This window comes from Mucilaginibacter rubeus (assembly GCF_014643835.1).
In the GTDB taxonomy this organism is placed as follows: Bacteria; Bacteroidota; Bacteroidia; order Sphingobacteriales; family Sphingobacteriaceae; genus Mucilaginibacter; species Mucilaginibacter rubeus.
Genome location: NZ_BMKD01000009.1, coordinates 115,343 through 173,013 on the forward strand (window position 1 = coordinate 115,343; position 57,671 = coordinate 173,013).

The 57,671-nt window shown below is 42.4% G+C and carries 59 protein-coding genes and 1 tRNA gene (2 of these 60 running past the window's edge); 47 read left to right on the plus strand and 13 right to left on the minus strand.

Translation table 11 applies throughout. The features are described from left to right. From IEX80_RS24300 to IEX80_RS24435, 28 genes are all read left to right on the plus strand, one after another. Nucleotides 1–57, plus strand: the 3' end of a protein-coding gene (locus IEX80_RS24300) for a glycosyltransferase family A protein (protein WP_188834430.1). 966 nt of this gene lie to the left of the window's left edge; the window shows 57 of its 1,023 coding nt (coding positions 967–1,023); its start codon lies off the left edge, out of view; the stop codon is at nt 55–57. Nucleotides 58–61: 4 nt separating this feature from the next. Next, nucleotides 62–970, plus strand: a complete 909-nt coding sequence (locus tag IEX80_RS24305; protein WP_188834431.1) for a glycosyltransferase family 2 protein — start codon at nt 62–64, stop codon at nt 968–970. 395 nt (nt 971–1,365) lie between these two features. Next, entirely contained in the window at nt 1,366–1,596 is a 231-nt protein-coding gene (locus tag IEX80_RS28040) for an acyltransferase (protein WP_371328325.1), read from the plus strand. After that, entirely contained in the window at nt 1,593–2,492 is a 900-nt protein-coding gene (locus IEX80_RS24315) for an NAD-dependent epimerase/dehydratase family protein (protein ID WP_090529981.1), read from the plus strand. Before IEX80_RS28040 ends, IEX80_RS24315 begins: the two co-directional genes overlap by 4 nt. Continuing rightward, entirely contained in the window at nt 2,471–3,616 is a 1,146-nt protein-coding gene (locus IEX80_RS24320) for a glycosyltransferase (RefSeq protein ID WP_090529985.1), read from the plus strand. The genes IEX80_RS24315 and IEX80_RS24320 overlap by 22 nt, the downstream gene beginning before the upstream one ends. Nucleotides 3,617–3,625: 9 nt before the next feature. Continuing rightward, nucleotides 3,626–4,558 (plus strand): glycosyltransferase family 2 protein, encoded by a 933-nt coding sequence (locus IEX80_RS24325; RefSeq protein ID WP_188834432.1) that lies wholly within the window; start codon nt 3,626–3,628, stop codon nt 4,556–4,558. Next, on the plus strand, nt 4,555–5,706 hold the full coding sequence (locus IEX80_RS24330; RefSeq protein WP_188834433.1) for a glycosyltransferase family 9 protein: 1,152 nt from the start codon (nt 4,555–4,557) through the stop codon (nt 5,704–5,706). The genes IEX80_RS24325 and IEX80_RS24330 overlap by 4 nt, the downstream gene beginning before the upstream one ends. Before the next feature lie 56 nt (nt 5,707–5,762). Then, nucleotides 5,763–7,151: an MBOAT family O-acyltransferase gene (locus IEX80_RS24335; protein WP_188834434.1), complete on the plus strand. Its 1,389-nt coding sequence runs from the start codon at nt 5,763–5,765 to the stop codon at nt 7,149–7,151. After that, nucleotides 7,151–8,260 carry an alginate O-acetyltransferase AlgX-related protein gene (locus IEX80_RS24340; protein WP_188834435.1) on the plus strand — a complete coding sequence of 370 codons (1,110 nt, stop codon included), beginning with the start codon at nt 7,151–7,153 and terminating at the stop codon, nt 8,258–8,260. The genes IEX80_RS24335 and IEX80_RS24340 overlap by 1 nt, the downstream gene beginning before the upstream one ends. Further along, nucleotides 8,257–9,117 (plus strand): glycosyltransferase family 2 protein, encoded by an 861-nt coding sequence (locus IEX80_RS24345; RefSeq protein ID WP_188834436.1) that lies wholly within the window; start codon nt 8,257–8,259, stop codon nt 9,115–9,117. Before IEX80_RS24340 ends, IEX80_RS24345 begins: the two co-directional genes overlap by 4 nt. 42 nt (nt 9,118–9,159) lie before the next feature. Then, on the plus strand, nt 9,160–10,101 hold the full coding sequence (locus IEX80_RS24350; protein ID WP_188834437.1) for a glycosyltransferase family 9 protein: 942 nt from the start codon (nt 9,160–9,162) through the stop codon (nt 10,099–10,101). Next, the gene (locus IEX80_RS24355; RefSeq protein WP_229701747.1) at nt 10,094–11,020 is read left to right on the plus strand and encodes a glycosyltransferase; all 927 of its coding nucleotides are present in this window, start codon (nt 10,094–10,096) and stop codon (nt 11,018–11,020) included. Before IEX80_RS24350 ends, IEX80_RS24355 begins: the two co-directional genes overlap by 8 nt. Further along, a complete protein-coding gene (locus IEX80_RS24360; RefSeq protein WP_090530008.1) occupies nt 11,010–11,864 on the plus strand; it encodes a hypothetical protein in 855 nt (284 codons plus the stop codon). The genes IEX80_RS24355 and IEX80_RS24360 overlap by 11 nt, the downstream gene beginning before the upstream one ends. Before the next feature lie 102 nt (nt 11,865–11,966). Beyond that, complete coding sequence (locus IEX80_RS24365) at nt 11,967–12,791, plus strand: glycosyl transferase (RefSeq protein ID WP_188834438.1); 825 nt, start codon at nt 11,967–11,969, stop codon at nt 12,789–12,791. Nucleotides 12,792–12,911: 120 nt separating this feature from the next. Then, entirely contained in the window at nt 12,912–13,727 is an 816-nt protein-coding gene (locus tag IEX80_RS24370; RefSeq protein WP_188834439.1) for a hypothetical protein, read from the plus strand. After that, entirely contained in the window at nt 13,706–14,668 is a 963-nt protein-coding gene (locus IEX80_RS24375; protein ID WP_229701748.1) for a glycosyltransferase family 2 protein, read from the plus strand. Before IEX80_RS24370 ends, IEX80_RS24375 begins: the two co-directional genes overlap by 22 nt. Beyond that, complete coding sequence (locus IEX80_RS24380) at nt 14,668–15,666, plus strand: glycosyltransferase (RefSeq protein ID WP_090530021.1); 999 nt, start codon at nt 14,668–14,670, stop codon at nt 15,664–15,666. The genes IEX80_RS24375 and IEX80_RS24380 overlap by 1 nt, the downstream gene beginning before the upstream one ends. Next, complete coding sequence (locus tag IEX80_RS24385) at nt 15,663–16,691, plus strand: glycosyltransferase family 4 protein (RefSeq protein WP_188834441.1); 1,029 nt, start codon at nt 15,663–15,665, stop codon at nt 16,689–16,691. Before IEX80_RS24380 ends, IEX80_RS24385 begins: the two co-directional genes overlap by 4 nt. Continuing rightward, on the plus strand, nt 16,688–17,905 hold the full coding sequence (locus IEX80_RS24390; RefSeq protein WP_176625159.1) for a glycosyltransferase family protein: 1,218 nt from the start codon (nt 16,688–16,690) through the stop codon (nt 17,903–17,905). Before IEX80_RS24385 ends, IEX80_RS24390 begins: the two co-directional genes overlap by 4 nt. 3 nt (nt 17,906–17,908) lie before the next feature. After that, nucleotides 17,909–19,192 (plus strand): glycosyltransferase family protein, encoded by a 1,284-nt coding sequence (locus IEX80_RS24395; RefSeq protein ID WP_229701749.1) that lies wholly within the window; start codon nt 17,909–17,911, stop codon nt 19,190–19,192. Next, nucleotides 19,179–20,069 carry an FkbM family methyltransferase gene (locus tag IEX80_RS24400; RefSeq protein WP_188834442.1) on the plus strand — a complete coding sequence of 297 codons (891 nt, stop codon included), beginning with the start codon at nt 19,179–19,181 and terminating at the stop codon, nt 20,067–20,069. The genes IEX80_RS24395 and IEX80_RS24400 overlap by 14 nt, the downstream gene beginning before the upstream one ends. Continuing rightward, nucleotides 20,070–21,227, plus strand: a complete 1,158-nt coding sequence (locus IEX80_RS24405; RefSeq protein ID WP_188834443.1) for a glycosyltransferase family 4 protein — start codon at nt 20,070–20,072, stop codon at nt 21,225–21,227. It begins immediately after the preceding gene. 104 nt (nt 21,228–21,331) lie between these two features. Continuing rightward, nucleotides 21,332–22,741, plus strand: a complete 1,410-nt coding sequence (locus tag IEX80_RS24410) for an exosortase Y-associated Wzy-like protein (protein ID WP_090530036.1) — start codon at nt 21,332–21,334, stop codon at nt 22,739–22,741. Between the two features lie 81 nt (nt 22,742–22,822). Beyond that, on the plus strand, nt 22,823–23,446 hold the full coding sequence (locus tag IEX80_RS24415; RefSeq protein ID WP_188834444.1) for a class I SAM-dependent methyltransferase: 624 nt from the start codon (nt 22,823–22,825) through the stop codon (nt 23,444–23,446). Further along, nucleotides 23,443–24,306, plus strand: coding sequence for a glycosyltransferase family 2 protein (locus IEX80_RS24420; RefSeq protein ID WP_176625169.1), 864 nt, complete (start codon nt 23,443–23,445; stop codon nt 24,304–24,306). The genes IEX80_RS24415 and IEX80_RS24420 overlap by 4 nt, the downstream gene beginning before the upstream one ends. Then, complete coding sequence (gene xrtY / locus IEX80_RS24425) at nt 24,303–24,869, plus strand: exosortase Y (protein WP_188834445.1); 567 nt, start codon at nt 24,303–24,305, stop codon at nt 24,867–24,869. Before IEX80_RS24420 ends, xrtY begins: the two co-directional genes overlap by 4 nt. Next, on the plus strand, nt 24,835–25,407 hold the full coding sequence (locus tag IEX80_RS24430; RefSeq protein ID WP_229701750.1) for a putative colanic acid biosynthesis acetyltransferase: 573 nt from the start codon (nt 24,835–24,837) through the stop codon (nt 25,405–25,407). The genes xrtY and IEX80_RS24430 overlap by 35 nt, the downstream gene beginning before the upstream one ends. 31 nt (nt 25,408–25,438) lie before the next feature. After that, the gene (locus tag IEX80_RS24435; protein ID WP_188834446.1) at nt 25,439–27,010 is read left to right on the plus strand and encodes a hypothetical protein; all 1,572 of its coding nucleotides are present in this window, start codon (nt 25,439–25,441) and stop codon (nt 27,008–27,010) included. On the opposite strand, the gene obgE is transcribed toward IEX80_RS24435, so the two are convergent. The 4 genes from obgE to IEX80_RS24455 form a co-directional block, all read right to left on the minus strand. Further along, on the minus strand, nt 27,003–28,010 hold the full coding sequence (gene obgE, locus IEX80_RS24440) for a GTPase ObgE (RefSeq protein ID WP_188834447.1): 1,008 nt from the start codon (nt 28,008–28,010) through the stop codon (nt 27,003–27,005). The two genes, IEX80_RS24435 and obgE, sit on opposite strands and share 8 nt — an antisense overlap. A gap of 112 nt (nt 28,011–28,122) precedes the next feature. Beyond that, complete coding sequence (locus IEX80_RS24445) at nt 28,123–28,701, minus strand: adenylate kinase (protein WP_188834448.1); 579 nt, start codon at nt 28,699–28,701, stop codon at nt 28,123–28,125. A gap of 98 nt (nt 28,702–28,799) precedes the next feature. Continuing rightward, nucleotides 28,800–28,873, minus strand: a tRNA-Arg gene (locus IEX80_RS24450). Nucleotides 28,874–28,932: 59 nt separating this feature from the next. After that, nucleotides 28,933–29,394, minus strand: coding sequence for a redoxin domain-containing protein (locus IEX80_RS24455; protein WP_188834449.1), 462 nt, complete (start codon nt 29,392–29,394; stop codon nt 28,933–28,935). A gap of 178 nt (nt 29,395–29,572) precedes the next feature. Here IEX80_RS24455 and IEX80_RS24460 point away from each other — a divergent pair, with 178 nt between their 5' ends. Beyond that, nucleotides 29,573–31,141: a hypothetical protein gene (locus IEX80_RS24460; RefSeq protein ID WP_188834450.1), complete on the plus strand. Its 1,569-nt coding sequence runs from the start codon at nt 29,573–29,575 to the stop codon at nt 31,139–31,141. Between the two features lie 16 nt (nt 31,142–31,157). Next, nucleotides 31,158–31,700 (plus strand): hypothetical protein, encoded by a 543-nt coding sequence (locus tag IEX80_RS24465; RefSeq protein ID WP_176625181.1) that lies wholly within the window; start codon nt 31,158–31,160, stop codon nt 31,698–31,700. 104 nt (nt 31,701–31,804) lie between these two features. On the opposite strand, the gene IEX80_RS24470 is transcribed toward IEX80_RS24465, so the two are convergent. Continuing rightward, complete coding sequence (locus tag IEX80_RS24470; protein WP_176625183.1) at nt 31,805–31,978, minus strand: hypothetical protein; 174 nt, start codon at nt 31,976–31,978, stop codon at nt 31,805–31,807. On the opposite strand from IEX80_RS24470, the gene IEX80_RS24475 reads away from it, so the two are divergent. The 5 genes from IEX80_RS24475 (at nt 31,971) to atpC (ending at nt 36,445) form a co-directional block, all read left to right on the plus strand. After that, on the plus strand, nt 31,971–32,534 hold the full coding sequence (locus tag IEX80_RS24475; RefSeq protein WP_176625185.1) for a hypothetical protein: 564 nt from the start codon (nt 31,971–31,973) through the stop codon (nt 32,532–32,534). The genes IEX80_RS24470 and IEX80_RS24475 overlap by 8 nt on opposite strands. Before the next feature lie 110 nt (nt 32,535–32,644). Next, nucleotides 32,645–33,097 carry a hypothetical protein gene (locus IEX80_RS24480; protein WP_176625187.1) on the plus strand — a complete coding sequence of 151 codons (453 nt, stop codon included), beginning with the start codon at nt 32,645–32,647 and terminating at the stop codon, nt 33,095–33,097. A 347-nt stretch (nt 33,098–33,444) separates the two neighbouring features. Beyond that, entirely contained in the window at nt 33,445–34,431 is a 987-nt protein-coding gene (locus tag IEX80_RS24485; RefSeq protein ID WP_188834451.1) for an NAD(P)H-quinone oxidoreductase, read from the plus strand. Between the two features lie 174 nt (nt 34,432–34,605). Next, complete coding sequence (gene atpD, locus IEX80_RS24490; protein WP_090530069.1) at nt 34,606–36,111, plus strand: F0F1 ATP synthase subunit beta; 1,506 nt, start codon at nt 34,606–34,608, stop codon at nt 36,109–36,111. A gap of 82 nt (nt 36,112–36,193) precedes the next feature. After that, nucleotides 36,194–36,445, plus strand: a complete 252-nt coding sequence (atpC, locus tag IEX80_RS24495; protein WP_091174059.1) for an ATP synthase F1 subunit epsilon — start codon at nt 36,194–36,196, stop codon at nt 36,443–36,445. Nucleotides 36,446–36,667: 222 nt separating this feature from the next. Here the strand turns inward: atpC and IEX80_RS24500 are convergent, their stop codons facing one another. The 5 genes from IEX80_RS24500 to IEX80_RS24520 all read right to left on the minus strand — a co-directional run bounded on the left by IEX80_RS24500 (nt 36,668) and on the right by IEX80_RS24520 (nt 39,367). Continuing rightward, nucleotides 36,668–37,744: a TlpA family protein disulfide reductase gene (locus IEX80_RS24500; protein WP_188834452.1), complete on the minus strand. Its 1,077-nt coding sequence runs from the start codon at nt 37,742–37,744 to the stop codon at nt 36,668–36,670. A 5-nt stretch (nt 37,745–37,749) separates the two neighbouring features. Then, nucleotides 37,750–38,172 (minus strand): hypothetical protein, encoded by a 423-nt coding sequence (locus IEX80_RS24505; protein WP_188834453.1) that lies wholly within the window; start codon nt 38,170–38,172, stop codon nt 37,750–37,752. 144 nt (nt 38,173–38,316) lie between these two features. Beyond that, nucleotides 38,317–38,706, minus strand: coding sequence for a Fic family protein (locus IEX80_RS24510; RefSeq protein WP_229701751.1), 390 nt, complete (start codon nt 38,704–38,706; stop codon nt 38,317–38,319). After that, nucleotides 38,660–38,809, minus strand: a complete 150-nt coding sequence (locus tag IEX80_RS28045) for an ankyrin repeat domain-containing protein (protein WP_188834454.1) — start codon at nt 38,807–38,809, stop codon at nt 38,660–38,662. The genes IEX80_RS24510 and IEX80_RS28045 overlap by 47 nt, the downstream gene beginning before the upstream one ends. A 6-nt stretch (nt 38,810–38,815) precedes the next feature. Beyond that, nucleotides 38,816–39,367, minus strand: a complete 552-nt coding sequence (locus IEX80_RS24520; protein WP_188834455.1) for an ankyrin repeat domain-containing protein — start codon at nt 39,365–39,367, stop codon at nt 38,816–38,818. 389 nt (nt 39,368–39,756) lie between these two features. Between IEX80_RS24520 and ilvD the strand changes: the two genes are divergently transcribed. The 12 genes from ilvD to ilvA all read left to right on the plus strand — a co-directional run bounded on the left by ilvD (nt 39,757) and on the right by ilvA (nt 53,601). Beyond that, nucleotides 39,757–41,463 carry a dihydroxy-acid dehydratase gene (gene ilvD / locus IEX80_RS24525; RefSeq protein ID WP_175490025.1) on the plus strand — a complete coding sequence of 569 codons (1,707 nt, stop codon included), beginning with the start codon at nt 39,757–39,759 and terminating at the stop codon, nt 41,461–41,463. 137 nt (nt 41,464–41,600) lie between these two features. Further along, a complete protein-coding gene (gene ilvB, locus IEX80_RS24530; protein ID WP_188834456.1) occupies nt 41,601–43,337 on the plus strand; it encodes a biosynthetic-type acetolactate synthase large subunit in 1,737 nt (578 codons plus the stop codon). 20 nt (nt 43,338–43,357) lie between these two features. Continuing rightward, entirely contained in the window at nt 43,358–43,960 is a 603-nt protein-coding gene (ilvN, locus tag IEX80_RS24535) for an acetolactate synthase small subunit (RefSeq protein WP_090530083.1), read from the plus strand. 249 nt (nt 43,961–44,209) lie between these two features. Continuing rightward, nucleotides 44,210–45,268 carry a ketol-acid reductoisomerase gene (ilvC, locus tag IEX80_RS24540; RefSeq protein WP_090531289.1) on the plus strand — a complete coding sequence of 353 codons (1,059 nt, stop codon included), beginning with the start codon at nt 44,210–44,212 and terminating at the stop codon, nt 45,266–45,268. Nucleotides 45,269–45,429: 161 nt separating this feature from the next. Next, entirely contained in the window at nt 45,430–46,842 is a 1,413-nt protein-coding gene (leuC, locus tag IEX80_RS24545) for a 3-isopropylmalate dehydratase large subunit (RefSeq protein ID WP_188834457.1), read from the plus strand. 99 nt (nt 46,843–46,941) lie between these two features. Continuing rightward, a complete protein-coding gene (locus IEX80_RS24550; protein ID WP_188834458.1) occupies nt 46,942–47,352 on the plus strand; it encodes a GxxExxY protein in 411 nt (136 codons plus the stop codon). Between the two features lie 112 nt (nt 47,353–47,464). After that, complete coding sequence (gene leuD, locus IEX80_RS24555; protein WP_188834459.1) at nt 47,465–48,055, plus strand: 3-isopropylmalate dehydratase small subunit; 591 nt, start codon at nt 47,465–47,467, stop codon at nt 48,053–48,055. A 79-nt stretch (nt 48,056–48,134) separates the two neighbouring features. Further along, entirely contained in the window at nt 48,135–48,935 is an 801-nt protein-coding gene (locus IEX80_RS24560) for a methyltransferase domain-containing protein (protein WP_188834460.1), read from the plus strand. A gap of 56 nt (nt 48,936–48,991) precedes the next feature. Continuing rightward, the gene (leuB, locus tag IEX80_RS24565) at nt 48,992–50,062 is read left to right on the plus strand and encodes a 3-isopropylmalate dehydrogenase (RefSeq protein WP_188834545.1); all 1,071 of its coding nucleotides are present in this window, start codon (nt 48,992–48,994) and stop codon (nt 50,060–50,062) included. 109 nt (nt 50,063–50,171) lie between these two features. Then, nucleotides 50,172–50,927, plus strand: coding sequence for a class I SAM-dependent methyltransferase (locus tag IEX80_RS24570; protein ID WP_188834461.1), 756 nt, complete (start codon nt 50,172–50,174; stop codon nt 50,925–50,927). A 254-nt stretch (nt 50,928–51,181) separates the two neighbouring features. Continuing rightward, nucleotides 51,182–52,348, plus strand: a complete 1,167-nt coding sequence (locus IEX80_RS24575) for a 2-isopropylmalate synthase (protein ID WP_090530095.1) — start codon at nt 51,182–51,184, stop codon at nt 52,346–52,348. A gap of 2 nt (nt 52,349–52,350) precedes the next feature. Beyond that, nucleotides 52,351–53,601 carry a threonine ammonia-lyase IlvA gene (gene ilvA / locus IEX80_RS24580; RefSeq protein WP_188834462.1) on the plus strand — a complete coding sequence of 417 codons (1,251 nt, stop codon included), beginning with the start codon at nt 52,351–52,353 and terminating at the stop codon, nt 53,599–53,601. Between the two features lie 102 nt (nt 53,602–53,703). Here the strand turns inward: ilvA and ftcD are convergent, their stop codons facing one another. The 3 genes from ftcD to hutU all read right to left on the minus strand — a co-directional run. Continuing rightward, nucleotides 53,704–55,395, minus strand: a complete 1,692-nt coding sequence (gene ftcD / locus IEX80_RS24585; RefSeq protein ID WP_188834463.1) for a glutamate formimidoyltransferase — start codon at nt 55,393–55,395, stop codon at nt 53,704–53,706. A gap of 52 nt (nt 55,396–55,447) precedes the next feature. After that, nucleotides 55,448–56,674: an imidazolonepropionase gene (gene hutI, locus IEX80_RS24590; protein ID WP_188834464.1), complete on the minus strand. Its 1,227-nt coding sequence runs from the start codon at nt 56,672–56,674 to the stop codon at nt 55,448–55,450. 235 nt (nt 56,675–56,909) lie between these two features. Then, on the minus strand, nt 56,910–57,671 hold the end of the coding sequence (gene hutU / locus IEX80_RS24595; RefSeq protein WP_188834465.1) for a urocanate hydratase. The gene runs 912 nt beyond the window's last position; 762 of the gene's 1,674 nt are visible here — the last part of the coding sequence; the start codon falls outside the window, past its right edge; it ends in the stop codon at nt 56,910–56,912.

A 57,671-nucleotide genomic window follows, 5' to 3' on the forward strand; every position in this document is an offset into this window, starting at 1 on the left:
CATATAAAACAATTATTAAAAATTGTAAAAACAGCCCAGGCTTTCACAAGCTATTAAGCTTATGGGATATTCCGTACCGATACTTTTTTTAATATTTAACCGCCCGGCTTTTACAGAAATGGTTTTTGAAGCTATAGCTGAAATTAAACCTAAATACCTGTATATAGCTGCCGACGGACCAAGACCTGATAAACCCGATGACATCGACCTATGCGCTAAAACACGTTCGGTAATTGAGCGCATAAACTGGGATTGTGAAGTTAAAACACTATTAAGGGATAAAAACCTCGGCTGCAAATCGGCAGTTAGCGAAGCCATCAACTGGTTTTTTGAAAATGTTAACGAAGGCATCATTTTAGAAGACGACTGCCTGCCCGATAGAACATTTTTCCCCTTTTGCGAGGAGCTGTTGACAAAATACCGTTTTGACGACAGGGTAATGTCAATATCAGGTTCAAATTTACTAACCGATGGCTGGAAAAAAGATGCCCAATCATATCATTGGGGGTATGGCGGTATCTGGGGTTGGGCCACCTGGAAACGTGCATGGAAACTTTATGACATAGAAATGAAAGACTGGCCCAAGCAGCAAATAAAGGATAAGGTTGAAGCTCAACTTGGTACTACCGACTGGTTCCGTAGTTATTACGGCATGTTTGAATCATCCTTTAACAAATCATTAAATACCTGGGATATTCAATGGTTCTATAGCATTCTGATCAACGGTGGCATGGCCATTAATCCTTGCGTAAATCTTGTAAAAAATATCGGCTATGGGAATGGGACACATACGCATTCGGCAGATGATGCTATTGCCGATCTGCCATTGGGCACAATGACATTCCCGCTAAAACATCCTAAAAAAATGCTTTTGGATATCGCTTATTTAAAACAGGTTTATGCCCGGCTTAACAAAAAATACAAAAGTTCTGTTATACGCAGGGCGCTTCAATTTTTTAAGATAGCATAATGAAACAATTCATAAAACGGTTATTGCTTGGCCTTTTTGAAAAAATAAACCTTGTCCATTTAATTTACCTGCTTAATGAAAAACAGGCAAAACGCAACATTCAGTTAAGCATTACCGATCTCGGGGCCACTTTTTATCCGGAGGCGGTGGTTTCGAACTCGCTCGACAAATCAAGAATAGTGGTTGGCAAAGGAACCCATATCCGGGGGATGCTCAATATATTTAAATACGGCGGTAGAATTGTGATTGGCGAAAACTGCTACATTGGCGATCACACCAGGATCTGGTCGGGCGAAAGCATAACCATTGGCAATTTTGTGCAAATCTCACATAATGTAAATATTATGGACACAAATGCGCATGAGCTTGAAGCCATTGAAAGGGCCGAACGGTGGATGGACCTGGTACACAACGGGCACTGGGCCGATAAAGGCAATGTACACACCGCACCGATAATAATTGATGACTATGCCTGGATCAGCCTGAACGCTGTAATTTTAAAAGGCGTTACCATTGGCAAAGGCGCTATCGTAGCAGCAGGAGCAGTGGTTACTAAAAATGTTGAACCGTTTACCATGGTTGCCGGGAACCCGGCAAGTTTTATAAAAACATTACCACAGCAATGAAAATACTTGTCATAGGCTCCAAAGGATTTATCGGTTCGGCCTGTTACAGCTATTTTAAAAATCAGCCAGGCTATGAAGTTTATGGCGCTGATGTGGTGGTAGAATATGACGATCCCAACTACTTTTTAATTGATGCTATCAACGCCGATTTTAAGAAGGTATTTCATAAACAACAGTTCAATTGGTGTATTAACTGTGCAGGGGCTGCGTCAGTGCCCGAATCATTCAATAACCCTGAGCGCGATTACCTGCTAAACGTTTATCACCTTGTGAGCATCCTCAATGCCATAAAAGAAGGTAATGCCAATTGCAGGCTCATCCAATTGTCAAGCGCGGCAGTTTACGGTAATCCGCAAATGCTACCTATTACAGAGTCCCATACGCTTAATCCGCTCTCACCCTATGGTGTGCATAAAAAACAAGCCGAAGAGCTCTGCCAGCTATATCATACTCATTTTAGCTTAAATGTTCATATCTTCCGTGTATTTTCGGCATATGGAGCCGGTTTGAAAAAGCAGCTGTTTTGGGACCTTTACAAAAAATCGCAGACTCAAACAAATATCACATTGTTCGGTACCGGTAACGAAACACGCGAATTTATTCATGTTACCGATATTGTAAATGCCATGAACCTATTTGTCAATGCCGATAGGCCCGGGTTCAGCATTACAAATATTGCTAATAATAATACCATCACTATAACAACAGCAGCCAAAACTTTTTTGAAATATATAGGCTTTAGCGGCGGTTTATCATTTACAGGCACCAACCGCGTTGGCGATCCGTTATACTGGCAAGCCGATAACAGCCGGCTAATTAGCCTGGGCTACCAACAAAAAGTAAATTTTGAGGATGGTATTAATATCTATTGTAAATGGCTAAAAGGAAAAGAATAGGACTAAGCTACACCTACAACGAAAACTGGATCGGCGGCACTTACTACATCGAAAACCTGGTAAATGCGTTAAACGCCCTTAATGATGAGGAAAAGCCGCATATTGTTTTGCTTACCGATAGTTACGAAAGCTTCAGGACGGCGCAGCAAAAATTCAACTATCCTTATATCAGCTTTCAGCTTGGTTCGGGCGAAGCAAATAAGGGTTTCCAATTGCTGAACAGGATAACAAACCGGCTGTTTAACATTCGTTTGTTTAGCCAGAAAATTAAAGCCCTTGATGCTGTTTTTCCTTATTATAAAAGTGAGCAACAATCGGCTGCTAAAAAGAAAATATATTGGGTAGCTGATTTCCAGGAACATTTTGCCCCTGAATTTTTCAGTAAAGACGATATTGCCTCGCGCCTGAAAAACCAGCAGGAAATTCAAGCCTCTACCGGGCATTTAATTGTGAGCAGCAATACTGCGCTCGGACATTTCAAATCCATTTTCCCTCAGCATACGGTTAAGATAAACGTTCTGCCTTTCGCAGTAGCGCATCCTCCGTATCAGGATATCAACATCAAATTACTGCTTGAAAAATATCAGTTGCTCGCCCGTTATTTTATCTGCCCCAACCAATTCTGGAAACACAAAAATCAGCTGGCAGTTTTGAAAGCAGTTAAAGAACTAAAAACGAAAGGCATTGAAATTACCGTAGCTTTTACCGGTAATACCAACGACTACCGGAACCCTCATTATTTTACGGAGATGAAAGCGTTTGTCGAAGACAATAACATCGGCAACAACATTAAGTTCCTGGGTTTTATTGACAGACGTGATCAGCTTCAGTTAATGAATAATGCCATTGCCATTATACAGCCTTCGTTGTTTGAAGGCTGGAGCACTGTTGTGGAGGATGCTAAGCTAATGAATAAATTTTTACTGGTTTCAGATATTGAGATCCATAGGGAGCAACTGGTTAACAGCTCGGCATGCTTTTTTAATCCGCATAATGTTAACCAGTTAGCGCAACTGCTTCAGCAGTTCAGTGAACATCAAACCCCTCCCCCGCTCTTTGAAAGTAACACTTATCATGAAAGCGTTAAAAAATTTGGCCGAACATTTCTGCAGATCATTGACTGAACAAAAAACATGACCCTTCCCGATCTTCAGTTATACCGTTCAAACTTTATTAATAAAGGCGTTCAATTGCCCCTGCCCATAGTAGCCGGTACCGAAAACGGATTATTGCACCAGTTACCCCTACCTCCGTCCGGTAAAACCGGATGGCCTTGGGATGAGGAAGTTGCACCAGTTATTTATGATAACAGAATAAACTGGCCTAAGCTTACCATCGTAACCCCATCATATAACCAGGCCGATTTTCTGGAGCAAACCATCAGGGCCGTGCTTCTGCAAAATTATCCCAACCTGGAGTATATCATCATTGACGGCGGCAGTACCGATCAATCCAAACAGATTATTGAAAAGTATGCCCCATGGACCAGTTACTATCAAAGTGAAAAAGATAGCGGGCAAAGCCACGCCATCAACATGGGCTTCAGCCTTTCTTCGGGCAGGTACCATGCATGGATCAACAGTGATGATTATTACCTTAATGGTATTTTCCACAAAGTGGTGAGCAAGTTTATAAGTGCTAAAGTCGATTTTATATACGGTTACGGAAACGACTATAATGTGGTATCCGGCAAAACAACCACAACGCGGGTATTGCCTTTTATTGATTATTTTATCAAGATTCCGAGTCTCGTACAGCCCTCCACTTTTTGGAGTGCCTCCATTCATGAGCCCGTCTGGGAGGAGCTTCATTGCTCCCTTGATTTTGAATTATGGCTCAGGCTGGTAAAAGGACACAGCAGGGCATTGATCAAAGAGCCGCTTTCCGTTGCCAACGTGCATGACCAGGCCAAAACTCATTCGCCAAAAATGAAGGCCCAATGGGAGGCCGATCATCAGAAAATATGGGCGGCAGATGCTCACGGCACTGTTTATGAATGGAAGAAAATTATTTTTTTAAACAGGATCAGGATCAAATTATATAAGGTATTTGGATATTATTCATGATGTTGCTAAAAAGAAGTACAAACAAGATCCGGAGGATCTTATTCCATTTCTTTAACCAAACGTCCCTTCCTTTTAAAAGTAACCGGATTTTAATTGTAAGACTTGATGCTATTGGTGATTACATTCTTTTCAGAAACTATGTAAGATGTATCAAACACGCACCAAAATTTAAAGGCTATAAACTGACGCTCCTTGGAAATATAGGATTTAAAGATATAGCCGAAGCATATGATAAAGACGTTATTGATGAATTTATCTGGATAACGCCCTCATTAATTTATGATATAAATGAAAAAATAAGGTTATCATTTGCCATTAAAAAAAAAGCATTTGATATCTTAATCAATCCGGTTCATTCAAGAGTTTTTCACACTGACGAGTTTATATCCCAACTTGGAGCCAAACAAAAGATTTGCAGCAGCGGCGATTATACTAATATGGAATCATTAGAAGAATTAAAACGCTCTTATAAATTTTATGATAGTATTATAGATGTGCCCGGAATTGACTATTTTGAATACTTGAGAAATCGCAAATTTATTGAAACCCTTACAGGTCAAAAAATTGACACCTCCTTAAATTTGCCAACCAAAAGTAAGTCAACCAAAAAAAGGGTTTTGCAATTGGTAATATTTCCCGGTGCGGGCCAGGAGTATAGAAGATGGGGAACAAATTTATTTGCAACAGCAATTGATTCCATAATGGCAAATTCAACATTTAAAGTTACCGTTACAATTGCGGGCTCATCTGCAGATTCATGCCTGGCTACGGAAATAATATCACAATCAATAAACAAAGAAAAAATTGAAGATAAAACCGGTAAAACTAACCTTGTTGAATTAATTGAACTTATTAACAATGCAGATTTACTAATTTCAAATGATACCAGTGCTATACATATTGCTGCAGGTACACAAACTACCGCAATTTGTATCTCCAATGGCAACCATTTCGGTCGTTTTGTTCCCTATCCCTTAAACATAACAAACAATATATACACGTTTTATCCTTCTGAAGAGTTTAGCAATAAACATAACTATGCATTACTGAACGATTTATACAAGCGCGGCTCCAACCTGAATATCAACAATGTCGATCCTATTGTAATCAGTAATAAGGCAATATCAATTCTTAATAATGCAAGCTAAACCAGGTGCCGACGTCAAAATTATTGTGAACTAAATTATATATCTGCTTTTTTTAAATGCTTTTTAACTCCCTGTTGTTCCTTATATTTTTTGTAATTGTAACTATTACATATTACCTGCTGCCGCATAAATTAAGATGGATGTGGCTTTTAGCCGCAAGCAGCTATTTTTACATGTACTTTAAGCCGGTATACATCCTCATCATTCTTTTCACCATTATTGTTGATTATTGTGCCGGCATCCTGATAGAAAAAGCCACAGGCAAAACCCGCAGGTTTTATCTCATTTTAAGCCTGATCACCAATATTGGTGTACTGGCCTTTTATAAATATTTCAACTTTTTGGCCGCGAACCTGAATTTGCTATCTGACACATTCCATGGCCCGCAATTACCATTGCTTGATTTTATATTGCCTATTGGCTTATCGTTCCATACATTCCAGGCTATGAGCTACACCATTGAGGTTTACCGGGGTAATCAACCCGCCGAGCGTCACTTTGGCCTTTATGCCTTGTATGTAATGTTTTACCCGCAAATGGTAGCAGGCCCAATTGAACGGCCCCAGCATATTTTGCCCCAGTTACACCGGGTGAACAATTTCCGAAGCAGTAACTTGATAACTGGTTTATTTTTTATGGCGATGGGCCTGTTTAAAAAAGTGGTGATTGCCGATAGACTGGGCCTTTACGTCGACCCTGTTTTCAATAATCCGCATGGTCATTCGGCACTTGAACTGCTCGTAGCTACCTATTTTTTTGCATTCCAGATCTATTGCGACTTTAGCGGGTATTCGGATATCGCGGTTGGCACGGCCCTCGTTTTGGGTATCGAGCTAATGCAGAATTTTAACTTGCCCTATCTCGCCTCCAATGTTTCTGATTTTTGGAAACGCTGGCATATCTCACTTTCCACCTGGTTTCGTGATTATTTGTATATCCCGTTGGGGGGCAGCAAGATTAATTTCCGGGTAACCTGCATTAACCTGCTTATCGTATTTATGATAAGCGGCCTGTGGCATGGCGCCAACTGGAAATATCTTGTTTGGGGCCTGATTCATGGTTTGCTGCTCGTTGCTTACCAGTTATTCAACAAGTACGATATCGGGATCAAAGGCTTTACCTTCCTGAAATGGCTTTTCACTTTTAACCTGGTTTCTCTTGCCTGGGTGTTTTTCAGGGCAGCTACAGTATCCGATGCTTTTTATATTTTAAGTAAAATATTGGCCGGTAAAGGATTTACCTATTCGGCCGGTAATTTGATGTCTGTCCCTGAACTTTGGTATTGTGCCTTTATTATCATTATCCTGCTTTTAGGCGAACGTTATTTGCGAAAAGCGAAAGATTATTCAAACACAACAAAGGCGGTCATTATAGGCGGGCTTATCCTTGCCTGTTACTTTTTAGGGATCTTTAACGAAGCTCAGTTTATTTATTTCCAGTTTTAATGCGTAAGGTTACCAGTTTATTCATATTGCTCATTAGTGTTGCGTTGCTGCTTAGTTCCATGAACCGGTCATTCATCAATAAATTATATTTTGACAAATATTTCAGCCACATTTATTCCAAAACAACAAAGGAAACCAACTGGTATAAAGCCTTTTTTTCCTATTCGGACAAGTGGCGCTATGGCGATCTTTACGGCATGTCAAATCTGCCTCAATACAAATTTGAACTCGAACTTTTTAAACACTACAACCCCAAACCCGGCAGGCAAAACACCAATAGGGTATTATATATTATAGGCGACAGCTTTTTGGCAGATAAAATACTTTATGGCGCTTTTGATGCATTTGATAATGTAATTTTCCTTGATCGTCGTTTTGCCTTCGGTCCAATTAAACTGGATAGTACCAAACAAAACTATCTCATAATGGAATTTGCCGAGCGTAACCTGGTCAGCTATGATATCAGCAAAACAGATGAAACAAGGTGGACAAATAATGAAATTAAAAATGGCCTAAATTTTAGTAATGCCCCCCGGTTGGGTAACCAACCGCCGGCAGCATCTATTTTTGAACGGGTAGGCAATGTCATCTTTAACAAGGATCTAAGCCGCAATCTCGAACTAATTCTTTTTGATAATAAACTGGCGACCTCTTTCAAAGAGATCAAAGCATCACTCAACTATAAACTTTTTAATCGCGTAGCCAAAGAGGTAACGGAGAGTACTGATAAAAAAAGGCTTTTTTATAATACTACCGTCGATACCGCCAGTTTACAGTCAGCATTTAGGCCTAAAACCAGGGCCGCTTTAGATTCTATAGTCCGCAAACTGGATATTGCACGCGATTATTATCGGGCTATTGGCTTTAAAAAGGTTTTCCTTTCAGTGATCCCAAATGCGGTTTCAATCTATGACGATAAACGGATGCCTTATAATCATCTGTTAGAAAGAGTTGAACAAAAAACTGATCTTCCTGTAATACCACTATACAAAACTTTCAAAGCCGAGAAGCGCAATCTATTCTACCGCAGTGACACACACTGGAACCCGCAGGGCTTGGATACCTGGGTAAATGAAGCGGACAAGGTATTAACATCAAACCTCAATTGAAGCCATTTTTTTCCATCGTCATGCCGTTGTATAACTGTGAGGGCACCTTACAGCAGACATTAGATAGCATCAATTGCCAGGCTTTTAAAAACTACGAACTGGTTTTGGTTGATGGTGGTTCAAATGATGATACACAGTATATCATCAGTAATTTAAAAAAAACAGGTAAGGTTGGTATCCAGTTCATTTCTGAACCCGACAAGGGCATTTATGATGCTATGAACAAAGGAATTGATATGGCGAGCGGTCAATGGCTTTATTTTATGGGTGGCGATGATATTTTCAACAGCTCCGCAGTGTTGGATCAGGTTTATCAGGCCATCCAAAATGAACCTGCTGATCTTATATATGGTAATGTAACAGGCGCTACATCAAAGACGAAATATACGGATGATACTATTGATAAAGTATTATCACGCGGCATCCATCACCAGGGCATTTTTTATAAACGCGGGATATTTAATTACACCGGTAAATACAACATAAAGTTTAAGGTAGCTGCTGACTACCATTTAACATTGAAAGTATTTTGTAACCCCGTATTTAAAACCAAATACATCAATCTGGATATCGCGCGTTTTGGCGAGGCTGGTTTAAGCTCATCAACTTATGACTATCGTTTTTTCAGTTATCATTATAAGTTTCTGTCAACACGTAAAGCCCTCGGCAATATCAATGATAAAGCCACATGTTTGCAGCAATCAATTTACTGCTGCCTGTGGCTGGCGAAGGAAAAACAAAGCATAACTTTTGCCTGGTTCAATATTTTATACTACATAACTGGGTTAAACGGGCTGAGCATTCCATTCAGGTTTAAAACATTTTTAAGAATGATGTACTGGAGTATGAAAAGGTAAGATGATAATACGCTTAGCTGTTGGAAGCCTCAAAGCAATATTTTGAAAAACCGAATTAAAACTATAAAATCAACGCTGTTTTACTTTTATAAATACGGTATACCATCCTATATCATTGCTTTTGGCGAATCGCTGGGCGATAATCTGCTGCTCACTGTATTAAGCCGGGAGCTCTACGGGCGCAGAAATAAAAATATCTGGGTAAAAAGTAACCAACAACAACTCTTTGAGCATAATCCGAATATCAAACTTATTTTACCTTTTGGGGCATTATTATCGGGTATGCTTCTTAAAGCCTTCAACGTAAAAACTGTTTTTCCAAAATACACAGTTTATCACCCCGAAACCGACGGCGACGAAATACCCGAAAAGCATATCATTTTAAAAATGGCCGATGATTTACAGCTTAAAGGTAAAATAGATCTTAAGCCCGTTTTAATTTTAACTGCTAATGAGCTGGAAGCAGCGCAGTGGGCAAAAAACCATATCGTAATAACAACATCCGGCTCAGCAGCATTGTTCCCGATGGGTAATAAAGAATGGGACATTAAAAAATATCAACAGGTTGTTGATCTGCTTTGCCAAACCCACAAATTCATCCAGTTAGGTTCTCAAACAGATGCGCCGCTGAAAAACGTTATCGATCTGCGCGGGAAAACTACTATCCGGCAAACAGCAGCCATATTAAGTAATGCCGCCCTTTTGGTATCACACGTAGGGTTTATGATGCATCTGGCACGCGCAGTCGACTGCCGGTCGGTAATCATATATGGTGGGCGCGAAAGGCCAGACCAATCGGGGTATATCAGTTTTAAAAATGTATACTCTGCGGTTGAATGCTCACCATGCTGGTTACATAATACCTGCCGTTACGATAAAAAATGCATGCAAATGATTTTACCTGGCACAGTTGAGGCGGCTGTAATAGAACAGTTGGCTTTAATTAACGAACCTTTACCTGCCGATATCTTATATAATGGCTAAATTAAGCGTAATCATCCCTACTTATAACCCGGATACAGCAAGATTACAGCAAACGCTTTCGGCCTTAAAAAGCCAATCACTGCCTGCCAACCAATGGGAGTTAATCATTATCGACAATAATTCATCTAACAATTTCCGGCAGCAGCTTAATTTAAGCTGGCACCCTGCCGTTCAAATTATAGATGAAACAAAGCAAGGTTTAACCTATGCCCGGCTTAAGGGTTTCAATGAATCAACGGGCGATATTATAGTAATGGTTGATGATGATAATATGATTGAAGGCGGCTATCTTGAAAAAGTCCTTAATATATTTGGCCAAAATCCCAAAATGGGCGCTATAGGTGGTAAATCAATCCCATTGTTTGAAACTAACCCTCCCGAATGGCTGTGGGAGTTTTACGGAAGCCTGGCCCTGCGCGACCTTGGCGATACCCCCTTAACAGCGGCATGGAATAATCAATATCCAACAGCTGCACCCATAGGCGCAGGGATGGCTATAAAACGCGAAGCGCTATCATCCTATTTGGAAAAAATAACACAGGGCAAAAACAACATCAGCGATAGGTTGGGTAACTCCTTAAGCTCCGGCGGCGATAACGATATTGTGCTCGAGATCCTTAAAGGCGGCTGGCAGGTTGGTTATTTCCCTCAGCTCATACTACAACATATTATTCCTGCTCAACGTATGCACGCAGGTTACCTTGCACGTTTGCTTAACAATACCAATAAATCATGGGTGCAGCTACTGCAAAGCCACGGTATAAACCCATGGCAACAAATTACAAAATCGGGGGCTACATTACGGAAAGCTAAAGCCTGGTTTACCTACAAAGCATGGAAAAATGCTGCGGCATATATAAAATGGCAGGGCGCATGTGGTATGTATGACGGCCTTATAAAGAACAACCATGCTCAATAAAATAAGCAATTCACTGGCTTATCGCTTACCAGTACTTTACAGGAGCTTACTTAAATATAAGCCCCTTGTTGTAGGGCAGCCCAAAGCATCATCGGCTTATACTGTACTTATGATGACAGGCAAAAGCATCATAGATATGACGCGCCTGGCCGTATATTCTATTGCAAAATATTGGGAAGAGATTCCTAAACTGATCATCGCATCCGACGGATCGTTATCTCCGGAAGAAATCAAAAGTAAATTTAAGTTTTGGCCGGGTGAGCTTATTGTTAAGCACTGGCAACAAAGCGCGGTATATCATCAGGGCAAAAACAGGATCAATCTTTTAAACTATGCCGAGAGCCATGTGCTTGGCAAAAAATTGGCTGTGATACTTCACCAGGCCGAGATCCAACCTGTAATATGGATAGACAGTGACATACTTTTTTACAAGGATTTTAAAAAATATATTCCCCAACATAACGGGTTTGTTTGCGGCGGAAGCCAGGAGGGACACTCAACTTATGATGACCGCGTTTTGAATTTCTACGGTAATAACCTCTATGATACTTATACCTTCAGTTCGGGCTTATTAATTATTTATGGGCCCAGAATTTGCGAAGACTTTCGGCTGGAGGAATTATTGTTTCATGTAAGTAACTATGTGCATTATTTTACCGAACAAACTATTTTTGCTCATATAGCAAGTTCATCAATTGGAATACCCTGGACAACAAAGATTATAAAAAACGATCACCAGGACAGCCAACAGATTAAGCCTATGAAAAAAAAAGGCATCGTGGGCAGGCATTATACTGCAAACGTCCGACATTTATTCTGGCGCGACTCGTTGTTTAATTTATAGCTTTCCTTGTTACAACAAGTCATTAATTTTTTATACCGCAATCCGCGTTCACAATTACAAAAATTCAGGCGTTTTGGTGGCTATTTCAATTACCGAAACATAATGAACGGGCGTAGGGAGATGGAACAGCGTTCGCTTGAGTTGCCCCCGGTAGTTTCACATACTAATGGGTTGCCGATTTACTTTTTAACAGGTAAAAACTACCTGTACCAAACGCTTTATTGCATCCAATCGTTAATTAAGTCAACTGCTGCGCAATTTAAATTCATATTGGTTGATGACGGCAGCTTTAATGCTGCACTGGTGGAGAGGGTAGCAAAACAGCTGCCCGGCACACAGGTAATTACAGTGAAGCAAATCAGTGAAAACCTGCAAAACACATTGCCCGAAACATGTTATCCGTACCTGCATAAAAAAAGAGCAGTATATCCTCACATTAAAAAACTAACAGATGTGCACACCATCCCAGGCGATGACTGGAAACTGGTACTGGATTCGGACATGCTTTTTTGGCACGAACCCAAGGAGATAATTACCTGGCTTTACGCCCCGCAACAACCTTTGCACATGATTGATTGTACAGAAGCTTATGGATATTCTCAGCAATTAATGGAACAACTGACCGGAGCACCTGTAAAACCGTTGCTTAATGTGGGGGCTATCGGATTAAAAAGCGAAGCTATTGATTGGGACAAGCTGGAAAACTGGGTTAAAACACTGGAGGAGCAGGAAGGAGCTTCTTATTATTTAGAGCAGGCGTTATCGGCCATGATGATAGCCGACACTGATGCTGCTGTTTTAAAAGCCGGAGATTATATTGTTAACCCCGGCCCGGATCAGATAAAAAACAAAACAGGCATTCTTCATCACTATGTCGACCTTTCAAAAGAAGGTTATTTTAAACAAGCCTGGAAACATTTTTTATAACCCGTGTCATTAGGTAAAATAGCATACAAGTATTTTTTTAAACCAACCTTTTCTATAAGGTATCATATCAGTCATTTCGGGCTGAAAGGTTGGCTGAGCATGCGGCGGGGCGAGCGGCAAATGAAAAAAGCAGCGCTGAAGTTATCCCCGGTAACATTATCTTCGGATTATAAATTGGAGGTAAGTTATCTTACAGGTGCTAAATACTGGCACCAAACTATTTTTTGCGCCTATTCCCTTGCCAGGTTATTGAAAGGCCATGTACGCATCAATGTTTATTCAGACGGCACTTTAAGCCCGGAACTAAGCGGATTTATCATCAAGGCGCTCCCTAATGTCAATATCATTAGCACTAAAGACCTGAGCACACAAATTGACGAAGTATTGCCTGAAAAGGATTTTCCGCTGCTAAGGGCCTTACGCGAAGAGAATGCATTTTTCAGGAAACTGGTAGATATGCGCATCAACAATCGTTATATCATACAGTTGGATAGCGATATGCTGTTTTTTAATGAGCCGAAAGAACTGATCGACGCTTACAGAAATAATGAAAACTACTTTATGCAGGATACCATACCTGCTTCTTATTACGTTTTACCAGAGGATGTTATCAGCAAGGACCTGAACATTTCCATGTGCAAAAAGATCAACAGTGGCATTCTTGCCTACAATTCATCAAAAATAGATTGGCATTTTGTTGAACGTACCTGTGCATACCTTATGAAAAATGTACAGAATGTTCACCCCCCCATGTTTGAGCAAACATTAAACGCAATAATTATATCCTGGCTGGAGGGGAAGCCTTTAAACCAGCCGTACCGGATACTTTACGCCGATAAAAACGAAAAAACAAATTCGTCTGATATTGTTCGTCATTATATCTTCAAGGCTAAACTGCCTTATTTTACTACCGAGTGGAGACAAGTAATCCGATAGTTTCCGTTTGCATGCCCGTCTATAATGCAGGCAAATATATTGCAGAAGCCGTTGGTTCGGTGCTCAACCAATCGTATACCAGCTGGGAGCTGATCATTGTTAACGATGGCTCTACTGATGATACAGCCGCTGTACTTGATCAGTTTACCGATCCACGCATCAGCGTTCATCAGCAGGAAAACAGCGGGCAGTGCGTTGCAGCAAACAAGGCCTTTGGTCTTTCAAGCGGCCGGCTTATTAAATTTATGGATGCCGATGATGTTATCTCGCCCGGTTATATTGCCGAACAGGTTAAACGGATTGGAGATAACGATGATGTAGTAGCCTCAGCCGCCTGGGGCCGTTTTTATCACGATGATATTAGTTCCTTTAAAGTAAATGAAGACCTCATCAGGGAGGATTGTAACCCCATTGACTGGCTGGTATCGTCCATGGATGGCAAACAGGCCATGATGCAATGCGCTCTGTGGTTAATTCCGAGAGCTGTGCTTGAAAAATCAGGATTGTGGGATGAGCGCCTGAGCCTGATCAATGATTTTGAATTTATCATCAGGGTATTGCTCAATGCCAGCGAAATTCGTTTCGCCGAAAATTCGCTGCTCTATTATAGAAGCGGGCTGCAAAGCTCCTTGTCGTCATTAAAATCGACAAAAGGCGCCCAATCCGCCTATGATTCCATCAATATGGGTACTTCACACATGCTGGCTTTTGAACCCAGCACCCGCGTTAAAAAGGCATGCGCTTCCTGTTTTCAAAACTTTATATACTCTTTTTACCCCTTCCATAAAACACTTATTAAAGGGGCGGAACATAAGATAAAAGACCTTGGCGGCACAACTTCAACATTTCCGGCAGGCGGTTACACCCGCTTACTTCAAAAAATTATCGGCTGGAAAATCGTGAAAAAATTAAAATTGCTGCTATCAGACGCACCCCAATAATGACGCGTTGCCGCATTTACTTATTTACTTATAAAAGGAACCACCTGTTGACGCGCGCTGTAAAAAGCCTGCTTAACCAAACTGTTACCGGTTGGGTCTGCGAAGTGCACAATGATTGCCCCGAGGATCCTTTCCCTGCGGCGTTTATTTCGTCATTAAATGACCATCGGTTTATCATGAAAAACCACGCTAAGAACCTTGGAGCTGTCGCTAGCTTTAACCTCGCTTTTGCCGGTTGCGATGAGCCATACGTCAGTATCCTGGAAGACGACAACTGGTGGGAGCCCGACTTTTTGAAAGAGATGACGGCGGTTATGGATAACGATGCTAACATAAAAGTTTCATGGTGCAACATGGTACTTTGGCATGAAGAACCGGGTAACCTTTGGACAAATACACATAAAACTATCTGGCCTGACGGGCAATCTCAATACTTTTGGTGGCCACAACACAGGCAGGCCATAAGTGCTTTACACTCGAACGGAGCTATGTTGTACCGCGGGGAGCATGCATCAGCATACTTAGTGCCGCAGTCTATACTATTTAATGCAGTCGAACTGATCAGGGAGCGTTCTTTTGAGCATCCGATTTACCTTCATGGTAAACCATTAGCCAATTTTGCTGTTACCCTGGCTACGGCGCGCGATAACGATCGGTATAGCTGGATAGCTACACAGGTCATGCTGTTGGCAAGCTTCATTACGGCATCTCCAGACAAAACGAAAACCATGAAGGAAAGTCTTGCATACCACCGGCTGCAAAGACCAGTCCCTACGGCTACATTTTTCCTTGCCAATATCTTTATCCTGAAGGACAATCGAATATACAAATACTTTACCATTGCCGACTGGCTGCTGTTTGGAAAATGGCTACTTGGCAACGGCCGTCAATTAAATTACATCAAACAATACATTGCATTGCACTCGGACACTTACCAGTTCCTCCTCAGACAAACCGGGTTAAGATACCGGGAAGCTGAGCAACACGCACAAAATTGAAAATAGCCATTATAGTAAACCCGCTGATCCCGGTGCCTCCCGAGCAATACGGCGGCATCGAACGCATTGCTTTTATGCTGATCCAGGAACTTAAAAAAAAAGGCCACGATATTACCCTGTATGCCAATGAACATTCGCAGCCGGGCTGTAAACTCATTAGCTACCATGAATCGGCAAATTATGGCGTTAAAGATCTGGTGAAAATTAACCGGCTTACATCAAAAATTGCTTTTCAGCATTTTGATATTGTACATACCTTCGGTCGCATGAGCAATATTGCGTTGCTAATGTTAAGCCGAATCCCAAAAATCGTATCCTATCAGTTGCCCCCTACCGTATCGCAGGTAAAAAAGGCAGTAAGTATCGCTCATAAAAACACATTGAAATTTACCGCTTGCAGCAATTACATAGCCAATCAAATCAATGCGTTTGCTGATGTAACTACTATTTATAACGGGGTGGATTTAAACGACTACGATTTTAATGCAGGTGTTCCCAATGATGCCCCCCTCGCTTTTTTAGGCCGGATCCAGCATGAAAAAGGGACAGCTATTGCTATACACACGGCAAAAAAAACAAATCAAAAACTGGTAATAGCAGGCAATGTACCCAATGAGCCAATACACCAGCAATATTTTAATGAACAGGTAAAACCCTATATTGATGGCGAGCAGATCAAGTACATAGGCCCGGTCAATAACCTTCAGAAAAATGACTTGCTTCGTAACTCAAAAGCTTTCCTGATGCCGGTAACCTGGGATGAGCCCTTTGGTATTGTAATGGCCGAAGCACTGGCCTGTGGTACACCCGTTATCGGTTTTAATCGCGGCGCAATACCGGAGATAGTCATTAACGGGTCAAATGGCTTTGTATGCGCCACAGAAGCCGACATGATAACGGCGATTAACAGCATTGACTCAATCAGCAGGGCCAACTGCCGGAAGATAGCGGAACAAAAATTTAGCGCCGGTGTACTGGCCAAACAATACGAGGAATTATACCAGCTGGCAACGCGTAAAGATTGAAAAACGTTACTTTTATAACTACCGGCCAGCCAACTACTAACCCTCGCCTCGTGAAGGAAGCCGAAACTTTGCACAAGCTTGGTTATAATGTTAAAGTGATCTGCTGTTTTTACCAGCAATGGGCCCAAAAAACCGATGAAGCTTTAACAGGCAAATATCCCGGTATGTACATTTATTGCGGAGGCGATCCGGTGATACAAAAAGCAACTTACCTTAAAACCCGTATTCGCCAAAAGTTAAGTACGCTGCTGTTTAAATATACCCGGCATTTCGATATACCTGAAAACGCTATCAGCCGCACACATACCGAAGCGTTGTCTATAGCTAAAAAAATAAAAACAGATCTTTATATCGCCCATAACCTCGGCGCCTTGCCCGCAGCCATACAGGCAGCAAAACATTACAACGTAAAAGTTGGTTACGATGCGGAAGATTTGCATTCGGGACAGTTTGCATCAACTCACAATGAAAGTTACAAGCTCAATAAATACATTGAGGAAAAATACTTTCCTCATGTTGATTATTTTACTGCCGCCAGCCCGCTCATTGCAGAATTTTATCAACGCGAATACCGCTATTTAAAACCTGTTGTAATAAACAACGTGTTTCCTAAAACAGCGCTGCAAATCAGCCCTAATTATAAAGCTCACGAACCATTAAAACTGTTTTGGTTTTCGCAAACGGTAGGCCCCGAACGAGGACTGGAAGATGTAATTAAAGCGATAGCTGCTACAAATGGCCATGTTCGGTTACACTTGTTAGGCAGTAGCAATGAAACTTACAGATCTGCATTGTTGAACCTCGCCAAAGAATTTAAAATAAGTGATGATCAACTTTGGTTTCATGAGCCCATTGGAGCGGGCGAGATTTTCGATTTCGCGAGCCAGTTTGATATTGGCATAGCCACCGAAACAGGCATTCCTTTAAACAGGGACATCTGCCTTACCAATAAGATCTTTACCTACATACAATGTGGACTGGCAATGATAGTGAGCGATACGCAGGCGCAAGCCTTATTTATGGAGCAATATCCGGATACAGGAAAACTATACCAAAAAAGCAACCTGCAATCACTAACGGATTGCATTAGCTTTTACCTCCAAAACCCGGATATTTTATACCAAACCCGTTTACAAAACTACCAGCTTGGCCAAACAGCATTAAACTGGGAAACCGAAAGCCGTACCTTTTTAAGTCTTGTTCAAAAAGTATAAAAAGTGAATAAAAAGCTGCTCATTATTTCGCCATACTTCCCGCCGGTAAATGCCGCGGATATGCAGCGTGTGAGGATGAGCCTTCCTTATTTTGCAACCTGCGGCTGGGATGCCGAAGTGGTGACCATTGATGCCCAGTATGCCGACCTGGCAAAAGACGAATTGTTGTTGCAAAGTCTCCCTCCGGAGATTAAAGTTCACAAAGTGAAAGCATTCCGCAAGGCACTCACTTCAAAAGTTGGTTTGGGCAGTATTGCCATCCGCTCGTTATGGCATTACTGCAAAACGGTTAACCGCCTGCTGAAGGACAACAAATTTGATCTTATTTATTTCTCAACCACACAGTTCCCGGTTTGTACGTTGGGTGCATACTGGAAAAAGCGATTTGGGGTTCCCTACGTCATTGATATGCAGGATCCCTGGCATTCCGATTATTATATCAACAAACCTAAAAGCGAGCGGCCGCCAAAATATTGGTTCGTTTACCATTTAAATAAATACCTGGAGCCCATCGCCATAAAAAATGCGTACGGGCTTATCAGTGTATCTGCCGGTTACATTGATGAGCTCAAATTACGTTATCCGGTAATTCAAAAGCTTCCTGCCGCTATTATAACCTTCGGAGCATTTGAACCCGACCTGCAAATAGCTAAAACTAACCAAAAGCTTTTTGCAGGGTTGCTTGACGATGGCTTTATCAATGTGGTATATATCGGCCGCGGCGGGAAGGATCTTCACAAGGCCATTAGCCCGGTGTTCGATGCATTAAGGACCGGTTTGAATACCAATAAAGAGCAGTTTGAAAAAATCAAACTCTACTTCATAGGTACCAGTTATGCCCCTGCCGGACAGGGGATAACCACTATACTTCCCCTGGCAAAACAATATAATGTGGAAGAACGTATTGTTGAAATTACCGACCGTATCAGCTACTATCAAGCTTTGCTCACACTGCAGCAGGCCGACGCGCTTTTTATCCCTGGGTCAGATGATCCTAAATACACAGCTTCAAAAATATTTCCATACCTGCTCACAAAAAGGCCTGTTTTGGCCGTATTTAATGCCGCAAGCTCTGCTATACCTATTATGCAGCAGTATGGTGTAGAACATGTTTACAACTATGATGACGTTACCTCCGAAAACCTATTTATATTTTTTGAGCAATTAATTAAGGGTAATTTCCAGACTGTTGAATATAATGCTGAAGCCATCGAAAAATATTCGGCACATGAAATGACACTGGCGCAGTGCCGGTTATTTGATAGAATTATTTATGAACGCCATTAAACGAACTGTCGGCTTTATTTTAAAACATCCTTTGGGAAAAAAACATCCGGCAAAAGCCTTATGGCGGTTTGCCTGGTGGCAGGTACAGTCAAGGCTTTCAAGGGCGAAGTTCATTATAAAACCTTTTGTTGGTGATGTTAAGTTTTATGCAACCAGGGGATTGAGCGGTATTACCGGTAATATATACACGGGGTTACATGAATTTAATGATATGGCCTTTCTGCTTCATTTTTTAAAGCGGGACGATATCTTTTTTGACATTGGCGCGAATGTAGGTTCATATACACTGTTGGCTTCCGGCATAGCCAAAGCTAATAGTGTTACACTTGAACCTGTTAAAGCAACTTTTGATATTTTAAACAGCAATATCGAGCTTAATTATTTGCAGGACGAAGTAAAGCTCATTAATGCCGGCGCCGGCGCAACAGCGGGCGAGATCAGATTTTCGGCTGATGAAGATACCGGAAACCATGTTATTACTAAAGATGAGAAAGGCAAAAACACTGTTATCGTACCTATAATCACTATTGATTCATTATTGGAAACATACAAACCCGCTCTTATCAAGATAGACGTGGAAGGATTTGAGACCGAAGTGCTTAAAGGAATGAGATCTACCCTTGATTCGCCCCTGCTGAAGGCCATTATCATTGAGCTTAACGGCAGCGGCGGCAGGTACGGTTTTAGCGATCAGGATATTCACAAGTTGTTACTGTCAAAAGGTTTTAGGGCTGTTGCCTATGATCCTTTTAAACGCGTTTTAACCGGGTTAGATACCTTTGGTGCATACAATACTATTTACTGCAGAGACATTGAATTGATAAACCATCGCCTTCAAAATGCAAAAAGTTTTAATATAATGGGCGAGACTATCTGAATGAAAAATTTGGCCATAGTTATCACTCACCCCATACAGTATTATACACCGGTATTTAAGCTCCTGTATGAAAGGCAAAAAATAAACGTCATGGTATTTTATACCTGGGGCGAAGGCGGTTTGCAAAAATTTGATCCAGGCTTTGGTAAAACTATCACTTGGAACCTTCCGCTCCTTGAGGGTTATCCTTATGAGTGGGTAAAAAACATTTCGGCCGATCCCGGCTCGCACCATTCAAAAGGGATTGATAATCCTGACCTTATCAGTCAAATAAATAACTGGCAGCCCGATGTTATTATGGTGTACGGCTGGTTTTACAAAAGCCATCTCAAAATCCTCAAATATTTTAAAGGCAGGGTACCTGTTATTTTCCGGGGCGATTCAACTTTACTTGATGATAAAGGCGGTATCAAATCCGTATTGCGAAGCCAGTTTTTAAAGCGGATTTACCGCCATATTGATTATGCACTATATGCCGGGTCAAACAATAAGGCTTATTTTAAAAAATGCGGTTTAAAAGAGACGCAGTTATTTTTTGCACCGCATACTGTAGATAATGATCGCTTTGCCGAAGACAGGACCAATGAAGCCCTTACCCTTCGCAAACAGTTAGGAATAGCTGATGATGAAAAACTCCTGCTTTTTGCAGGCAAGTTTGAGCATAAGAAAAACCCGCTGTCGCTGCTTGAAGCATTTATCGACATAACACAGCCGGGCACCCATCTGCTGTTTGCAGGAAATGGTATTTTGGAGGTAGAATTGAAAAATAAAGCAAGCTGGCATAAAAACATCCACTTTATTGATTTCCAAAACCAGCTTTATATGCCAGTGGTTTATCAGGCATGTGACATTTTTTGCCTCCCTTCAAAAGGGCCCGGTGAAACCTGGGGGCTGGCCATAAACGAGGCTATGGCCTGTGGCAAGGCCATATTGATATCAAACAAAGTAGGCGCGGGCACCGATTTGGTCAAGGATTATGAAAACGGACTGATCTTTAACGCGACCGACGGGATTGATCTAAAAAGCAAGCTAAAAACATTGCTACTCTATGATAAAACCGCTTTATTTACGATGGGGCAACAGTCCAGGGAAATTATTGAAGGTTGGAGCTTTGTCAAACAGGTTGAAGCGATAGAACAATTAGTGTTAAGTCAATAGTAATAAATCTTAACTCACAAGTTTGGTTTCTGACCTTTTTTACTTATAACTTATTACTTCGGACTAATGGCTAAAAGGCATTTTATCAATAAAATAATTAATAAATGCAGCAAAGCAAATCGATAGAACGATATATTGTGTTGTTTATACCATGGCTGCTGGCACTGGCATGTAAAAGTGATAGTGTGTTATCCTATTTTATTGCATGGGGTGGCTCATTTTTTATATTCATCATAACACTTACCGGCTGGGTACGTCCAATCCCCAACGACCGCCCTATGGCCGAACAGTTGATGAGGCCCTTATTTATCATCCAGATAATTTTTGCGGGGTACATGTGCAGTACATCCATCTTTTATTTTATGAATACCCTCGGCTATGAAAATTTCAAGCACGTATTTATTCATACGTTAAATGATAAAGATGCCCTGGGCTTAATTGCCCAATGCCAGCGTTATTACTGCCTTGGGCATGCTTCATTTGTGATGGGTATACTTATTTTCATGAACTATCCTGTAACTAAAAAATACTATATCGAAACCGAAAGGCTGGCAAATCTGCTCATGATGTCGGCAATTATCAGTTTTCCGCTTTCGCTGTTATTTCTTAAGATACCAGGCCTTTCCCAATTTTATTACCAGTTTAGCTCATTGAGCTTTATTGCCGGTACATTGGCGCTGGCCTTTGCCATACCACTAAAAAAAGGGGCCAATACGCTCATCTGCCTTTTACTATATGCCTTTAATTTTTACCAGGCGCTTACATCGGGATTTAAAGAGCCTATTATTATTAGCGTGCTGGTTTTAGGGATCTTCCTGTATCCTACCTATAAAAAATTAGTAACCATCGCCTTTGTCCCTATCATTGTTTTATTATTTACGGTTTTACCAACATATAACCATATTTTCCGGGCCAATGCATGGAATGGAGATGCCGATAGCGGAGAAGCCTCACAACTGGCTCTTGACGCAGCGCTAAATAGCGATAACAGCGATGTTGACGAAACTAACTGGGATTTTTTAGTATATCGCTTAAGTGAAATCGATATGTTTACCCGTTTTGTGCAGTCGACACCTAAAAATGTGGATTTTTATGGATTGGATATTGTTAAACAATCGGCTATTGCGTTGGTGCCGCGGATTTTCTGGCCCTCTAAACCAATTACCGAAGCCATGATCATGCAGCGCGTTTATGATGCCGGAGTGGTTAACCGTAACTCTTCCGTATCAGCCAAACCTGCCTACATCGTTGATGCGTATCTTTCAGGAGGTGATTGGGGGATCTTTATTTTCCTTTTCGCTTACGGCGCCCTTGCACAACTAATAGCCGTTAAAGCCGAAAAACTTTTTGGGGGATATATATTAGGCACAGCACTTATATTTTCGGGCCTGTTTCAGATCATGTGGCGCGGCATCAGTTTTGAATTCTTGTTCAATACCATCTTCTGGAGCTATATCAGCATGCTGCTAATTCATAAGGCATTGTTAAATTCTAAAATTTTAAAAGAGATTTGAATTACGCAAACGATCGATATGATTTTGAAAGAGCTGCCTTAATTAAAAAATATAAAAATATGGATCCACAATAACCACCGCATGAGCGCTTATAAAGATTACGATTATCCCGATGCAAGCCCCTGCCATGTATTTAAGGAGCTCGAGAAACCACTTATGTCGTTATTAAATGAGGATAACAACACCAGCATTCTCGACCTTGGCTGCGGCAACGGTCACCTGGTAAATTATTTATTGGCAAGGGGATTTAACGCTTATGGTATCGATGCATCCAAACCAGGCATTGCTATTGCCGATAAAATAAATCCCGGCAGGTTTTTCGTTCATGATCTTTCGGTTGAAGGGTTACCGGAGCCCTTAAGAGCTATACAGTTTAACACCATTATATCAACTGAGGTTATTGAGCACTTGTACGACCCCTACGCATTTATACGCCTTTGCCGGGATGTTTTAAGCGAATCAAAAGGTGAGCTCATCATTTCAACGCCTTATCATGGTTATTTAAAAAACCTGTTTTTGAGTATTTTAAATAAATGGGATAATCATATCAGCCCTTTGTGGCAGGGCGGGCATATCAAATTTTGGTCGGTTAAAACGCTGACACAAATCCTCAACGAACATGGGTTTGAGGTAACAGCATTCAGGGGCTGCGGCAGGTTTCCCTATTTTTGGATGAGCATGATCATTAAAGCCAAACTTAAGTGAGCGAGAGCCTGGATATTATTATCTTAACTTTTAACGAGGAAAAGAACATTGGCGACTGCCTGCGAAGCGCGGCGGTGCTAAAAGCCAATATCTATATTGTTGATTCAGGTTCAAAGGATACCACACTGGCTATTTGCCAAAGGTACACGCAAAACGTCTTCAGCCATCCGTTTGAAAATTATGCAACCCAGCGTAACTGGGCTTTGAATAACCTGCCTTTAACAGGTACCTGGATACTTAACCTGGATGCTGATCACCGGGTAACACCAGAGCTTGCCGCCCAGCTTAACGATATTTTCTCCAAGTCCATAGATGCTGAAACAAATGGCTTCCTGATCAGCAGGCGTACCCTATTTATGGGCAAATGGATCAAACATGGCGGCCACTATCCAACATACCACGCCAACCTGTTCAGGCGCGGCTTCGGGCATTGCGAAGAAAAATTGTATGATCAGCATTTTAAAGTTACCGGTAAAACGCAGGTACTTAAAACTGATATCATCGATGTAATAACCGATTCGCTTACAAGTTTCATTGCCCGGCATAATCATTGGGCAACGCTGGAGGCGCAATACCTTGTTGAGCAGCAAAACGTCCCGGTTATTGACGATAATGGTAAGCTGGTACATCCACGGTTATTTGGTAACCCGATGGAGCGCCGCCGGTATATGAAAAAACGATATGAGTCGTTTCCTTTATTCGTAAGGCCTGTAATTTACTTTACTATAAGATACTTTATAAAATTGGGTTTTTTAGATGGAAAAACCGGGCTGGTATTTCATTTTTTACAAGGTTTTTGGTTCAGGTTTTTGATTGATGCTAAAATTTATGAGTTACGAAAGGAGAGCAAAAAACAATGAAACAACCTGCTTTTTTAAATAACCCGGCGATACGGTTCATGCTGCTGTTTGTATTGCTGTTTGCCATATTTTATAGCTTTAACATTTTCTTTTTCGGTATTACTAATTCCGGCGGGAATTATAACGCTTTCTTAGCCGAACACCTGAATTATATTGCGGCTTTGAGACAGGTTTTATTGGATTGTAGTGTCATGATCCTGAAGTGGCTTGGTTATGCTGCCATTGATAATAATTCCGAGTTACTGGTTGCAGGTAAAGGGACACTGGCCATAGTTTACAGCTGCCTGGGTTTAGGATTGATCAGCTTTTTTTCCGCCTTTGTACTGGCCTATCCATCTCCGTTGCGCTCAAAATTGGTGTTCCTGTTTTCTGGGATCTTTGTTATCGAATTTTTAAACGTGATTCGTTTTGTTTTACTGGCCATCTTCTGGTCGAAAAAGGCAAACCGGATAGTTGATCACCATACCATTTTTAATATACTTCTTTACATTATTATAGCGTTTAGCCTGTATATTTGGATTAAACGTAATGATAAGCTTACCGGCGCTGATGTTCAGAACTGACCTTTCAACTTATAATAATTATCCTTATCATCCGGGCGGCAATGTTTTAAAACGCATTTTGTGGTACTACTGTAATGCCATATTCTTTAAAACAAGCATTATACCCTCAAGCGCGTTCAAAGTATTTTTACTGAAGCTATTTAGTGCCAGGATCGGTAAAAATGTAACTGTTAAGCCCTGTGTAAACATCAAATATCCATGGAATCTGCATATCGGCGATGAAAGCTGGATAGGTGAAAATGTATGGATAGATAGTTTAGTGCCCATCCATATCGGCGCGCATGTTTGCCTGTCGCAGGGGGCTGTGCTGTTAACGGGCAGCCACAATTACCAAAAAACATCCTTTGATTTGATAACCAAAGGCATAATTTTGGAAGACGGCGTGTGGATCTGCGCCGGGGCTATGGTAAATCCGGGCGTGACGGTAGCATCGCACGCGGTATTGACCAGTGGTTCTATCGCTACAAAAAACATGGACGCGTACGGCATCTATCAGGGCAACCCGGCGGTAAAGATCAGGGAACGGGAAATCAGTTAAAACTTAAACATCATCTGCTTAAAATAATTATATGCTGAAACAGAAACTACAAACCCACCAAATCATTTTATTGGTTATTAGCGGGATTGTTTTCATTATGGGTATTATGCTGATCATAGCCCCAGCCGCCATTTACCCCGACCCCAGCAAGGGTTTCCAGGTAATGCGTTCAATGGAACAGGGTTCAGCATTTAATGTCATGGTTAAACCAGATCAAAATGATATCAGCAAAAACACGTCAGAATTCCTCGCCTGGTGGTCGCCGGGGCAATACCTAGTGCCCTATTTCTTTAAACTTATTTTCAGCGTCAACACCGGTCGCGCTTCTTCAATAGTAACCCTGCTATTTTCGTTATCGGGCATTTTCGGCTTTTATTACTTCTTTAAAAAAGCGGGCTTTACGCCAATGATCTCGGCTTTAAGCGTACTGTTCATCGTAATTCAGTTATCCTTTTTTACGCCCTATGTATTTTATAACGGAGGCGAAGTACTACTTTTTGGTTACACCGGCTGGTTTTTATACGGGTGCATAGCCATTGAAAAAACTAACTGGAAACTGGCCGTATTCCTCTTTATAGGTGGAATATTAGGCTTCATTTGCAAATCGTCATTTTTATGGATGTATGCTGCCACTTGCCTTTTTTTATGGCTTAGGTTTTCAATGGGAACAAAAGACATCATTCGCTGGATAAAAAATGGCATATGGATAGGAGTCCCTGCGGTATTATCCTTATTTATGATCTATCATTTTTATCTTTCAAAAGGTGCTAACCCCTCATCGATAACCGGGGGCATAAAGCTGGTTTGGGAAACTTTTGGCTTTCCTTTGGCCTCGCCAATATTAACCGCTTTTTCGGTAGATGACCTTACAAACGGCCTTTTGTTTCATGATGACCCTCCCATGTTTACTTACTTTTGGGGGGTGATCATCGTGCTGATCTGTGCAGTATTAAGCATTTTATTAATTTGGTTTATTGCAAAAAAGGCGCCTCACAAAAATTATGCGCTGCTACTGGTGGTTTTTTATGTGGTATCGGTGTTGTTTTTCGGACAATCATTTTTGAGACAAGCCAATATTTCATATGAAGCAAGGCATTTGAGACTCATCGGGCTCATTGCTGCACCCGGCATCATTTACCTGGTAAGCAGATTGCAAACTGGTTATAAATACCTGTTTTATTTTATATGTTTTGTAATAGCTTACTCCAGCTACAAATACTTTGTGCCAAGCTACTTTCAAAATAAAAATATCGGCGCAAGGGGATATTCGGGGATAGCACAGTTATTTATCGATCAGCCATCGCTAAACTATATCCACAACCTGGATAAGCAAAACAACAACGCCATTTTTGTATTTAACAGCCCTGATCTGAGCCTGGAAATTGAACGCAACCGCACTATAACCGTTGAAACCATTGGCGCTGAAGTGGCTATCGATTACGATGACTACGTATATAATGGGCACGCCGGACCACTGTACATAGTTTTGCCCGCCGATTACATCGGTCCAAAGTCAACTATCATGCGCAAATGTTTTCCTGGCTATACCGGCTTTAAAATGACGATGCTTAGTAATGACTACATTTTGTGGGAGGCTAAATAACGCTGGAGTTGATCTCTTTCCAAAGCAGGTCTTTTAGCTGATCGATATTTTTCTGGGCTACAGATGATATAAATATAGAGGGGATCCCATCAGGGATCTCCTTTTTCATTTCAGCCTGCAGTTCATCGTCGAGCATGTCGGTTTTGGTTATGGCCAATACACGAGGCTTGTGCATCAGTTCTGGATTATATTCTTCCAGCTCATGCAGCAGGATGCTGTATTCTTCTTTTATACTGCGCGATGTATCGGCAGGCACCATAAACAGCAATACTGAATTGCGCTCAATATGCCTCAAAAACCTAAATCCTAAACCTTTGCCCTGTGATGCGCCTTCAATAATGCCAGGAATATCGGCCATTACAAATGAACGGCCGCCACGGTATGATACGATACCTAAATTAGGCACCAGTGTGGTAAAAGCGTAATCGGCAATTTCGGGCTTGGCAGCCGATACCACCGAAAGCAGGGTGGATTTACCTGCGTTAGGGAAACCTACCAAACCAACATCAGCCAGCACTTTTAGTTCGAGGATATTCCAGTCCTCACGGCCATCTTCGCCGGGTTGGGCAAAGCGGGGGGTTTGTTGGGTTGATGTTTTAAAATGCCAGTTACCCAAACCACCGCGACCACCGGGAGTAAGGATCTTGGTTTCACCATCTTTGGTTATTTCAAAAAGTACTTCGCCGGTTTCAGCATTTTTCACGGTTGTACCAAGGGGCACTTCCAATATTTCGTCGCGACCGGTTTTACCGGTACGCAATGAGCTGCCGCCCGAATCGCCATCACCAGCAATTACATGTTTACGGTATTTAAGGTGCAGCATTGTCCACAGTTGAGCGTTACCTTTTACAATAACATGGCCTCCCCTGCCACCGTCGCCACCATCAGGACCACCTTTTGATGTTAATATATCACGATGCAAATGGGCAGAACCAGCACCTCCGTGGCCTGAGCGGCAACAGATCTTCACATAATCAACAAAATTTGAACCCTGCGACATAATTTTTGATTTAGACGGAAAGTCCGAAAGTCAATAAAGTCCGAAAGTTAAGAATTTTAATCTTCCTAACCTGCGGACTTTACTGACTTCCGGACTAAAGACTTCCGAACGACTATTTTTTATACTCTTCAATTACATTAACAATAGCATCGAAGATTTCATCCACCGAACCTACGCCGTTAATGCTTTTAAATTTATTTTGATTTTGATAAAAACCAGCTACAGGAGCGGTTTTATCATTATACTCTTTAATACGCTTGCGGATCACCTCGGGATTGGCATCATCTGGTCTTCCAGATTCCTTACCACGCTCTAACAAGCGACGCTCCAGCTCATCATCGCCAACTTCAAGGGCAATCATACCCGAAATTGCCGATTGCTTTGATTCCAGTAACTGATCCAAAGCTTCTGCCTGAGCAACTGTACGCGGGAAACCATCAAAAATAAAACCTTTGGCGTCTTTATTAGCATCAAGCTTATTGCTGATCATGCCAATAACCACGGCATCCGGAACAAGCTTTCCTTCATCCATCAGTTTTTTAGCTTCTAAGCCCAACGCTGTACCTTGTGTAATCTCGCCACGTAACAAATCTCCGGTTGAAAGGTGGATCAAATCGTATTTCTCAATAAGTTTTTTCGACTGAGTACCTTTCCCGGCTCCGGGAGGGCCAAACAAAACCAGATTTAGCATGCTCTTGATAAATTAAAAGCCTTTCGGTAATACAACAGAAAGGCTTACAGTTAATTTGCAACTGCGAAGGAAAAATCCCGGGCTGCAGTGCTTTGTTGTGCACTCGAAGGGAGTCGAACCCCTAACCTTCTGATCCGTAGTCAGATGCTCTATCCAATTGAGCTACGAGTGCTTTCCGAAATGGAATGCAAAGATAGATTTTTAAACTTTCGCTGCAAACTTTTATTCAAATTATTTTACAATTTCGGCAATAGCCTCAAAATTTGGCAGTTGGCCGGCATCTTCAAGCACCTCCGCATAAATGATATTCTGCTCTTCGTCAATTACAAAGGCGGCACGCTTTGAAACACCCTTAAGCCCCATCACAAACTGATCATAAATAGCACCATAAGCCGTAGATACTTCTTTGTTAAAATCAGAAAGAAGATCGAACTGGTAATTGTTCTCTTCTTTAAACTTAGCTAAAGTAAAAGGCGAATCAACAGAAATGCCCAATATAGTAGCGTTTAAACCATCATAGTATCCAAAGCTATCGCGCATGGTGCAAAGCTGCGTGGTACAAACGCCTGTAAAAGCTAAAGGAAAAAAGTGAATAACCACTTTACGGCCTTTAAAATCGGCTAACGAAACGCTTTTTAAGGCCGATGAAATTAAGATGAATTGGGGAGCCGGCTGGCCTGGTTGTAATGACATACGTATTTGTTTTTGTAATGCAAATAAATGATAATTATACAGCATTTACTAATCAGGATTACCGCGCTGCTATATACAGTAAAAAAATATGCGGGTATCTGTATTAAATTTTTACAACTTATATTTTAATTATTTGAAATATTATTTTGATATTTAATTAACCAAACCCAATACACAAATGAAACGGTTAATTACCAGGTATAATTTAAAAACAAAAAGCCTTTTATTTTCATTTCTCGCCATCTGTTCGATAATTGTTGTTTATAGCTGTAAGAAGGAAAACCACACCAACAAAAACGCCGATCTTGCCAGCCCAGTTATATTAAGGGCAAAAAACTGGTACGAAAGTGTTTATCCACTGGTTTCCAAAACAAGTGTACTTTCAACAACGAACAATCCTGATTTAAGCCGGTTGGTAAGCCCGGACTGGGGCCGATCAAAAAACTACACCAGATACGACGATGATGTAATAGAAGCACCTATCAACGAAGATGCTCAGCTTAATTTTGATTTATCAAACAACACAGGCCTTATTTACAATAATAAATACAGCCGAAGTTGGTTTTTATTGCTGAATAAGTTTGATAAATACAGTGCTTATGTCATGACCATTATAGCCGACTCGGCCTATGTAAAAAACAATCCCGATAAGCTTAAGCTGAACAGTTATAATAAACACGATGCCAACTTTACAGGTATTGTGATATATAGTACGCCGCAGGGTAAATATGTAAACGGCTGGTTTTATAAAAACGGCGCAATATCCGGCTATCTGCCCCCCGGCCAAACCACCGAAGCCGGTAACGGGGCAACCGTGCAAAACATAAAAACAAACGCGCTGATCACCGTAAAAACCTGCCAGGATTTTATACAAAAAACTTATTACAACGGCCAATTGGTAGCCACTACGGTGCTGGCCACCTATTGCACTACTACAACTGTTGATGATGGAACCGGCAACGGCGGAGGAGGCGGCAGCATAGGCGGAGGTGGTGGCGGGAGCAGCGGCGGCTCGCCAAATACACCGCAATGTAATATACCTTATATTAATGATGCCGTAAAAACGGTTAAAGTTAACAGCCTGCAAACCCAACAGGCCGCCCCGCCCGATGATGGCGGCTTTCCGCCTCCGGCAGATCCTATTCCTTGCCCGCCGCCGCCAGTGGTTAATTTGCCCCCGGTAACAACGATTATTACCAATAACGTTACGAATCCTTGTTTGAAGAAGATGGTAGATGCTACAATAATTTCGGGAATGAGCACTCAAATTAACAGTCTAATTAGGAATGTATTTGGAGGATCTACAAGCATAAATCTTGATTTTGAAGATGTTAATACTCTACCAAATTACGCTGATGGCAAGACACTACCAAATAACGGAGTGGCTAACGGATCTCTTGATGCCCACATACAGCTTAACGTGAATTTGTTACCAAATTATTCCCAAGAATATGTAGCTCGGGTAATCATGCATGAGGCATTACATGCTTATATGGATTCGAAAGGAATTGTTGCCGATGAGGAACATGAAACTATGGTTATAAATTATGTGTCACAAATGGCCTCTTCTCTTAGAACTATGTTCCCGAATTTAAGTGAATCCGATGCCAAAAACCTCTCGTTAGGTGGATTGCAATTAACAAATACATTTCAAACTAAAATTGAAAATGATATTCAATTGTCCGGAAATTTTACAGCTATCAATTTAGCGTATTCGGTAGGTTCACTCGGTACAAGATGTCATTAATAAAAACAACACCATTATGAAAACAGCTATTTATAATTTAATGCTCATTTTAGCCCTTTCCTTATTTATGAGGAGCAATGCTTTGGCCCATTTAAAGGCAAATAAGCCAAACAGCAGAGAATCCGATCTTCAATCGGATACTGACAATATTACAAGAAAAATCTCAAACGCAATTTACAATACGTATTATAATCCGGTTTATTGGAAGAAGAGTGAAAGGGCAACTTTTACCATTCTTAAAGTAGAAATCAATAAAATTGGTCAAATAGTGGATATTCGATTTTCAGATAGCGCAGACAGTGTTTTTACAGATACATTTGTTAAAAATATTAACAATCAAGACTTCAAATCAGCTCTAACTGATTTGGTGAAAATTAAAGATTATAAAAATATTGCCATACTGATCCCTATTTATTACGAGCCTAAATTTGAATTACACCCTTCCGTTGATTATAATCATATTGAACTTATGTTGAAATTTAATAAAAAAGGAGTATCAGGGAACACCGTTTTCTTAAAACCTGTAACGATCCGAGTACTTAGCAAAGGAAATAGTTAAAAAGCCATTTTATAACCTGTGCATCGATAGCAATAGTGGCGGCTCGCCAAATACCCCTCAATGCAATATTCCTTATATTAACGATGCCGTAAAAACAGTTAAGGTTAATAGCTTGCAAACCCAACAGGCCCCCCACCCGATGATGGCGGTTTTCCGCCGCCGGCAGATCCTATTCCTTGCCCGCAGCCGGTCGTTAATTTGCCCCCGGTAACTACAACATTAACGATTAAAACAGATAGCTTATCTAAAAATTTCCCGTGTGCAACTAAGTTGATCATCGATAATTTGGCTGGTTGTGGCGTTTATTCTGACTTGATAGCTGCATTTACTACCGAAAAAAAGCCAGACCTTAATTGGAATAATGCCTCCTTGCCATGGGCTCCTAAAGGAAACTCAGGCACGATCGAATTGGGCCTCACAACGACGGACAAAGCACAAGGTACAGTTAACCGAAGTGCGACTGTTTCTTTAAACACAAATATATTGCGTAATAGTTCTCAATTAATGATCGCGGCTATTGCTATACATGAAACTTTACATGCTTACATTAACTATAAAATAATTACTGGCGGCCCAACGTTTACCGCTCCTCCATACTACGATTCGAATAAACCCTGGTTATATTCAGTTGATGCGTATGCCTGGATGTTGGGGTTACCAAGTAATTTCAGAGATCATTGGAGCATGCTTGACGAATATTTCGACAAGGCTGTCAAGTCTTTAAAGACATTTGATAATGGCGCTCACACAGATCAAGAATATGCGATGACAATATTATATGGATTAAATAATGGAAGCGACTATTTGCCAATGCAGGGGCTCATTAACAGATGAATATAATAAGTTAATGACAAGATATGGTATTACTCAGGCAAAGTTAGATGCTTTTTGGCCAACACAACTTTATGCAACAGCAAATAAATTGCCAAATAATTGTCAATAATATGAAGATAGTTTTTTTGATTTCGATGTTTTTTACCACGTACACAGTAAACGCCCAAATCACCCCCAAAGCTGATTCTGCCTTTTATCTTTTGGACACAACTAAAACTTTAGCTTCGGATAAATTATGGCACACATACCGGGAAGGGCTTGTTAAATTTTATGAGTTGAAAATATATGCTTCATGCTCTGAATTGATGGATAAACCAACTTTTGCTTATAGTAGCCATTTTCAACAACCTGCTAAACTAAGCCCTGATAAACTTAAATTAATTAAGATATTTTCATTGGCTGAATTAATCTATAAATTGAAACAATTTGCGGAAGAGGATAAAGCAACTAAATACGATGTTAAAAAGCCATTTTATTTATATTTTATCGAGCCAAACTCTGGTGGTTATACTTTAGTGAAAACTCAACTTGAAGGAAGTGGACCTAAATCCATTACTAAATGAAATATAAAGTAGTGTTTTATACAATGAAACAGATCGTGATTATTTTAGCTTTTGGGAGATTACGTTGTTATCGGCAGTAGCTCAGCTAAGTTAAACATTTATGGTGGAAAAATCATGATCAACTCTTGGGTTGTTGTATAGATTGTGATTCAGGGGATCCCCGCCTGATGACGGCGGTTTTCCGCCGCCGGCAGATCCTATTCCGTGTCCGCCGCCTATCGACTGGCGCAAGTATGAGGGGCTGGAAGAGGGCAATGGATACTCGTGTCATTTCTGCTTGTATCGTCGAAGAACGAAAACTTTCCGGACAAACATTTTAGCGCTAACTTAGCTTTCAACTACAATCTATGAAAGCAATAGTGATCACCCAACCCGGCGGGCCCGAAGTTTTGCAGCTAACCGATAGGCCAAAACCCGTTATCGCCAACGATGAAGTGCTGATAAAAGTAATGGCCGCGGGTATTAACCGACCTGATGTTTTTCAACGCAAAGGAAACTATCCGCCGCCGGCAGGTGCACCGGCGGATATCCCTGGCCTGGATGTGGCCGGTACTGTTATTGAAGTTGGCAAAGCCGTTACCCGCTGGAAACCCGGCGACAGGGTTTGCGCTTTGGTTGCCAGCGGTGGTTATGCCGAATATTGTAAAGCGCCCGATGGCCAGTGCCTGCCTGTTCCTGCCAGTTTAAGTTTCCCCGAAGCTGCTTCCCTCCCCGAAACATTTTTTACCGTTTGGAGCAATGTTTTTGATCGCGGTAGCCTTCAACCCGGCGAATCATTATTGGTACACGGTGGCTCAAGCGGCATTGGCGTTGCAGCTATTCAAATGGCCAAAGCTTTAGGCAGTACCGTTTACACAACGGCTGGTTCCGACGATAAATGCAGCTTTTGTGAGCAGCTTGGAGCTAATAAAGCCATTAACTATAAAACCGCTGATTTTAAAGAAGGGATCAAAGCACTCACCAATGGCGCTGGTGTTAACGTGATATTGGATATGATAGGCGGCGATTACATGCCTGGCAATATTGATTCGCTGGCTGTTGAGGGGCGGCTGGTCATGATCAACGCAATGAATGGCCGCGAAGTACAGCTTGATTTGGGCAAAGTAATGGCAAAAAGACTGATCATTACCGGCTCGATGCTACGCAGTAGGAACACAGCTTTCAAAGCAGCCATCGCCCAAAACCTTGAACAAAAAATATGGCCATTGTTATCGTCAGGAAAAATCAGGCCTATAGTGTACAAAACTTTTGATGCCGGCGAGGCCGCCGAAGCTCATAAGCTTATGGAAAGCAGTACTCATACAGGCAAAATTGTATTGACTTTCGTGCAATAAAAGCAAACAATTAGCAATGTTGAAATTATCCTCCAAAAATCTTAAAACACTATGTAAATAATTGGATAGAAATCTTAACTTTGCGCCTCTGAAATAGCATCTTATACATTCCTGTTACAAATGATGTATGTTGCTGTTCAGTAAAAGCATTTTTTAAAAAACACCAGGTTATATATGCCAAACATTGGAAAAATTTCAAGGATCATTGGTCCGGTAGTCGACGTAAGTTTCGCTGATGACGCTCATCTTCCTAAAATTTATGACGCATTAGAGATCACGAAAGACAATGGCCAAAAAGTTATTTTAGAGGTTCAGCAGCACTTAGGCGAAGACCGTGTACGTGCTATCGCGATGGACTCGACCGACGGCTTGTTACGCGGTATGAAGGTATTGGATACCGAAGCTGCTATCAAAATGCCGGTAGGTGATAATATCAAAGGTCGTGTATTTAACGTGGTAGGTGATGCTATCGACGGTATCCCGAATCTTGACAAAGTAAATGGTCGCCCTATTCACGCAACCCCTCCAAGGTTTGAAGACCTATCTACCGAAACTGAAGTACTTTTTACAGGTATTAAAGTTATCGACCTTTTAGAGCCTTATGCAAAAGGTGGTAAAATTGGTTTGTTTGGTGGTGCCGGTGTAGGTAAAACTGTATTAATCCAGGAACTGATCAACAACATCGCAAAAGCTTATGCAGGTTTATCTGTATTTGCCGGTGTTGGTGAGCGTACACGTGAAGGTAATGACCTTTTACGTGAGATGCTTGAATCAGGCATTATAAAATATGGCGACGCTTTCATGCATTCAATGGAAGAAGGCGGTTGGGACTTAACTAAAGTTGATACCGAAGCCATGAAAGATTCAAAAGCAACATTCGTGTTCGGCCAGATGAACGAGCCGCCGGGTGCACGTGCACGTGTGGCCCTTTCAGGCTTAACTATTGCCGAGTACTTCCGTGACGGTGATGAAGATGGTAAAGGTCGTGATATCCTTTTCTTTATCGACAACATCTTCCGCTTTACACAGGCAGGTTCAGAAGTATCAGCACTATTAGGTCGTATGCCATCAGCAGTAGGTTACCAGCCAACACTTGCAACCGAGATGGGTACCATGCAGGAGCGTATCACTTCAACCAAACGCGGTTCAATCACTTCGGTACAGGCCGTTTACGTACCTGCGGATGACTTGACCGACCCGGCGCCGGCTACAACCTTCGCCCACTTAGATGCTACTACTGTACTTTCACGTAAAATTGCCGAGCTTGGTATTTATCCTGCGGTGGATCCATTGGATTCAACCTCGCGTATCCTTAGCCCAGCTGTTTTAGGTGATGAGCACTACAATACAGCTCAACGTGTTAAAGAAACTTTACAACGTTACAAAGAGCTTCAGGATATCATCGCCATCCTTGGTATGGACGAGCTTTCTGAAGAAGATAAGTTAGTTGTATCACGCGCTCGTCGTGTTCAACGTTTCTTGTCACAACCATTCCACGTTGCTGAGCAGTTCACCGGCTTAAAAGGTGTACTGGTTGACATTAAAGATACCATCAAAGGTTTCAACATGATCATGGACGGTGAAGTTGACGAGTATCCTGAAGCAGCTTTCAACTTAGTTGGCAGCATTGAAGATGCTATTGAAAAAGGCAAAAAGCTGTTGGCTGAAGCTAACTCTTAATAAGAAGCAAGAAAATAAGACTCAAGAATCAAGAACAGGAAAAGCCTGGCTCTTGATTCTTAAATCTTGAATCTCAAAAAGCATGACATTAGAAATTCTTACTCCCGATAAAAAAGTTTACGAAGGCGAGGCCACCTCAGTAACCTTACCTGGTGCTTTGGGATTATTTGAAATACTGAACAACCACGCCCCAATCATTTCCACCCTTCAGGATGGCAAACTTACCGTACGCGGTGGTGCAGCTAAAGAAGAAGTGTTTTTTATTAAAGGCGGTGTTGTTGAAGCATTAAACAATAAAGTAACTGTTTTGGCCGAAGGCATTCAGCACAAATAGGCGCTACTTTATAAATTTATAAAGCCCGGATAAGCTTTTATCCGGGCTTTTTTGTACCCTTTTTTGGGGAGGATACGTAAACGCCATTTTTGTAAAGTACGAAGCAATCTCCTATTAGCAGAGCGGCCCATGCAAACAAACTACCCTGTAATTGCCCTGGGGATTGCTTCATACCTTACAATCAATAATGACCTATATTTTTATCAATCATAACCTTTCTCGTTAATGCGCTTGTTTCAAAGCCTTGTCAAGCTCTGCTGTAAGTGTATACCCGGATGATGGCCTTTCGCTGTTATTATTTACAATCTTGCCATCGGTTCCGATTGTAATATAATGAGGGATACCTGTTACGTTATATTTTTGACATACCGGGTTTCTTGTCCAGCCCTCAGCAATGAGGTTGACACCACTTATATTTAATGAGGCCAAACTACTTTTCCACGCTTTCTCGTCCGAATCAACACAGATGTTGAGGAACACTACATTCTTATCTTTATACCGCTCATGCAAAGCTGCAGTCGTGTTCTTTATTTCGTAAACGCAAGGGCCGCATCCTACGCCCCAAAAATCGATATACACTACTTTTCCCCGGAAGCTTTTCAAGGACACCACCTCACCCTTATCATTCTTCAAACTAAATTCAGGCGCCAGATTACCGGGTTTTAATTGCCGTACAGTTGCATAAAATTGCGCAAGAGTATCTGCATATCTTGGCGTTTTAACCTTAGTTTTAAAATCCTTGTAGATGTTCTCAGCATCGTCAAACGAATAGTAACCAAAATCCATCTCTATGGCTTTCGTTACAAACCAATCACGAAGCTCAATTAAATGAAGATTGGCCAGGCCCAGATAATATTCATCCCACGCAGGAGCAAAAGGCGTCATTTTCTTATCCCAATCCGATCCTATTATCGTTGTATTATTCAATCCCTTATAAAATCGGACGTAGTTAAAAATAAATTCTTTGTAGCTATTGCTGTTTTTAAAAGAAAACTCTGATTGGGCGTGATATGCTCCGGCAGGAAATTGCTGATTGAGCGCTTTTCCTGTAGCAGAGGTGTCGTTTATATGCAACTCATATTTAGATAACAAGTGATGACTATTCAAAAAACCAACATACTGATAATAAACATCGGTAATTAACTTCTGACTTTCGGGATGATCAAGATGCACCGCAGCTGTCATCATCACTTTATTATATAACTTATTGATCTTCTCAAACTTTGCGGAATCGGTGAGTTTATTATCATATAAGGATTGTCCCAAATCCATCGACTCTTTACGGTAGAGATTATACATCAGCATCATGGTTTGCAACCGCTCGTTTGTATGCTGGAAAGGAGAGGTGATGCGGAATGTGCTTTTAAAGTCCTTATTATCCAACTAAGTACCAGGGTATCGTTCCTTTGGGCGCAAACGGTGATAGCATCATCATTGAGGTACAGATAGATATCTTCGGTATCTCCGTCAATATTTATAGCTGTATTGAAATTGCCGTCCTTATCAACCGGTATTGTTAATGAGTAGTTAGTTAAATCGCCGGTTACAGCCATCTCCCAATATTTATCAGTAAAGTTTTTGACGTTCCCTTTAATTACAGCCGTGGCTTTTGGAGTTGAGACAATTAGCGGCTTATTTTCAGCAACAGCTTTAACAGGTTTCTTTTTTATCTGGGCATTTGCCGTTGCTACTAAGAGCAGTAGAATTATACAGGTTAGGTTTTTCATTCAGGGTGACAGGGTTAGATTATGTCAAATATAAAGAAATAAACTATTCGAATAAATCAACTCTTATTTTTAATTCTACAACTTAGGATTCATACTTACCATTTTACGGGGTGCAAATGTGCAGAATAATGGGGACTGAACTATTTAAAGAGATTGAGGCAACATCAGCAAAAAAGGCAGAGCCGCAGAATAATCCAGCAACTCATATTCCAGTCCCAGCAGCCTGATGTTATTGATGGTCATAGTGATATTTTTCCGCTTGCAGGAACCAGGCTTTAGGACCGAGCTTTCGGATATGAACCATTTTTCAAACAGGCGTGCAGTACGTCCATTGCCATCTTCAAAAGGATGGATCTTCACAAACATCAAGTGGATCATTGAGGCAGAAAAGAATGCTTCCGGAACGGCCAACTTAGCTTGCAATAACAGCTCGATATCATTAAAAAGCGACTCCAGTTTTTGTTCGACCAAATCAGACGAAGCCTCGCTAAAGCAAATCACAGATTTCTTTGTAACCGTTGCTTTTAGCAGCATCGCAAATACTCACCCCATCCTTATTAATAAAGGTTTTATCGGCATGATGCTGTAGCAATAATTTAACTATTTCGGCCCGGCCCTGTTTAGCAGCTAAAAACAAAGCCGTTTAGCTATCCCGATTTACCGGGTTTGGATCGGCACCTTTTTCAAGCAGTAACTTTATCACATCATAGTGCCCCTTATAAGAGGCTATTAATAACGGGGTAGATTTATCTGCCGCTTTACAATTTACATCAACTCCTTTGGTTAACAGCAAGGCAACCGTTGTTGCCTGTCCGTTTCTTGATGCTATAATGATGGGGTTCCAATTGTGCTCGTCTTTAGCATTAATATCTGCACCTTTTTCAATCAGGTAGGCGGCCATTTCGGTACTGCCGCTTTGGCAAGCCACCATCAGGGGTGTCCAATTTGATTTTGGAACAAAGCTTAAATCAGCTCCCGCTTCCACCAACATCTTTACAGCTTTAAGATCGTTTTGCCCTACTGCTTTAAGCAAGGGTGTCATATCATTTTTACCTCTTATGTTTATATTCTTTGGTGATTTCAATAATTCGGAAAGCTGATCGTAATTTTTGTTTTCGATGGCGGTAAATGCATCTTGCGAGAAACTTTTTGTTACGCTAAATAGCAGTAATGTCAGGATTAGGATTTTGTTCATTGTAAGTATATGATATTAATGCCTGAAACTAATCATTTATCAACTTCCATTAGCACAGCCGGATACTTTTTTTCTAAAGTTAAATTACCATTCCTCCCATTTCAGGCAGAAAATCGACAACTTACTATGCATGCATAAAAAACATACCGAATACCGTTTTGAACTTTGGTATATTTCATTAAAAATTTTATATCCTTATTTTAAAATAAAACAGAATTAAATTTTATAAAATAAAAAAAATTAAAATAAACTACTTATTTCAAAAAATCAGTGCCTACTATTGCTATTGCCTGATGCTATGGCTACCTTACATATATTGATTTTCGATACCAAGTAAACCAGTATCATCAACAAAATTAAATACTAAAACTGTCTACATATCTAACAAAATGAGTTCATCATCAGATACCACCAACGCTATAGAATTGAACAAGTATAGCAAAACCTTTACCCAGGACCCAACCCAGCCTGCTGCACAGGCCATGCTTTACGGGATTGGCTTAACCGACGATGATATGCGCAAAGCACAGGTCGGCGTGGCCAGCATGGGTTACGATGGTAACACTTGCAACATGCACCTCAATGACCTGGCTAAGCTGGTTAAACAAGGTATCTGGGATGAAGACATGGTAGGCCTCATTTTCCACACTATAGGTGTAAGTGATGGCATGAGCAATGGTACCGAAGGTATGCGTTACTCATTGGTGAGCCGCGATATCATTGCCGACTCAATTGAGGCTGTAACCGGCGCTCAGTATTATGATGGCTTAATTACACTACCGGGTTGTGATAAAAACATGCCAGGTTCCATCATGGCTATGGGCCGTTTAAATCGTCCTTCAATCATGGTTTACGGTGGTACTATCAAACCAGGCCACTGGAAAGGTGAAGACTTGAACATTGTATCTGCATTTGAGGCTTTGGGCAAAAAGATTGCCGGCCAGATAGATGATGTTGATTTTATGGGCGTTATTAAAAATGCCTGCCCAAGCGCCGGCGCCTGTGGCGGTATCTATACAGCGAATACCATGGCTGCCGCTATCGAAGCATTGGGTATGAGTTTACCGTATTCATCATCAAACCCTGCCCTAAGCGCTGAGAAAAAAGCAGAATGCCTTGCCGCCGGTAAAGCTATCAAGGTATTGTTAGAAAAGGATATTAAACCATCAGATATCATGACCCGTGAGGCATTTGAAAATGCAATTGTTGTGATCATGGTATTGGGCGGCTCAACCAACGCTGTATTGCACCTGATTGCGATGGCAAAAAGCGTTGACGTTAAATTAACCCAGGATGATTTCCAGGCTGTAAGTAACCGGATCCCGGTATTGGCCGATATGAAACCAAGCGGTAAATACATGATGGAAGATCTGCACAACATTGGCGGTGTTCCGGCTGTAATGAAATATTGTTTAGAGCAGGGCTGGTTACATGGTGATTGCCTTACTGTTACCGGTAAAACCATTGCCGAAAACCTTGCCGAGATCCCGGCCCTGGAGTTTGAGACTCAAAAGATCATCAAACCGAAAGAAAACCCTATTAAAGCTACCGGTCACCTGCAAATTTTGTACGGAAACCTTGCCGAAGGTGGTAGCGTTGCCAAAATCACCGGTAAAGAAGGTGAACGTTTCACCGGCCCTGCCCGTGTATTTGACGGCGAGTTTGAACTGATTGCCGGTATCCAGAGTGGCCGTGTTAAAAAGGGCGATGTTGTGGTGATCCGCAACGTAGGCCCTAAAGGCGCGCCAGGCATGCCGGAAATGCTAAAACCAACCTCAGCCATATTCGGTGCTGGTTTGGGTAGTTCAGTTGCATTAATTACAGATGGACGCTTTAGCGGCGGTACGCATGGCTTCGTCGTCGGTCACATCACACCCGAGGCTTACGATGGCGGGTTTATAGCGATGGTAAAAGACGATGATATCATTAATATTGATGCTGTTGCCAATACTATAAACGTTTCGCTACCGCAAGAAGAAATAGCCGCACGCCGTGCCGCATGGCAAAAACCGGCGCTGAAGGTTACCAAGGGTGTGTTATACCGTTACGCTAAAAACGTAACTACCGCTGCCGAAGGCTGCGTTACCGACGAATAATTAATGAACAAAATGGCTCATAAAAAAGCCATGAATAAAATGAACACAAACTAAGCCCGTTCATTTTAGCAAATTAGAGACAGATAGAATAAATCAGTTTAGCACCAAAAAGTGCTGTGAATATAAAAAATACAGGTATGGAAACTGCACAAGAAACCTTAACCGCGCCAGCCGCCACCGAAACCGTAAACGTTTCAGGATCGGTAGCATTATTAGAAGCATTGATAGCCGAAGGTACCGATACCATTTTTGGTTACCCGGGCGGCGCCATCATGCCCATTTATGATGCTTTGTTTGATTACAATGATAAACTGAACCACATATTGGTGCGCCATGAACAGGGCGGCATTCACGCCGGCCAGGGTTACGCGCGTACATCGGGCAAAGTGGGTGTGGTATTCGCTACCAGCGGTCCGGGTGCTACTAACCTGGTAACAGGGTTGGCCGACGCCCAGATTGACAGTACCCCATTAGTTTGTATCACCGGCCAGGTTTTCGCACACCTTTTAGGTACCGATGCCTTCCAGGAAACTGACGTAATCAACATCACCACCCCGGTTACCAAATGGAACTACCAGGTAACTGATGCCACCGAAATCCCGGAAGTTATTGCCAAGGCATTTTACATTGCCCGTAGCGGCAGGCCAGGTCCGGTATTGATAGACATTACCAAAAACGCGCAGATCCAGTTGTTTGATTTCGCAGGTTACAAACCATGCGATCATATCCGTAGCTACAGGCCGAAACCAATCGTTCGTCCGCAATATATTGAGCAGGCTGCTGCCCTAATCAACAGCGCTCAGAAACCTTTCATCCTGTTTGGTCAGGGTGTTATTTTGGGCGGTGCCGAGCAGGAGTTTAAAGCCTTTGTTGAAAAAAGCGGTATCCCTGCAGCATGGACAGTGCTTGGTGCCGGTGCTATCCCTTCCGATCACCCGTTAAATGTTGGTATGTTAGGTATGCACGGCAACTACGGCCCTAACGTGTTAACCAATGAGTGCGATGTATTGATCGCGATAGGTATGCGTTTTGACGACCGTGTAACCGGTCGCCTGGATAAATATGCTAAACAAGCAAAAGTTGTTCACTTAGATATTGACCCTGCCGAGATCGACAAAAACGTAAAATCAACCGTACCGGTTTGGGGCGATTGCAAGGAAACACTTCCATTGCTGACCAAGGCCATCGAAAAGAAAGAACATACAGAATGGTTAGCTAAATTCAATGATTACACCCGCCAGGAAGTTGAGGCCGTTATCCATAACGAACTTAATCCAACTACGCCTGAAATGACTATGGGCGAGGTAATCAAACAGCTTAACGAGATTACCAAAGGCGAGGCAGTTATCGTTACCGACGTAGGTCAGCACCAAATGGTAGCATGTCGCTACGCTAAGTTTAACAATACCCGCAGCAACGTAACCAGCGGTGGTTTAGGAACCATGGGTTTTGCATTGCCTGCTGCTATAGGTGCTAAATTTGGCGCTCAGGATCGTACTGTAGTAGCTATTATTGGCGATGGAGGTTTCCAGATGACCTGCCAGGAATTGGGTACTATTATGCAAAGCGGTATCGATGTAAAAATTATCATCCTTAATAACCGCTTCCTGGGCATGGTAAGACAATGGCAGGAATTATTTAATCAGCGCCGTTACTCATTTGTTGATATTCAAAGTCCGGATTTTGTGGCATTAGCCGCAGCATACCGCATCCCGGGCAAATTAGTTGATGACCGTGCAGATTTGACTGCAGCATTAAATGAAATGCTAAGCGCACCGGGATCATTCCTTTTAGAAATAATGGTTACCAAAGAGAACAACGTATTCCCGATGGTACCACAAGGATGCAGCGTAAGCGAGATCAGGTTAAAGTAAGCCCTCTAAAAAACAGAATCATGAGCGAAGCAGAAAAAAAACAGGAATTTAACATCACCATATATACCGAAAACCAAATTGGTTTATTAAGCAGGATAGCTATTATATTTACACGCCGTAAAATCAATATCGACAGCCTGAATACTTCTCCGTCGGAGATTGAAAGTATTCACCGTTTCAATATTGTAATTAACGAATATGAAGAGGTAGTACGTAAACTTACCCGCCAGATAGAAAAACAGGTTGAGGTGTTAAAAGCATATTATCACACCAACGAAGATGTGATTTGGCAGGAATTAGCGTTATATAAGGTATCAACCGATGTAATTGCCGAAAAGGTTAGCGTTGAGCGTTTACTACGCGAAAACGGTGCTCGCGCGGTAGTGATCCGTAAGGACTACACCGTGTTTGAAACCACCGGTCACCGCGAGGAAACCGATAACCTGATCAACATATTACAACCTTACGGCCTGATTGAGTTTGTACGCAGCGCCCGTGTTGCTATCATTAAAGACAGTGAAGGCTTTAACAGCAAACTGCGCGAATTTGAAAGGCTTGAACCAGGTGAAGAGGTAATCGAAAATGAATACCTTAACCAGGGTGAGAAGGTGTTTACGATGTAAACCCGCCGAAGGCGGAGAGATTAGTGATTGGAGAATAGAGATTAGTTGAGTTGGTTCATGGTTGATAGATCATGGTTCATAGCCGGAAGTCTTAATCAGTGAAATCAACGTAATCAAAACCCATCAACGGTCAAAATCGGTGTAATCATCCAATAATCGGTGAAATCCCAAAAGAAAATAAATTACTCAATACAAATAAAATCGGTGAAATCACCACTAATCGGTGAAATCACAAAAATCAAAAAAACAATGGCAAAACTAAATTTCGGCGGCACTGAAGAAAACGTAGTAACCCGCGAAGAGTTCCCTTTATCAAAAGCTCAGGAAGTATTAAAAGATGAAGTAGTAGCGGTAATTGGCTACGGTGTACAAGGTCCGGGCCAGGCCCTGAACCAAAAAGACAATGGTATCAACGTAATTGTTGGTCAGCGTAAAGGCACTAAAACTTGGGATAAAGCTATCAGCGATGGTTTTGTACCCGGCGAAACACTTTTTGAAATTGAAGAAGCCTTGCAAAGGGGAACTGTGATTTGCTACTTATTGAGCGATGCAGCCCAGATTGCGTTATGGCCAACTGTTAAAAAACACTTAACTCCAGGCAAAGCTTTATATTTCTCTCATGGCTTTGGTATCACTTTCAACGAGCAAACTGGTATCGTTCCTCCTGCTGATGTTGACGTATTCCTGGTTGCTCCTAAAGGTTCAGGCACTTCATTGCGCCGTATGTTCCTGCAAGGCCGTGGCTTAAACTCAAGCTACGCTATCTTCCAGGATGCTACCGGTAAAGCATTTGATCGTGTTATCGCTTTAGGTATCGCTGTAGGTAGCGGTTACTTATTCGAAACTAACTTCAAAAAAGAAGTATACAGCGATTTAACCGGCGAGCGTGGCACTTTGATGGGTTGTGTTCAAGGTATCTTCGCTGCTCAGTACGATGTATTGCGTAGCCATGGTCACTCTCCATCTGAAGCATTTAACGAAACTGTTGAAGAGCTTACCCAATCATTAATGCCGCTTGTTGCTGAAAACGGTATGGACTGGATGTATGCTAACTGCTCAACTACTGCTCAACGTGGTGCCCTTGACTGGTGGAAAAAATTCCGTGACGCTACTAAACCAGTATTTGAAGAGCTTTACGAAAGCGTTGCTACAGGTAAAGAATCTCAACGTTCTATTGACTCAAACAGCCAGCCAGATTACCGTGAAAAACTGGATGCCGAACTGAAAGAATTACGCGAAAGCGAATTATGGCAAGCAGGCAAAACCGTACGCAGCTTACGTCCTGAAAACCAGGTTGTAGAAGCTTAATAAATTAGGTGAAAGCCGAAAGGTAAAAGGCGAAAGCCTTAAAATAAACTCACCAACACGTCATTGCGAGGCACGAAGCAATCCCAAACTTTACAGATCGGATCTGCTAATCGGGGATTGCTCCGTACCTCGCAATGACGTTACTAAAGAAAAATAATAAAATGGGACAAACATTATTTGATAAGATCTGGGATGCGCACGTCGTCAGCAGCAGCGAGGGGTTCCCGGATATTTTGTATATCGATACACATTTCATTCACGAGGTAACCAGTCCGCAGGCATTTGATGGCTTGCGTCAAAGAGGCTTGCCCGTTTTCAGGCCAAAACAAACTGTGGCCACTGCAGATCACAACGTTCCAACCATTGATCAGCACTTACCCATTAAAGAAGAACTTTCACGCTACCAGGTAGATATGCTCACCAAAAACTGTAAAGAGTTTGGTGTTGAGCTATATGGCTTAGGCCACCCGTACCAGGGTATCGTTCACGTTATAGGCCCCGAGCTGGGCATCACCCGTCCGGGTGGTACTTATGTTTGTGGCGACAGCCATACTTCAACCCACGGCGCTTTTGGTGCTATTGCCTTTGGTATAGGTACATCTCAGGTTGAGCAGGTGTTGGCTACCCAATGTTTACTTCAATCGCGCCCAAAACGCATGAAAATTGAAGTGAACGGAAAATTGCAAAAAGGCGTTGGTGCCAAAGATATTATCCTTTACATCATATCGCAGATCTCGGCTGCCGGAGGTACCGGTTATGCTGTTGAGTATGCAGGCGATACCATCCGCTCACTGAGCATGGAAGGCCGCATGACCATCTGCAACATGAGTATTGAGATGGGTGCACGTTGCGGACTGATTGCTCCCGACGAAACCACCATCAACTACGTAAAAGGCCGTGAATTTGCTCCTAAAGGCGAAGAGTGGGACAAAGCAGTTGCTTACTGGAAAACTTTATACTCGGATGCTGATGCATCTTTTGACGAAGTATTATCCTTTAAAGCCGAAGATATTGAGCCGATGATCACCTACGGAACCAATCCGGGTATGGGCATCGGTGTTACACAACACGTTCCTGAAACAGCTTCATTTGAAGCCAAAGAGCAGGGATCATATAAAAAAGCCCTTGATTACATGGGCCTGCACGATGATGAAACACTATTGGGTAAACCAATTGATTACGTCTTCATCGGCAGCTGCACCAACTCGCGCATTGAAGACCTTCGTCAGGTTGCCGAGTTTGTAAAAGGCAAACACAAAGCTGATAATGTTACCGTATGGGTAGTTCCCGGCTCAAAACAAGTACAGCAGCAAGCCATAGCCGAAGGCCTCGATAAAATATTTAACGAAGCCGGTTTCCCACTTCGCGAACCAGGCTGCAGCGCATGCCTTGGTATGAACGAGGATAAAATCCCGGCAGGTAAATATTGCGTATCAACCTCAAACCGCAACTTTGAAGGAAGACAAGGGCCAAACAGCCGTACTTTCCTTGCCAGTCCGTTAACAGCGGCTGCGAGTGCAATTACGGGTGTGGTTACGGATATACGCGAGTTTTTGAAGGAAGAAGTTGTCTGAACCGGAATTAAATGAATTTGTTGAATTACACGAATTTTAGAATTTATAAATTGGCTTTTGAAATTCGTGTAATTTGACAGATTCAGAGAAAAACGATAAATGGAAACTTTTAAGAAAACGCCTGAAGAATTTAAAGACTGCTCAAGCAAGATTATTGGTTGCGCGATGAGGGTTCATTCAGTTTTAGGGAATGGTTTTCAGGAAGCTATTTATCAACGGGCATTAGAACTTGAAATGGCCCATGAAGGATTAGGATTTGTAAGGGAAATGGAGATGCCGATCTTTTACAGAAACGAGCAGATCGGGACGCGCCGGGTTGATTTCTTTGTTGAGGGCGAAATAATGGTTGAACTGAAAGCGATCATATTTTTGGAAGATGTTCACCTCGCCCAAGGCATTAATTACCTCGAAGCATACAATATAAAAACTGGGCTGCTTATTAATTTTGGAAGTAAGAGCCTACAGTTTAAGCGATTATTGAATAAGAAGTATAATCCGGATAATGTCTGAACCGAAATTAAGCGAATTAAGAAACCATCAGAATTAAAACTTGATTCAAAAAATTCTAAAATTCGTGTAATTCAAAAAATTCGACAAATTCCGGTTCAGAAAAAAGAAAAAGATGGCAACTAAAATATTTAAACACATTCAAACCACTATAGTTCCTTTGCCTATCGAGAACATCGATACTGATCAAATTATACCTGCAAGGTTTTTGAAAGCCACTACCCGCGATGGCTTTGGCAATAATTTATTCCGCGACTGGCGTTATGAAGGCGACGGCGCTCCTAAAGCCGATTTCGTGCTTAATGATCCAAACTTTAGCGGTAAAGTGCTGGTAGCAGGCAAAAACTTTGGTTGCGGCAGTAGCCGTGAGCACGCTGCATGGGCCATATCTGATTATGGTTTCGATGCAGTAGTGAGCAGCTTTTTTGCTGATATCTTTAAAGGCAATGCCCTTAACAATGGCTTATTACCGGTACAGGTAAGTGACGATTTTCTGAAAAAGATCTTCGATGCCGTTTATGCCGATCACAAAGCTGAAGTAGAGATCGACCTTAAAAGTCAGACTATCAAAATCTCATCAACCGGCGAACAGGAAAGCTTCGAGATCAACCCTTACAAAAAAGCTTGTTTAATAAACGGTTACGATGATATCGACTACATCCTAAGCCAAAAAGGCAAGATTGAGGAATTTGAAGTAGCCCGTTAAGGTTAAAGGCGAAAGCTAAAAGGTCAGAAAAAATGGCTCAATGACCTAATGAAGCGCAGCAAAATGACAGAGTAACGCAATGACAACAACCAATAAAGTAATTCAGCGAGAAGGTAAAGGTACCGCCAAATTATTCGACGAACGGAGTTTAGCGAATGATTATGCAACCCTTGCCCCCCTGCTTAGGCCTGGCCTGAAGGTACTGGACGTTGGTTGTGGTACCGGCGCTATTTCTAAGGATATTGCCGCGTTGGTTGGTGAAAGCGGTCATGTTACGGGCATTGATAATACCGAATATTTTATCCAGAGCGGTAAGGAAACTTATGCTTCGGTTCAAAATATGGAGCTCATTTATACCGATCTGTTCAGTTTTGAACCCGGAGAAAAGTATGACCTGATTGTATCGGCTCGTGTTTTGCAATGGTTGAACAACCCAGTTGAGGCTTTGAGGAAAATGTATTCGTTGTTAAAACCTGGTGGCACAGTATCCATTTTGGATTATAACCACGAGGCTTTGCAATGGCAGCCGCAGCCACCGGCAAGTATGCAGCGTTTTTATGCTACTTTTTTAAGGTGGCGGGGCGATGCAGGTATGAACAATCATATTGCCGAAGACCTGCCCGAATATTTGCAGGAAGCTGGGTTTACCAATATCGAAGTATTTAATGCCGATGAGGTTTACCAAAAAGGCGAATATAACTTTGAAGGCAAAGCAGGCATTTGGGCAAAAGTAGCTCAATCAAAGCAAATGGTTGAGGAAGGCTACATCGACGATGAATCGCGCTTGCAGGCCATTGACGAGTATACCCACTGGGTAGAAAACGAGGCCGAGCAAATGGTGATGAAACTAAAAGAAGTACGCGGTGTAAAACCCGAATGAAATAAAATCTATAAAAACAAAAACCGCTGCCACAGGCAGAGATTAGGGTTATGGGAATTAAAAAACATATATTAGTAATACCCGGCGACGGGATAGGCCCGGAGGTTACCACCTGGGGTAAAGCAGTTTTAGAAAAAATCGGTCAGGATTTTGGCCACGAATTTACGTTCGACGAAGCCCTGATGGGTCATGCGGGTATCGAGGCAACCGGTAATCCACTGCCTGATGAAACACTGGCTAAAGCTAAAGCAAGCGATGCTATCCTGTTTGGTGCTATCGGTCACATCAAATATGATAATGATCCGTCGGCCAAAGTGCGTCCGGAGCAGGGATTATTAAAAATCCGTAAGGAGCTTGGCTTATATGCCAACCTGCGTCCTATTATGCTGTTTGATGAGCTTCTGGATGCATCAAGCCTTAAGCCCGAGATATTAAAAGGTACCGATATCCTTTTCTTCCGCGAATTAACCGGCGACGTTTATTTCGGCGAGAAAAAACGTAGTGAAGACCGCAATACAGCTTCCGACCTGATGATTTACTCACGTTACGAAGTTGAGCGCATTGCTATTAAAGCATATGAGGCAGCCCGAGTACGTGGTAAAAGGTTATGCTCTGTTGATAAAGCAAATGTACTGGAGGCTTCACGCCTGTGGCGCGAGGTTGTACAGGAAATTGCCAAACAATACCCTGATGTTGAAACCGAGCACATGTTTATCGATAACGCAGCTATGCAACTGGTAAAAAATCCTAAAAAGTTTGATGTGGTATTAACTGCCAACCTTTTTGGTGATATCCTTACCGACGAAGCATCGCAAATTGCAGGTTCGATGGGTATGCTGGCTTCGGCTTCAGTAGGTGATGGCACAGGATTTTTTGAGCCTATCCATGGTTCGGCACATGATATTGCCGGTCAGGATAAAGCAAATCCGCTGGCATCAATATTATCAGTAGCTTTAATGCTTGAAATTAGTTTCGGCTTAAAAGAAGAAGCTAAAAAGATAACCGACGCTATTGATAAAACACTGAAAGACGGCTACCGCACCGGCGATATCGCTGATGCTAATACCGATAAAGCCAAAATTTTAGGCACTACGGCAATGGGCCAAAAAGTACTGGAGTATTTGTAGGCTGAGATTAGAGATCAGGCAGGGAACCGGTGAAATCATTAATCAATCGGTAAAATCCCAAAAAACAAAATCGGTGTAATCAAAAACATCGGTGTAATCATATAAAACAATGAAATGGAACGCTGATTTATACGACCAAAAGCATGCCTTCGTATTTAAATACGGAGAGGATGTACTTGAGTTGCTGGATGTGAAACCCGGTGAGCGCATCCTCGATCTGGGTTGTGGTACAGGCCATTTAACTAAACAAATACAGGATAAAGGCGCTATCGTAAAAGGCACCGATTATTCGCCCGAAATGATAGCTCAGGCTAAACAGCTTTACCCTGACGTGGACTTCGCGGTAGAGAACGCGGCTGATTTTCACACCACAGAAAAGTATGACGCCGTGTTTTCGAACGCGGCCTTACATTGGGTGCTTGATGCCAACGGTGCTATTCACAGCGTAGCCAACAGCCTTAAAAAAGGAGGCAGGTTTGTTGCCGAAATGGGCGGCAAGGATAATGTTGAACGTTTGATTGAGGCTACCAAACTGGTGCTGCATAATCATGGTTACAATGAAAATGCCGACGCTAAAATATGGTATTTCCCTTCAGTTGGCGAGTATGCTACCAAACTGGAAGAGCATGGTTTCAGAGTGACCTACATGATTCATTATGATCGCAGAACCGAGCTACAGGATGGCGACCAGGGTGTAACCAAATGGATTACTATGTTTGGTGCACAGTTTTTAGAAGGCATTCCCGAGGATGAGAAAGAACAGATCCTGGCCGAGATCACTAAAAAGCTTGAACCTTTTTATAATGATAACGGCCAATGGTATGCCGACTATAAAAGGTTAAGATTTGTTGCAATTAAAAAGTAGGACTTAGATATGAGACGTGAGATCTGAAAGCAGATGTGGGACGTGAGATTTGAGATATGAGACTTTTTGCTTAACTTAAATTTTAGTTTCCTCTAACAGATTGTAAATCTCAAGCGAAATAAAAATATAAATAAAAGATGGATAAGATAAGGGTCTCAAATCTCATATCTAACATCTCAAATCTAATTAAAAAACTGATGTAAGGTAATGAGTCTCAAATCTCATATCTAACATCTCAAATCAAAATAAAAGATATGTTACACGATCCCAACCGCGTTTATGTTTTTGATACCACGCTCCGCGATGGCGAGCAGGTACCGGGTTGCCAGTTAACAACCCCCGAAAAGATTGAGATAGCTAAGGAACTGGAACTACTGGGCGTGGATATCATTGAAGCAGGTTTCCCGGTTTCAAGTCCGGGGGATTTTCAAAGCGTTGTTGAAATTTCAAAGGCCGTTAAAGAACCTACCGTTTGCGCACTTACCCGAGCCAACAAAGGTGATATTGACGCTGCTGTAGCATCTCTGCAATATGCCAAACGCCCGCGTATCCATACGGGTATCGGTTCGTCTGATATGCACATTAAACATAAATTCAACAGCACCCGCGAAGAAATTCTGGAGCGTGCCGTTGAAGCTGTTAAATACGCCAAAAAATCTGTCGAGGATATTGAGTTTTATGCCGAAGATGCCGGCAGGGCCGATGTGGTTTACCTGGCCCAAATGGTTGAGGCTGTTATTGCCGCCGGTGCTACTGTAGTAAACATTCCGGATACAAACGGTTACTGCTTACCAGACCAATACGGTGCTAAGATCAAATTTTTGAAAGAGAACGTTAAAAATATTGATAAAGCTATTATCTCGGTACATTGCCATAATGATCTTGGTTTGGCTACTGCCAACTCAATAGCCGGTTTACAAAACGGCGCCCGCCAAATTGAAGGTACTATCAACGGTATCGGCGAACGTGCAGGTAATACTTCTATTGAAGAAGTGGTGATGATCCTAAAAACGCATCATACCCTGGGCCTGCATACCAATATCGATTCTAAACGATTCTATGAGTTGAGCCAGATGATCCGCACGCAAATGCGGATGCCGGTACAGCCTAATAAAGCTATTGTAGGTGCCAATGCCTTTGCACACAGCTCAGGTATTCACCAGGACGGTTTCCTGAAAATGCGTGAAAACTATGAGATCATTCGCCCTGAAGATGTAGGCTTTCCGAGCGCCACAATAGTGCTAACCGCGCGCAGCGGCAGGCATGCTCTGAAATTCCATCTGGAGCGTTTAGGATACACGCTGGATAAGGAAGAACTTGCTTTTGTTTACAATAACTTTTTAACGCTTGCTGATAGTAAGCTTGACATAAATGACCAGGATTTGCAAGGCCTTATGGCGCACCGACTGGTAAAAAATTAACAATGGAAACTGATACAAAAAGCCAGCTTGATTTTGAAGCGGCATACCAGCGGATAAAGGACGTTGTGAAACGTACCCCGCTGCAATATAACGCCGGTCTTTCGGCAAAATACGAGTGTGAGGTTTATTTAAAACGCGAAGACCTGCAGGTTGTTCGCTCCTATAAGTTGCGCGGCGCATACAACATGATCAGTCAGTTAAATGATGATGTGTTGAGCCGCGGCGTGGTTTGCGCCAGCGCGGGTAACCATGCCCAGGGCGTAGCCTTTTCGTGCAATAAAAAGAATATCAAAGGTGTAATTTTTATGCCCGAAATTACCCCCAAACAAAAGGTTAAGCAAACCGCCATGTTTGGAAACGGCAATATAGAGATCATACTCACCGGCGATACCTTTGACGATTGCCTGGCTGAAGCCCTCGCTTACACCGAAAAAAACCAGATGACCTTCATCCCTCCCTTTGATGACTACCGCGTTATTGAGGGTCAGGGAACCGTAGGCGTTGAAATACTGCAGGACCTTCCGGATATTGAAGTAGCGATTATGCCTATCGGCGGTGGAGGCTTTGCATCGGGAACAGGTACTTATCTTAAAAATAATGTTCCAAACATCCATCTGATAGGCGTTGAGCCTGAAGGTGCCCCATCAATGCTGGGTGCCATAAACCATGGTAAGCCCATTACGTTAGATGAGATAGACCGCTTTGTTGATGGCGCCGCTGTTAAGCGCGTTGGCGCATTAACTTATGATATCTGCAAAGATATCCTGGATGATATGCTGCTGGTACCTGAAGGTAAAATTTGTACCACCATACTGAAACTTTACAACGAGGACGCCATTGTGGTTGAACCCGCAGGTGCACTATCGGTAGCCGCACTTGACGCCTGCAAAGAGCAGATCAAAGGTAAAAAGGTAGTTTGTATTATCAGCGGCGGCAATAATGATATTGCCCGCATGCAGGAGATTAAAGAAAAATCACTCCTGTACGAAGGCCTGAAACATTACTTTATTGTACGTTTCCCGCAGCGTCCCGGTGCATTGAAACTGTTTGTGAACAGTGTATTAGGCCCCGGTGATGATATTACCCGTTTCGAATTCATCAAAAAGAATGAGAAAGAAAACGGTCCTGCACTGGTTGGTATCGAGCTAAAAAATGCCGAAGATTATCCTGCGCTGCTGCAACGCATGCATGCTCACCGTTTCAATGTTATTGAACTGAATAAAGACCAGACTTTGTTTGAGTATTTGGTGTGATACACTAAATCTCAAACCTACCATTAAGTTCTCTATAAGACTTACGAAGTTTTAAAAACTTCGTAAGTCTGTCTTAAAATGACGTTTTGGAAGCAGCTTCGGTTACTCCAACCCTATTTTCTCATTCACCAACTCAATGATCTCCGCTTCCAGCGCAATCGCTTTCCGCTCAATTTCATTGCCACGGTAAATAACGTCAATTACATAGCTTTTATCCTTATAGCCCGAAGCGTTGATCTTTACATTCATGAACGCGCCTAATACCGCAGTGCGGGCACAAAGGGCGGCCACTCCGGCATCGGTTATTGAATTGGGGTTACCGGTTAATGTCATTGCTTTTATTACTTCCATGCTGTCCAAAGCGGCTTCCATAACCTTAAAAGGAATTTCAATAGCATAGCGGGTAGCATCCTGAATAGCTTTATCACGGATTGCCCTTTCCTCGTCGTTTGATTTTGGAAGAGCAAACGACTCCATGATCTGATTAAAGGCTGTAGTATCCTGATCGACCAATGCTAACAGTTCATTCTTAAACTGCTGACCTTTTTGCGCCCAGTCGCTAAACTCCTGCCAGCGGTTGTCCCATCCTTTTTTATGCGAGCTCAGGTTAGCCACCATAGTAGCCAACGAAGCTCCCAAAGCGCCAACAGCTGCTGATATTGAACCACCACCTGGCGCCGGGCTTTCGCTCGCGGTTTCATCGGCCAGATCGGTAAGGCTCATGTTAATAAGTTTACTGTCGGCTTTATCTTTCAGCAAATATTCAATGATCCGTTCTTCGGGTTTAAAGGGTGAAAGCTCATCAAGCCCCATCGATTTAATAGCTATCCTGATCAGTTCTTTTTCGCTTACACCTACAGAACGCTGCTGCTTCTCTAAAAAATATTTGCCCGCATCAAGCATCGCCTTCAAGGGGATCAGGCCTACAAGCTCGCTGCCTGTTACCCTAATACCGCGCGCGGCAGCTTTGTCACACACTTCATCAAAGGCTTTATGTACCGGAGTAATATTGATATTGGTCAAATTCATCGAGATCTGGGCAACACCATATTCCTCAATATACCAGCCAATGGCTTTTACTGCCTTTAGCGAACCCGGAATGGTTTTGGCTTTGCCAGGTTCGTCATATACTATTTTACCGTTGATCGGATCCCCCTCGCGCAGGGTACGGCCGGCTTCACGTACATCAAAGGCGATAGAATTTGCCCGGCGGACAGAAGTAGTATTCAGGTTAACGTTATAAGCCACTAAAAAATCACGTGCCCCAATTACAGTTGCCCCGCGCTTAACATCGTTCTCCGCCGGACCGAAATCGGGTGCCCACTCGGGTTGTTTGATCTTCTTGAAAAAACCCTCATACTCCCCTGCGCGGATCACTGAAAGGTTGCTCCGGCTTTTGTTAGGCTGCGCAGCCTCATACAAATAAACCGGGATCTGCAATTCCTCACCCACGCGTTTGGCCAATTGCTTAGCATATTCCGCAGTTTCCTCCATCGTAATATTACTGATCGGTATCAGCGGACAAACATCAGTTGCACCCATCCTTGGGTGTTCGCCTTTTTGCCTGCTCATATCAATCAGTTCGCCTGCTTTTTTTATGGCACGATAGGCGGCTTCAATCACTTTTTCCGGTTCGCCCACAAAAGTTACCACGGTTCGGTTAGTGGCCTTTCCCGGATCAACATTGAGTAGTCTTACCCCCTCAACAGATTCAACTGCATCTGTTATCTGTTTAATGATATCGAGGTTAACACCTTCGCTAAAATTGGGTACGCATTCTATTAATTTGGTCATTGGTTCATTAGTTCAATGGTTCATTGGTAGCTAAGCAAGTTGCAAAACTTGCTTAATCGTTATTCTCTGCCGTCCAAACTTGGGCTGGTTTTAGTTTTCCCTGTTGGTATAAGATCTCACGGTAATCATTACATGAATAGGCCTGCATATCTGCAAGCTTACCTTTGGTTAATATACCGCGGTCATTTAGTTTTAATGCCTGTGCTGCGCGGTAGGTTAAACCTGCAAACACTTCAGCAGTGTTTAACTTCTCAGCCGTTGCCATTACCGACGCCTGCATCAGCAGATCGCCCATTGGAGCCGAGCCGGGGTTCCAGTCGCTGGCAATGGCGAGGCAGGCTCCGGCATCAAGCAGTTTCCGGGCAGGGGCGTATCCCATTCCGAGGCCTAAAGAAGCACCGGGTAAAGTTACAGCAACAGTATCTGAATTGGCCAATAATTTTATCTCATAATCGCAGCTGGCCTCCAGATGATCGGCAGAAGCGGCCCTTGCCTTAACTGCGACTTCGCTCCCACCTGTTGTAAACTGATCTGCATGAACAGTAGCCTCAAATCCCATTTGCTTGGCCCTGCTTAAATAAAACAGCGCATCGCTGGTATTAAAAGCTCTTTGCTCAATAAAAATATCAACGCGGTTTGCCAGATCCTGCTGCTTTATCTTCGGCAACAGATCATTTAACAAATACTTCAGATATTCACTTTCAGTACCATCAAAATCTTTGGGTTTAATGTGCGCAGCGAGACAGGTTGATATAATATGAGCGCGAGTTTTGTTAGCAGCCTGATGAATAGCTTTAAGTTGTTTCAGCTCCTCCACCACAGACAAACCGTAACCGCTTTTAACTTCAACAGTTGTTACGCCTTCTGCCAAATGACGGGCTATCCGTTTCGTCAGTAAATTGCTTAATTCAGTTTCTGCTGCCGAACGGGTTTGCGTAACAGAATCCCAGATCCCGCCGCCCGAGGCTGCAATTTCCAGATAGCTTTTACCGGCATTGCGCATGGCATAATCCTTAGCCCGGCTACCTGCAAAACAGATATGCGTATGGCAATCCACAAAGCCAGGCAGCAAGATCTGATCGCCGGTTATTTCTTCTATTTGTGCCGATGGATAACTTTTGCGGAGCTTTTCAAAATTATCAACGGCCAATATCACCCCATCTTCAACCAATACTCCGCCGTTGGCAACAATCTGCAATTGCTCATCCTTCAGCGCACCTTTAAGCGGCAAGCCTGTTAAAGGCAGTATTTGAGTGAATGGACCTGTTAGTTTTTTCATCTTTCTATATTAGACCGTCATTGCGAGATTGCGAAGCAATCCCATGACATAATAAAAATCAAGGTCATGCTGAACTTGTTTCAGCACCCCACTCGCTAAGCGGCCATGCTAAGCAAAGCGGCCACCTGTCCTATGGGATGCCGAAATAAATTCGGCATGACGGTAGGCGTATGACATCTTCCTTCAAAGGTCGCGGATTTTAATTACTCGCAATGACGCTTTTATATTTTGTACTTTACCACACTTTCAACCCAAACTTATCCGCCCATTCTGCAGCTTTATCATATCCCGCATCAGTATGCCTAAAGATACCCATAGCCGGGTCATTGTACAGTACCCGTTTCAGGCAGGTTGCTGCGCGATGGCTGCCGTCGGCGAGTACCACCATGCCGGCGTGTTGAGAATACCCCATACCTACCCCGCCGCCGTGGTGGAACGAGATCCAGGTTGCTCCGCCTGAGGCATTAGCCATGAGGTTGAGCAGCGGCCAGTCAGATACCGCGTCCGAGCCATCTAACATGGCTTCAGTTTCGCGGTTGGGCGATGCTACTGAACCACAGTCCAGGTGGTCGCGACCGATCACTATCGGGCCTTTTACTTTGCCTGATGCCACCAGTTCGTTAAATATCAGTCCGGCTTTTTCACGTTCGCCCATGCCCAGCCAGCAGATGCGGGCAGGCAGCCCCTGAAATGCAATTTTTTCCCGCGCTTTTTTAAGCCAGGTGATCAAAGGCTTATTTTCGGGAAAAGCTTCGATCAGCGCCTGATCGGTAGCATAAATATCCTCCGGATCGCCGGATAACGCTACCCACCTGAATGGCCCTTTGCCTTCACAAAACAGCGGACGGATATAAGCCGGCGTAAAACCCGGAAAATTAAAAGCATCAGCTTCGCCACCCTGCCGCGCAAACTCGCGCAAGTTGTTGCCATAATCAAATGTTATGGCACCTCTTTTTTGTAGTTCCAGCATTAAGCTCACATGCCTTGCCATACTTTT

Excerpts from the sequence above, each read along its gene's own strand:
- IEX80_RS24485 (WP_188834451.1), top strand. The coding sequence starts at position 33,445 with ATGAAAGCAATAGTGATCACCCAACCCGGCGGGCCCGAAGTTTTGCAG.
- IEX80_RS24365 (WP_188834438.1), top strand. The coding sequence starts at position 11,967 with ATGAACGGGCGTAGGGAGATGGAACAGCGTTCGCTTGAGTTGCCCCCG.
- IEX80_RS24570 (WP_188834461.1), top strand. The coding sequence starts at position 50,172 with ATGAAATGGAACGCTGATTTATACGACCAAAAGCATGCCTTCGTATTT.
- IEX80_RS24435 (WP_188834446.1), top strand. The coding sequence starts at position 25,439 with ATGCTGAAACAGAAACTACAAACCCACCAAATCATTTTATTGGTTATT.
- hutI (WP_188834464.1), bottom strand. The coding sequence starts at position 56,674 with ATGAAAAAACTAACAGGTCCATTCACTCAAATACTGCCTTTAACAGGC.
- IEX80_RS24305 (WP_188834431.1), top strand. The coding sequence starts at position 62 with ATGGGATATTCCGTACCGATACTTTTTTTAATATTTAACCGCCCGGCT.
- ilvB (WP_188834456.1), top strand. The coding sequence starts at position 41,601 with ATGGAAACTGCACAAGAAACCTTAACCGCGCCAGCCGCCACCGAAACC.
- ilvC (WP_090531289.1), top strand. The coding sequence starts at position 44,210 with ATGGCAAAACTAAATTTCGGCGGCACTGAAGAAAACGTAGTAACCCGC.
- IEX80_RS24410 (WP_090530036.1), top strand. The coding sequence starts at position 21,332 with ATGCAGCAAAGCAAATCGATAGAACGATATATTGTGTTGTTTATACCA.
- IEX80_RS24500 (WP_188834452.1), bottom strand. The coding sequence starts at position 37,744 with ATGTATAATCTCTACCGTAAAGAGTCGATGGATTTGGGACAATCCTTA.
- IEX80_RS24460 (WP_188834450.1), top strand. The coding sequence starts at position 29,573 with ATGAAACGGTTAATTACCAGGTATAATTTAAAAACAAAAAGCCTTTTA.
- IEX80_RS24325 (WP_188834432.1), top strand. The coding sequence starts at position 3,626 with ATGACCCTTCCCGATCTTCAGTTATACCGTTCAAACTTTATTAATAAA.
- IEX80_RS24505 (WP_188834453.1), bottom strand. The coding sequence starts at position 38,172 with ATGAAAAACCTAACCTGTATAATTCTACTGCTCTTAGTAGCAACGGCA.
- IEX80_RS24415 (WP_188834444.1), top strand. The coding sequence starts at position 22,823 with ATGAGCGCTTATAAAGATTACGATTATCCCGATGCAAGCCCCTGCCAT.
- atpD (WP_090530069.1), top strand. The coding sequence starts at position 34,606 with ATGCCAAACATTGGAAAAATTTCAAGGATCATTGGTCCGGTAGTCGAC.
- IEX80_RS24430 (WP_229701750.1), top strand. The coding sequence starts at position 24,835 with ATGATAAGCTTACCGGCGCTGATGTTCAGAACTGACCTTTCAACTTAT.
- IEX80_RS24405 (WP_188834443.1), top strand. The coding sequence starts at position 20,070 with ATGAAAAATTTGGCCATAGTTATCACTCACCCCATACAGTATTATACA.
- IEX80_RS24340 (WP_188834435.1), top strand. The coding sequence starts at position 7,151 with ATGCGTAAGGTTACCAGTTTATTCATATTGCTCATTAGTGTTGCGTTG.
- xrtY (WP_188834445.1), top strand. The coding sequence starts at position 24,303 with ATGAAACAACCTGCTTTTTTAAATAACCCGGCGATACGGTTCATGCTG.
- IEX80_RS24355 (WP_229701747.1), top strand. The coding sequence starts at position 10,094 with ATGGCTAAATTAAGCGTAATCATCCCTACTTATAACCCGGATACAGCA.
- IEX80_RS24445 (WP_188834448.1), bottom strand. The coding sequence starts at position 28,701 with ATGCTAAATCTGGTTTTGTTTGGCCCTCCCGGAGCCGGGAAAGGTACT.
- ilvN (WP_090530083.1), top strand. The coding sequence starts at position 43,358 with ATGAGCGAAGCAGAAAAAAAACAGGAATTTAACATCACCATATATACC.
- IEX80_RS24560 (WP_188834460.1), top strand. The coding sequence starts at position 48,135 with ATGACAACAACCAATAAAGTAATTCAGCGAGAAGGTAAAGGTACCGCC.
- IEX80_RS24510 (WP_229701751.1), bottom strand. The coding sequence starts at position 38,706 with ATGCTGCTAAAAGCAACGGTTACAAAGAAATCTGTGATTTGCTTTAGC.
- IEX80_RS24400 (WP_188834442.1), top strand. The coding sequence starts at position 19,179 with ATGAACGCCATTAAACGAACTGTCGGCTTTATTTTAAAACATCCTTTG.
- IEX80_RS24320 (WP_090529985.1), top strand. The coding sequence starts at position 2,471 with ATGGCTAAAAGGAAAAGAATAGGACTAAGCTACACCTACAACGAAAAC.
- atpC (WP_091174059.1), top strand. The coding sequence starts at position 36,194 with ATGACATTAGAAATTCTTACTCCCGATAAAAAAGTTTACGAAGGCGAG.
- leuC (WP_188834457.1), top strand. The coding sequence starts at position 45,430 with ATGGGACAAACATTATTTGATAAGATCTGGGATGCGCACGTCGTCAGC.
- IEX80_RS24470 (WP_176625183.1), bottom strand. The coding sequence starts at position 31,978 with ATGATCAACTTAGTTGCACACGGGAAATTTTTAGATAAGCTATCTGTT.
- IEX80_RS24520 (WP_188834455.1), bottom strand. The coding sequence starts at position 39,367 with ATGAACAAAATCCTAATCCTGACATTACTGCTATTTAGCGTAACAAAA.
- IEX80_RS24455 (WP_188834449.1), bottom strand. The coding sequence starts at position 29,394 with ATGTCATTACAACCAGGCCAGCCGGCTCCCCAATTCATCTTAATTTCA.
- leuD (WP_188834459.1), top strand. The coding sequence starts at position 47,465 with ATGGCAACTAAAATATTTAAACACATTCAAACCACTATAGTTCCTTTG.
- IEX80_RS28040 (WP_371328325.1), top strand. The coding sequence starts at position 1,366 with ATGGACCTGGTACACAACGGGCACTGGGCCGATAAAGGCAATGTACAC.
- IEX80_RS24550 (WP_188834458.1), top strand. The coding sequence starts at position 46,942 with ATGGAAACTTTTAAGAAAACGCCTGAAGAATTTAAAGACTGCTCAAGC.
- IEX80_RS24480 (WP_176625187.1), top strand. The coding sequence starts at position 32,645 with ATGAAGATAGTTTTTTTGATTTCGATGTTTTTTACCACGTACACAGTA.
- IEX80_RS24465 (WP_176625181.1), top strand. The coding sequence starts at position 31,158 with ATGAAAACAGCTATTTATAATTTAATGCTCATTTTAGCCCTTTCCTTA.
- IEX80_RS24330 (WP_188834433.1), top strand. The coding sequence starts at position 4,555 with ATGATGTTGCTAAAAAGAAGTACAAACAAGATCCGGAGGATCTTATTC.
- ilvD (WP_175490025.1), top strand. The coding sequence starts at position 39,757 with ATGAGTTCATCATCAGATACCACCAACGCTATAGAATTGAACAAGTAT.
- IEX80_RS24575 (WP_090530095.1), top strand. The coding sequence starts at position 51,182 with ATGTTACACGATCCCAACCGCGTTTATGTTTTTGATACCACGCTCCGC.
- IEX80_RS24315 (WP_090529981.1), top strand. The coding sequence starts at position 1,593 with ATGAAAATACTTGTCATAGGCTCCAAAGGATTTATCGGTTCGGCCTGT.
- IEX80_RS24380 (WP_090530021.1), top strand. The coding sequence starts at position 14,668 with ATGACGCGTTGCCGCATTTACTTATTTACTTATAAAAGGAACCACCTG.
- ftcD (WP_188834463.1), bottom strand. The coding sequence starts at position 55,395 with ATGACCAAATTAATAGAATGCGTACCCAATTTTAGCGAAGGTGTTAAC.
- IEX80_RS24370 (WP_188834439.1), top strand. The coding sequence starts at position 12,912 with ATGAAAAAAGCAGCGCTGAAGTTATCCCCGGTAACATTATCTTCGGAT.
- ilvA (WP_188834462.1), top strand. The coding sequence starts at position 52,351 with ATGGAAACTGATACAAAAAGCCAGCTTGATTTTGAAGCGGCATACCAG.
- obgE (WP_188834447.1), bottom strand. The coding sequence starts at position 28,010 with ATGTCGCAGGGTTCAAATTTTGTTGATTATGTGAAGATCTGTTGCCGC.
- IEX80_RS24335 (WP_188834434.1), top strand. The coding sequence starts at position 5,763 with ATGCTTTTTAACTCCCTGTTGTTCCTTATATTTTTTGTAATTGTAACT.
- IEX80_RS24360 (WP_090530008.1), top strand. The coding sequence starts at position 11,010 with ATGCTCAATAAAATAAGCAATTCACTGGCTTATCGCTTACCAGTACTT.